The 57,267-nt window shown below is 55.5% G+C and carries 58 protein-coding genes and 2 pseudogenes (2 of these 60 only partly in view); 9 read left to right on the top strand and 51 right to left on the bottom strand.

Features of this window, described 5'->3' with window-relative positions:
- The 5 genes from KE531_10865 to KE531_10845 form a co-directional block, all read right to left on the bottom strand.
- Window positions 1-1,084: the beginning of a hypothetical protein gene (locus KE531_10865; GenBank protein ID MBR9954103.1), read on the bottom strand. It extends 1,385 nt beyond the left edge of the window; only the first 1,084 of its 2,469 coding nucleotides appear in the window; it begins with the start codon at window positions 1,082-1,084; its stop codon lies beyond the left edge, outside the window.
- Window positions 1,085-1,282: 198 nt separating this feature from the next.
- Window positions 1,283-2,797, bottom strand: a complete 1,515-nt coding sequence (locus KE531_10860) for a hypothetical protein (GenBank protein ID MBR9954102.1) — start codon at window positions 2,795-2,797, stop codon at window positions 1,283-1,285.
- Window positions 2,798-2,878: 81 nt separating this feature from the next.
- A complete protein-coding gene (locus KE531_10855) occupies window positions 2,879-3,700 on the bottom strand; it encodes an MBL fold metallo-hydrolase (GenBank protein ID MBR9954101.1) in 822 nt (273 codons plus the stop codon).
- A 16-nt stretch (window positions 3,701-3,716) separates the two neighbouring features.
- Window positions 3,717-4,640 carry a nucleotidyltransferase gene (locus KE531_10850; GenBank protein ID MBR9954100.1) on the bottom strand — a complete coding sequence of 308 codons (924 nt, stop codon included), beginning with the start codon at window positions 4,638-4,640 and terminating at the stop codon, window positions 3,717-3,719.
- A gap of 130 nt (window positions 4,641-4,770) precedes the next feature.
- Window positions 4,771-5,214, bottom strand: a complete 444-nt coding sequence (locus tag KE531_10845) for a GNAT family N-acetyltransferase (protein MBR9954099.1) — start codon at window positions 5,212-5,214, stop codon at window positions 4,771-4,773.
- 152 nt (window positions 5,215-5,366) lie between these two features.
- Here KE531_10845 and KE531_10840 point away from each other — a divergent pair, with 152 nt between their 5' ends.
- Window positions 5,367-6,233, top strand: coding sequence for a MurR/RpiR family transcriptional regulator (locus KE531_10840; protein ID MBR9954098.1), 867 nt, complete (start codon window positions 5,367-5,369; stop codon window positions 6,231-6,233).
- Here KE531_10840 and KE531_10835 read toward each other — a convergent pair.
- The 3 genes from KE531_10835 to KE531_10825 are packed head-to-tail and all read right to left on the bottom strand — an operon-like array spanning window position 6,209 to window position 8,637.
- Window positions 6,209-6,610 (bottom strand): hypothetical protein, encoded by a 402-nt coding sequence (locus KE531_10835; protein MBR9954097.1) that lies wholly within the window; start codon window positions 6,608-6,610, stop codon window positions 6,209-6,211. The genes KE531_10840 and KE531_10835 overlap by 25 nt on opposite strands.
- Window positions 6,592-7,164 (bottom strand): UbiX family flavin prenyltransferase, encoded by a 573-nt coding sequence (locus tag KE531_10830; protein MBR9954096.1) that lies wholly within the window; start codon window positions 7,162-7,164, stop codon window positions 6,592-6,594. The genes KE531_10835 and KE531_10830 overlap by 19 nt, the downstream gene beginning before the upstream one ends.
- Window positions 7,165-7,167: 3 nt before the next feature.
- Entirely contained in the window at window positions 7,168-8,637 is a 1,470-nt protein-coding gene (locus KE531_10825; protein MBR9954095.1) for a UbiD family decarboxylase, read from the bottom strand.
- Window positions 8,638-8,753: 116 nt separating this feature from the next.
- Between KE531_10825 and KE531_10820 the strand changes: the two genes are divergently transcribed.
- Window positions 8,754-9,623 carry a LysR family transcriptional regulator gene (locus KE531_10820; protein ID MBR9954094.1) on the top strand — a complete coding sequence of 290 codons (870 nt, stop codon included), beginning with the start codon at window positions 8,754-8,756 and terminating at the stop codon, window positions 9,621-9,623.
- A gap of 208 nt (window positions 9,624-9,831) precedes the next feature.
- Here the strand turns inward: KE531_10820 and KE531_10815 are convergent, their stop codons facing one another.
- The 3 genes from KE531_10815 to KE531_10805 are packed head-to-tail and all read right to left on the bottom strand — an operon-like array spanning window position 9,832 to window position 13,017.
- Complete coding sequence (locus KE531_10815) at window positions 9,832-11,253, bottom strand: anion permease (protein MBR9954093.1); 1,422 nt, start codon at window positions 11,251-11,253, stop codon at window positions 9,832-9,834.
- 45 nt (window positions 11,254-11,298) lie between these two features.
- Window positions 11,299-12,651, bottom strand: coding sequence for a hypothetical protein (locus KE531_10810; GenBank protein MBR9954092.1), 1,353 nt, complete (start codon window positions 12,649-12,651; stop codon window positions 11,299-11,301).
- 54 nt (window positions 12,652-12,705) lie between these two features.
- A complete protein-coding gene (locus tag KE531_10805) occupies window positions 12,706-13,017 on the bottom strand; it encodes a hypothetical protein (protein MBR9954091.1) in 312 nt (103 codons plus the stop codon).
- Window positions 13,018-13,227: 210 nt separating this feature from the next.
- Between KE531_10805 and KE531_10800 the strand changes: the two genes are divergently transcribed.
- The 5 genes from KE531_10800 (at window position 13,228) to KE531_10780 (ending at window position 18,141) form a co-directional block, all read left to right on the top strand.
- Window positions 13,228-14,109: a LysR family transcriptional regulator gene (locus tag KE531_10800; GenBank protein MBR9954090.1), complete on the top strand. Its 882-nt coding sequence runs from the start codon at window positions 13,228-13,230 to the stop codon at window positions 14,107-14,109.
- A gap of 79 nt (window positions 14,110-14,188) precedes the next feature.
- A complete protein-coding gene (locus KE531_10795; protein ID MBR9954089.1) occupies window positions 14,189-15,229 on the top strand; it encodes an NAD(P)-dependent alcohol dehydrogenase in 1,041 nt (346 codons plus the stop codon).
- Window positions 15,230-15,482: 253 nt separating this feature from the next.
- The gene (locus KE531_10790; GenBank protein ID MBR9954088.1) at window positions 15,483-16,802 is read left to right on the top strand and encodes an amidohydrolase; all 1,320 of its coding nucleotides are present in this window, start codon (window positions 15,483-15,485) and stop codon (window positions 16,800-16,802) included.
- 12 nt (window positions 16,803-16,814) lie between these two features.
- Window positions 16,815-17,642 (top strand): DUF3100 domain-containing protein, encoded by an 828-nt coding sequence (locus tag KE531_10785; GenBank protein ID MBR9954087.1) that lies wholly within the window; start codon window positions 16,815-16,817, stop codon window positions 17,640-17,642.
- Window positions 17,643-17,655: 13 nt separating this feature from the next.
- Window positions 17,656-18,141, top strand: coding sequence for a DUF340 domain-containing protein (locus tag KE531_10780; protein ID MBR9954086.1), 486 nt, complete (start codon window positions 17,656-17,658; stop codon window positions 18,139-18,141).
- Between the two features lie 191 nt (window positions 18,142-18,332).
- Here KE531_10780 and KE531_10775 read toward each other — a convergent pair whose 3' ends face one another.
- From KE531_10775 to KE531_10740, 8 genes are all read right to left on the bottom strand, one after another.
- Complete coding sequence (locus tag KE531_10775) at window positions 18,333-19,262, bottom strand: IS3 family transposase (protein MBR9954085.1); 930 nt, start codon at window positions 19,260-19,262, stop codon at window positions 18,333-18,335.
- Window positions 19,232-19,903: a transposase gene (locus KE531_10770; protein MBR9954084.1), complete on the bottom strand. Its 672-nt coding sequence runs from the start codon at window positions 19,901-19,903 to the stop codon at window positions 19,232-19,234. Before KE531_10770 ends, KE531_10775 begins: the two co-directional genes overlap by 31 nt.
- Window positions 19,904-20,154: 251 nt before the next feature.
- Window positions 20,155-21,711, bottom strand: a complete 1,557-nt coding sequence (gene citF / locus KE531_10765; GenBank protein ID MBR9954083.1) for a citrate lyase subunit alpha — start codon at window positions 21,709-21,711, stop codon at window positions 20,155-20,157.
- Window position 21,712: 1 nt separating this feature from the next.
- A complete protein-coding gene (locus tag KE531_10760; GenBank protein ID MBR9954082.1) occupies window positions 21,713-22,618 on the bottom strand; it encodes an HpcH/HpaI aldolase/citrate lyase family protein in 906 nt (301 codons plus the stop codon).
- On the bottom strand, window positions 22,618-22,917 hold the full coding sequence (citD, locus tag KE531_10755; GenBank protein MBR9954081.1) for a citrate lyase acyl carrier protein: 300 nt from the start codon (window positions 22,915-22,917) through the stop codon (window positions 22,618-22,620). The genes KE531_10760 and citD overlap by 1 nt, the downstream gene beginning before the upstream one ends.
- A 10-nt stretch (window positions 22,918-22,927) precedes the next feature.
- Window positions 22,928-23,452 (bottom strand): 3-isopropylmalate dehydratase small subunit, encoded by a 525-nt coding sequence (gene leuD, locus KE531_10750; GenBank protein MBR9954080.1) that lies wholly within the window; start codon window positions 23,450-23,452, stop codon window positions 22,928-22,930.
- Entirely contained in the window at window positions 23,449-24,741 is a 1,293-nt protein-coding gene (locus KE531_10745) for a 3-isopropylmalate dehydratase large subunit (GenBank protein ID MBR9954079.1), read from the bottom strand. The genes leuD and KE531_10745 overlap by 4 nt, the downstream gene beginning before the upstream one ends.
- A 21-nt stretch (window positions 24,742-24,762) precedes the next feature.
- On the bottom strand, window positions 24,763-25,929 hold the full coding sequence (locus KE531_10740; protein MBR9954078.1) for a 3-methylitaconate isomerase: 1,167 nt from the start codon (window positions 25,927-25,929) through the stop codon (window positions 24,763-24,765).
- A 286-nt stretch (window positions 25,930-26,215) separates the two neighbouring features.
- Between KE531_10740 and KE531_10735 the strand changes: the two genes are divergently transcribed.
- Window positions 26,216-27,181 carry a LysR family transcriptional regulator gene (locus tag KE531_10735; protein ID MBR9954077.1) on the top strand — a complete coding sequence of 322 codons (966 nt, stop codon included), beginning with the start codon at window positions 26,216-26,218 and terminating at the stop codon, window positions 27,179-27,181.
- Between the two features lie 278 nt (window positions 27,182-27,459).
- Here KE531_10735 and KE531_10730 read toward each other — a convergent pair whose 3' ends face one another.
- Window positions 27,460-27,792, bottom strand: coding sequence for a hypothetical protein (locus KE531_10730; GenBank protein ID MBR9954076.1), 333 nt, complete (start codon window positions 27,790-27,792; stop codon window positions 27,460-27,462).
- Between the two features lie 243 nt (window positions 27,793-28,035).
- On the opposite strand from KE531_10730, the gene KE531_10725 reads away from it, so the two are divergent.
- Complete coding sequence (locus tag KE531_10725) at window positions 28,036-28,857, top strand: amidohydrolase family protein (protein ID MBR9954075.1); 822 nt, start codon at window positions 28,036-28,038, stop codon at window positions 28,855-28,857.
- 74 nt (window positions 28,858-28,931) lie between these two features.
- Here the strand turns inward: KE531_10725 and KE531_10720 are convergent, their stop codons facing one another.
- The 31 genes and pseudogenes from KE531_10720 to KE531_10570 all read right to left on the bottom strand — a co-directional run.
- A complete protein-coding gene (locus tag KE531_10720; protein ID MBR9954074.1) occupies window positions 28,932-30,158 on the bottom strand; it encodes a hypothetical protein in 1,227 nt (408 codons plus the stop codon).
- 31 nt (window positions 30,159-30,189) lie between these two features.
- Window positions 30,190-31,026, bottom strand: a complete 837-nt coding sequence (locus KE531_10715) for an HNH endonuclease (GenBank protein MBR9954073.1) — start codon at window positions 31,024-31,026, stop codon at window positions 30,190-30,192.
- Window positions 31,005-32,144, bottom strand: a complete 1,140-nt coding sequence (locus KE531_10710) for a DUF262 domain-containing protein (GenBank protein ID MBR9954072.1) — start codon at window positions 32,142-32,144, stop codon at window positions 31,005-31,007. Before KE531_10710 ends, KE531_10715 begins: the two co-directional genes overlap by 22 nt.
- Before the next feature lie 134 nt (window positions 32,145-32,278).
- On the bottom strand, window positions 32,279-32,728 hold the full coding sequence (locus KE531_10705) for a hypothetical protein (protein ID MBR9954071.1): 450 nt from the start codon (window positions 32,726-32,728) through the stop codon (window positions 32,279-32,281).
- A 40-nt stretch (window positions 32,729-32,768) separates the two neighbouring features.
- A complete protein-coding gene (locus KE531_10700) occupies window positions 32,769-34,274 on the bottom strand; it encodes a recombinase family protein (GenBank protein MBR9954070.1) in 1,506 nt (501 codons plus the stop codon).
- Between the two features lie 91 nt (window positions 34,275-34,365).
- The gene (locus KE531_10695; protein ID MBR9954069.1) at window positions 34,366-34,554 is read right to left on the bottom strand and encodes a hypothetical protein; all 189 of its coding nucleotides are present in this window, start codon (window positions 34,552-34,554) and stop codon (window positions 34,366-34,368) included.
- 630 nt (window positions 34,555-35,184) lie between these two features.
- Window positions 35,185-35,604: a sigma-70 family RNA polymerase sigma factor gene (locus tag KE531_10690; GenBank protein MBR9954068.1), complete on the bottom strand. Its 420-nt coding sequence runs from the start codon at window positions 35,602-35,604 to the stop codon at window positions 35,185-35,187.
- Between the two features lie 332 nt (window positions 35,605-35,936).
- On the bottom strand, window positions 35,937-36,125 hold the full coding sequence (locus KE531_10685; protein MBR9954067.1) for a cysteine-rich KTR domain-containing protein: 189 nt from the start codon (window positions 36,123-36,125) through the stop codon (window positions 35,937-35,939).
- A gap of 10 nt (window positions 36,126-36,135) precedes the next feature.
- Entirely contained in the window at window positions 36,136-36,921 is a 786-nt protein-coding gene (locus KE531_10680) for an ABC transporter permease subunit (protein MBR9954066.1), read from the bottom strand.
- A gap of 12 nt (window positions 36,922-36,933) precedes the next feature.
- Window positions 36,934-37,725 (bottom strand): ABC transporter permease subunit, encoded by a 792-nt coding sequence (locus KE531_10675; protein MBR9954065.1) that lies wholly within the window; start codon window positions 37,723-37,725, stop codon window positions 36,934-36,936.
- A gap of 10 nt (window positions 37,726-37,735) precedes the next feature.
- A complete protein-coding gene (locus KE531_10670; protein MBR9954064.1) occupies window positions 37,736-38,623 on the bottom strand; it encodes an ABC transporter ATP-binding protein in 888 nt (295 codons plus the stop codon).
- Entirely contained in the window at window positions 38,620-39,225 is a 606-nt protein-coding gene (locus KE531_10665; protein ID MBR9954063.1) for a TetR/AcrR family transcriptional regulator, read from the bottom strand. The genes KE531_10670 and KE531_10665 overlap by 4 nt, the downstream gene beginning before the upstream one ends.
- 235 nt (window positions 39,226-39,460) lie before the next feature.
- A complete protein-coding gene (locus KE531_10660) occupies window positions 39,461-40,891 on the bottom strand; it encodes a relaxase/mobilization nuclease domain-containing protein (GenBank protein MBR9954062.1) in 1,431 nt (476 codons plus the stop codon).
- A 98-nt stretch (window positions 40,892-40,989) separates the two neighbouring features.
- On the bottom strand, window positions 40,990-41,340 hold the full coding sequence (locus KE531_10655; GenBank protein ID MBR9954061.1) for a plasmid mobilization relaxosome protein MobC: 351 nt from the start codon (window positions 41,338-41,340) through the stop codon (window positions 40,990-40,992).
- A 2-nt stretch (window positions 41,341-41,342) separates the two neighbouring features.
- The gene (locus KE531_10650) at window positions 41,343-41,966 is read right to left on the bottom strand and encodes a hypothetical protein (protein MBR9954060.1); all 624 of its coding nucleotides are present in this window, start codon (window positions 41,964-41,966) and stop codon (window positions 41,343-41,345) included.
- Between the two features lie 133 nt (window positions 41,967-42,099).
- Window positions 42,100-42,336: a hypothetical protein gene (locus tag KE531_10645; protein MBR9954059.1), complete on the bottom strand. Its 237-nt coding sequence runs from the start codon at window positions 42,334-42,336 to the stop codon at window positions 42,100-42,102.
- Between the two features lie 123 nt (window positions 42,337-42,459).
- Window positions 42,460-42,555, bottom strand: a pseudogene (locus tag KE531_10640) (cysteine-rich VLP protein).
- 186 nt (window positions 42,556-42,741) lie between these two features.
- A complete protein-coding gene (locus KE531_10635) occupies window positions 42,742-43,392 on the bottom strand; it encodes a DUF4366 domain-containing protein (protein ID MBR9954058.1) in 651 nt (216 codons plus the stop codon).
- Entirely contained in the window at window positions 43,389-43,640 is a 252-nt protein-coding gene (locus tag KE531_10630) for a DUF4315 family protein (protein ID MBR9954057.1), read from the bottom strand. The genes KE531_10635 and KE531_10630 overlap by 4 nt, the downstream gene beginning before the upstream one ends.
- 15 nt (window positions 43,641-43,655) lie before the next feature.
- Window positions 43,656-45,359, bottom strand: coding sequence for a C40 family peptidase (locus tag KE531_10625; protein ID MBR9954056.1), 1,704 nt, complete (start codon window positions 45,357-45,359; stop codon window positions 43,656-43,658).
- Window positions 45,346-47,619, bottom strand: a complete 2,274-nt coding sequence (locus KE531_10620) for a conjugal transfer protein TraE (protein MBR9954055.1) — start codon at window positions 47,617-47,619, stop codon at window positions 45,346-45,348. Before KE531_10620 ends, KE531_10625 begins: the two co-directional genes overlap by 14 nt.
- A 40-nt stretch (window positions 47,620-47,659) precedes the next feature.
- Window positions 47,660-48,100 (bottom strand): PrgI family protein, encoded by a 441-nt coding sequence (locus tag KE531_10615; GenBank protein MBR9954054.1) that lies wholly within the window; start codon window positions 48,098-48,100, stop codon window positions 47,660-47,662.
- Between the two features lie 3 nt (window positions 48,101-48,103).
- Entirely contained in the window at window positions 48,104-48,676 is a 573-nt protein-coding gene (locus KE531_10610; protein MBR9954053.1) for a DNA methyltransferase, read from the bottom strand.
- A 48-nt stretch (window positions 48,677-48,724) separates the two neighbouring features.
- On the bottom strand, window positions 48,725-49,591 hold the full coding sequence (locus KE531_10605; GenBank protein ID MBR9954052.1) for a hypothetical protein: 867 nt from the start codon (window positions 49,589-49,591) through the stop codon (window positions 48,725-48,727).
- A 15-nt stretch (window positions 49,592-49,606) separates the two neighbouring features.
- Window positions 49,607-49,822 (bottom strand): Maff2 family protein, encoded by a 216-nt coding sequence (locus tag KE531_10600; protein MBR9954051.1) that lies wholly within the window; start codon window positions 49,820-49,822, stop codon window positions 49,607-49,609.
- Window positions 49,823-50,020: 198 nt separating this feature from the next.
- Window positions 50,021-51,859: a type IV secretory system conjugative DNA transfer family protein gene (locus KE531_10595; protein ID MBR9954050.1), complete on the bottom strand. Its 1,839-nt coding sequence runs from the start codon at window positions 51,857-51,859 to the stop codon at window positions 50,021-50,023.
- Entirely contained in the window at window positions 51,846-52,268 is a 423-nt protein-coding gene (locus tag KE531_10590) for a PcfB family protein (GenBank protein MBR9954049.1), read from the bottom strand. Before KE531_10590 ends, KE531_10595 begins: the two co-directional genes overlap by 14 nt.
- Before the next feature lie 97 nt (window positions 52,269-52,365).
- Entirely contained in the window at window positions 52,366-53,076 is a 711-nt protein-coding gene (locus KE531_10585; protein MBR9954048.1) for an antirestriction protein ArdA, read from the bottom strand.
- A pseudogene (locus tag KE531_10580) lies at window positions 53,063-54,444 on the bottom strand (DNA cytosine methyltransferase). Before KE531_10580 ends, KE531_10585 begins: the two are co-directional and overlap by 14 nt.
- Before the next feature lie 352 nt (window positions 54,445-54,796).
- Entirely contained in the window at window positions 54,797-56,299 is a 1,503-nt protein-coding gene (locus KE531_10575; protein MBR9954047.1) for a ParB/RepB/Spo0J family partition protein, read from the bottom strand.
- A gap of 303 nt (window positions 56,300-56,602) precedes the next feature.
- Window positions 56,603-57,267, bottom strand: the end of a protein-coding gene (locus tag KE531_10570; protein ID MBR9954046.1) for an AAA family ATPase. It continues 1,303 nt past the right edge of the window; only the last 665 of its 1,968 coding nucleotides appear in the window; the start codon falls outside the window, past its right edge; its stop codon occupies window positions 56,603-56,605.

The raw sequence follows: 57,267 nt of genomic DNA, 5'->3' as shown, positions 1-57,267 counted from the left end.
TCCCGCTCTTTCGCGGATCGTCTTCGGCCGCGTTTCCATAGGAAAAGATGCGGGTGTTCACGTTGTCCGTGCTGTCATAGCACCAGAGCTCCCCGCCGGCGGTAAAGGCCGTGTAGCGCCCCGACGGGCTTTTTTCGGCAGAGACGCGGCTGCCGCTGCTGATTCCAAGCGTAATCCGCTTCCCGGAGAAGAGGCTGCTGCTTCCCGTGAACAGCTCGTCCGCTTTTCTCTGGTAATCCATCATATAGATGCGCTGGGAGGACCATTTCATCGTGAAGGTTTCTGTGACGGAATAGAGTTCCTCACGGCTTTCTGTCTGGCGCCTGAGCAGAGAGTCCACCTGGACGATGCACATGTTTCCATAAATCTCTTTTAATGTCACGGACGGCTCACCGACACGCTCCACGTCCAGGTTTCCCCATGTGATCTGCGAAAAGCTGCATTTTAAGGTCACGTTCCCGAAGGTGCTGTTGTCTGCTTCCGGGGACGTTTCCATGTACATGGTTAAATCCTGGGCTTCTTCGTAATTCAAGGTCTTCCTTGAAAATTCCGCGGCAAGGGAAATCATTTCGTCAGCGCGGGCCCTGTCTCCTTTTTTAATCCTGGCGTAGTACCATGCGGCGCTTCCGTCGGATAATTCGGCGCAGAGGCCAAGCCGGTATTCCGTGCCGTCCTCCAAAAGGTTCTGGATCGGAAGCGTCACGTTGATTTCTTCTTCGCCTGCCGCCCACCCGGAGAGCTCGGTCCGTTCGATCAGGTTTTCGCCGTCCATGCTGCGGATTTCATAGCGCAGGCCGGATATTTCGCCGGCATAGGCAATCCGCACCGGCAGCTTCCTGTCGTCAGGCAGCACAAGAAGGCTGCCGCGTCCGGCCGTGGCAGCCAGTTCTTCCCTGCGGCCGAGCAGCGGCGCCATCTCCCGTTCCCCCATCCTCGGGTAGACGACCGGAAGGACGGCGTCCTGTCTCGCCGCATACGTCATGTTTTCTTCACTGCCGCCGCGCATGGGCCAGAAAAAGTAGGCCGCAGCGGCGATTAGAAAAATAAGAAGCAGGATCCCTGCTTTTTTTATCGCTTTTCCCATATATCTGAAATCCCTCTTATGTATCTGATTTTATTTTTCAGGACTGCAAGAGTGCCGGGCACACAGCAATCCGGTACCAGGGCCAAAGGGCCGGAATGCCTTTTGACCCTGATATCTTTTTTATTGTATATGTTTGCCGCAAAAGCTGCAACTTAATCTTCTTAGGATTTCCTTAATTTTTCTTTTAGGGAAACGCTTTCAGCCGTGTTCCCTCCGGAGACGGCGGCGGCTGATTTCGTTTACGAGGAGTACCTGCATCATGTCTCGCTCCTCCGGGAGCCCGTTTTCGGATGCTGTCCGGCAGACACCGTCGCACATGCTCATGACGCATACCCGGTCGGGATATTCGTCGTACATGGGGCTTCTGTCGTATTCCATGGCGTCGCAGGCTTCATCCACGAGAGTCTGGCGCCTTCTCACCGAGGCCGGGTACAGCCCCTTGAAGTATTCCAGCTCCTGACTGACTGTGTTCTGAACCGGGACGGCAGCCGCCTGATCTTCGCGGCGGTACAGCATATAGGGCTGTGGTGTTTCGACATCCTGGGCTGTCTGAACCAGTCCCTGACCGGAGAGCAGTTCCAGGTTTACGCCGGTGATGTCATAGGATTCTTCTTCCTGGAAGTTCGGAGCCGCGGTGGTTTCTTCCATGACAGATTCCTCCGGAAGGGACTGGGCCGTCTGGCATGGCGCAGGCGGTTCCTCCGGCATCGGCATCCGGACGTCCGGCGGGGACATCGGTGCTGGCGCCGGTTGGCCGGGCGGCGCCATTTGGCCGGGCTGACGGCCCGCGGCGGATGACTGGCGCGGCGTTTGGGCGGGCTGCGGCGCGGCGCCCTGGACGGGCGGCATCGGCGGACGGGGCGGCGGTGCCGGTTGGGTGGGCTGGTTCATGGCCGCAGGTGATGGCGCCGGTTGGCCGCACGGCTGGTTCATGGACGCAGGCGGCGGCATCGGCTGGCCGGTCTGGTTCATGGGCGCAGGCGACGGCTGGCCGGTCTGGTTCATGGGCACAGGCGACGGCACCGGCTGGCCGGGCTGGTTCATGGACGCAGGCGGCGGCATCGGCTGGCCGGGCTGGTTCATGGGCGCAGGCGACGGCTGGCCGGTCTGGTTCATGGGCACAGGCGACGGCACCGGCTGGCCGGGCTGGTTCATGGACGCAGGCGGCGGCATCGGCTGGCCGGGCTGGTTCATGGACGCAGGCGCCGGTTGGCCGCACGGCTGCTGATTGGCGTTTGGCTGTGCCATGGGCTGGCTCAGGGGAATGGGCTGCGGCTGCCCCGGCTGTTCAGCAGCCGAAACATTCATGGGCTGGCGCTGGCCGGCCCTGTCCTCGGCAGCCATCTCTGGCTCCGGTGCCTGGTACGGTGTCACGCATTGGGCGGCAGCTTCCGGCTGCATTTCCCCGTCCGCCGGCTGCTCTGGCTGAAGCTGCGGCCGGACGGCCTCTTCCTGTACAGCAGGCGGCGCTTCCTGTACCGCCTGGGCTGCCGGCTGTTCCTGTGAAACCAGCTCCGGCTGGATGAGCTCCTGTACCGGCGGCGTCTGCGCGGCGTATGTTTCCTGCGCCGGCATCTCTATGGATGTCCCGGAAACAGCTTCCCCGCAGTACGGCACTCCGGCCGCAGCCGGGTACCAGCCGTAATACGGATACGTGCCTGCCGCTCCATACATTCCGGGATTCTGAGGATACCCTCTGTAAATTCTCTGCATAAAAATTTCCCGTTCCTCTCCACATATGATCTACAAAACCATCATATGCCAAAAAGGAACGGGAAGACTCTGTCCTCTTTATTAAATATTCAGGCTTTCGCCGGTGCGGATCCCATGGATTTTTCCGTCCATGCTTTCTTTCAGCATCCGGAGCGCCTGCTCGCCTGTACAATGGCAGGTATAAAACTCGCTTCCGTATTTTAAAAGCTCGGCTGCCAGGCTGTTTACATAATCCCGGCTCACGGCTCCCACGGTCGGGCTGTTTAAATGGAAGCCGCCGATCACAGCGTCCGGCGCCCGCCCTAAAAGCTCTGTGCACCTGTCGAGAATATTCAAAATCCCGCTGTGGGCACAGCCGGCAAACAGGACGGCCTTTCCATTCTCCGATACCACAAGGTTCTGTTCATGGAGAAACCGGTCGGGAAGGTACGCTTCCCCGGATTTTTCCTTCAGATTCCGGTTGGACTCCGGGAACATGCGCGTTCCGCTGACGCCGGAAAACAGAAGGAACCCGGCCTCCGGCTCAAATGCCGCCTCTTTTACACGGCGGATCTGAGGATGGTCGCAAAGCTCTTTTTTTAACCCGATGTCATGGAAGCCGTCGTCTTTTTCTGAATAATATCCGCCGAAGGCCTCTTCCCTCACATAGACGGGCGCATGGGAATTGACCCGCAGAAATTCCTCCAGGCCGCCGCCGTGATCCACGTGGCCATGGGACAGAAACGCCATGTCCGCCTGGCACAGGTCAATGCCGAGCTTTTCGGCATTTTCATGGAACAGCGGGCCGGCTCCCATGTCAAACAAGAGCTTTTTCCCTTCTGTCTCCACGAAAAAGCTCAGGCCGTGCTCACAGCCAAGCCCCTCGCGGCCGCATGTATTTTCCACAAGGCATGTAATTTTCATGGCCGCCTTCCTTTCCTTAGGAGAACAGCTTCTCCGGATAAACGCCGTCTTCCACCAGCTTCCGGATGGAACCAACCACAGCCGGCTTGTCTTCTTTATAGGTCACGCCAAACCATTTGTCCCTGGTTTCCAGCACCTTTACGGCTGCTTTCTTTTCCCGGATGCACTTGTCGATGATCGACGGAAGCAGGTACTCGGCCTTGATGTCACCGTCCTTTATGTTCTTTAAGAATTCCGGGAAGCCCTGCTCCAGCTCCTTTAAAAAGCTTGCCGGAAGTCCGAACATGTTCATGGAGACGTGCTGTCCGGCCTCTACGGACACCGGGTTTCCGTCGTTGTCGCTTGCATGCATGCCGTCCTGATCCATGTAAATATTGTAGGTTTCGGTTACGGTCTTCAAGGTGCCGTTCTCGTCCACGGAGCAGACGCCGCGGGTCACTCCGCCGTTTTCACTTAAAGTATTGGAAAGGATGAAGCCGGCCATGCACATATCATAGACGTCCCCGTCCTCTTTCATTTCTGTTACCATGTACTCATGGATCTTTTTGAAGCCCTCTTTTCCGTAGTAATCATCGGCGTTGATGACAAGGAACGGCTCGTGGATCACGTCTCTTGCAGCCAGTACGGCCTGGCCTGTTCCCCACGGCTTTTTTCTCCCCTCCGGCACCGAAAAGCCTTCCGGCAGGTCGTCGATTTCCTGGAAGGCATACTCCACAGGTGCGATTTTTTCGATGCGGTTTCCGATAATTTCCTTAAAATCTTTTTCCAGATCCTTGCGGATAATAAATACAATTTTGTCAAAGCCGGCCTCCAGGGCATCATGGATGGAATAATCCATGATAATCTCTCCGTTAGGCCCAACCGGTTCCAGCTGCTTGATGCCGCCCCCAAAACGGCTTCCGATCCCGGCTGCCATGATGACAAGAGATGTCTTTTTCATTTTTGCTTCCTCCTCGTACCTTATTCTTTCAGTCAGGGGAACGCGGATGAACGCGTTTCCTTTTGATATCGCTGACATTCTAACACATTCTTTCCGCCTTTTCAATCGGATTGCCAAGTTTCAGACACGGTTATTTTCCGATTTTCTTTGCGAAAAACACCTGCTCATCGACAGCCTTAAAACCGTTTTTCTCGTAAAAGAAGAATGCCGGCACGGTTCTCTCTGTGAGCAGCACCACTCCGGTGATGCCGGACTCCGCCAATCGGGCCTCTATTTCAGCCAGAAAGCGGCTGCCGGCTCCCTGGCCCTGCCATTTGGGCAAAATGCCGAATTCGTCAATCCAGTATTCCGTCCCTTCGCACCAGTGTTTGATGCGCCCCAGGGAAATCCCGATCAGGCGGCCGCCCTCATAAAGCCCGAAGGACAGGGAGTTCCTGTTTCCGATGATTTCCAGGACATAGACATGGAGCTGTTCGGGGTTCCAGACATCATTCCATGGTTCCACGGAAAAAATCGCCGTCATGGCCTCTTTGATTTCCTCAATCCTGTCCGTGTTCAGTTCCTTTACTTCCATTGTCATACCTCCGTACCCATATTCTAGCATTTCAGCGAAGGCAGGGCAAGGGAAACCGGCGCATGCAAAATTCTTCTGTTTTATTGGAATCTGCCGGGAAATCTGATATAATTTTTCTGACCGACAGCAAAGAAGAAAGTGTGGGATCCAATATGGCATATTTAGAAAATATCACAAAAAACCCGGCAGAGCTGATCCGTCAGTCCTACCAGACGTTAAGCCCCGTACAGAAGCGGATTGCCGATCTGATTCTCGGTGAAATTGAGACAGTCTGCTTTCTCCGCCTCGATGAAGTCAGCAAAAAAGCGGATGTCACCACCGTAACGGTCATCCGCTTTGTCAAGAAACTTGGTTATGAGAGCTATGGGGCATTTAAGAAAGAGCTTCAGAACTATGTGCAGACCATGATTATTCCAAAACGGATCGTCAAGGCTGAAATTCAGAATTTCCGGGAAGCGCCTGCCTCCGATATCATCCGCCAGGCCATTGAAAATGAGTTTGCCCTGATGTCTGCCACCTACGACGAGCTTTCCGCCGAAACGCTCACGGAGGCAGCCCAGATTTTGAAAAATGCCAGGAAAATCTATATTGCAGGCACGGGCTTAAACCATGCCATCGCGGAAATGCTGCTGGTGCGGCTTAATTTTCTCTGCCTGGACGCACAGATTCTTCCTTTCGACAATCTGACGCTTCTTCCCTACCTGCTCGCGTCAGCAGGCCCCGAGGATGCCTTCATCATCTTTTCCTTCCCGAACTATAAGGAATTTGCCATCGACGTGGCAAAATGTGCGAAAAGCCTTGGGAGCCATACGATCTGCATCACCGACAAGCTGACCTCGCCGGTGGCGCCTTACGCGGAAAAGCTCCTGCTGTGCCAGACTTCCAGCCTCGTGTACTACAATTCCATGACGGTTGCCGTCTCGCTTGTGACGGTGCTTTCCACAATCCTTGCGGTACAGATGGATAAGGATCCCCAGACGCAAGAACGGCTGGATCAGATTTCTTCTTTTTTCCGATAAAGAGCCAGGCATAATGCCGCTTCTTTGGCGAGCCCGTTTAAGGCCCCGGCCACTTCTTTGATCTGTTCCGGGAGAATCCCGTCCATATGAAAGCCGCCGGTGCAGACTGCGGTGACGCCAAGCGTCTTACTTATGGTTTCTGCAAATGTGCGGCAGAGCGCCTCGTCCTTGTGTCCCGTTAAATTTAAGACCGAGGACGTGGCGCTCATGGAGCCGTCTCCGGTTAAGGACAGCCTCGGGACTGCCAGGACGGCGCAGCCGATATGGGGCGCCTCACCGCCTTCAATGCAGGCCAAAACATCTTTTCCGACGAAGCCGGCCCGCACCTCAAGCCAGGAAAACGACAGTTCTTTTCTTCCTACAAAATCCCATTCCATCTCCGATACTCCTTTGCTTCGATTCCGAACGGTTCCAGAAGCCGCGCCGCAATATGATACGTCATCTCATCAATGGTCTTCGGTTTATGATAAAACGTCATCATCGGCGGGATGATGCGGACGCCTGGAATACCGGAAAGCTCCTTTAAATTCCGAAGGTGAATCGGACTTAGAGGCGTCTCCCTGGCGGCTAAAACCAGTGTTCTCTGCTCCTTGATTGTCACGTCGGCGGCCCTTAAAATCAGGTTTCCCACGTATCCGGCTGCGATTCCCGCCGCCGTTTTCATGCTGCACGGGACGATTAACATCCCTTCCATTTTAAAAGAACCGCTGGCCGGAGCGGCGCCGATCTCATCCGGGGTGAGCACATGGTCGGCCATGGCTTCCGCCTCGGCGAGGGGGATGTCCGTCTCCTGGGCCAGGGTGAGCTTCGCCCCGTCACTCATGATGAGCCAGGACTCAAACTCCGGCTGTTCTCTTATGATTTCCAGGCACTTGATGAGAAGCGGCTGGCCGCTGGCGCCTGTGGAAGCCACCAGAATGCGTTTCTTCATATTTTAATTCTCCTTGAGCCAATGGTTCGGATCCAGCTCCAGGAACCTGGCGCGGACGAACCTGTCTTTTAATTCAAAGGGCACGGTGCAGTCGAAGATCGTCTTACAGGCGATTCCATGGTCGCGGATGCTGGGGGAAAACGCCGGGTCGCTGGACGGATCCAGAGGATGACAGCGGACGCCGGGGATTGTCACGATGTCCACATCGCCCTGGAATCTGGTGTTCATGGCCCACAGCACGTCGTTCATGTCAAAGCAGTCCACATCCTCGTCCACCAGGAAGATGTTTTTTAACTCGCTGAAAGCAGAAAAGGCCAAAAGCGCCGCCTGCCTCTGGCGTCCCTCGTCGCTGGCGACGTTTTTCTTAAACTGGAGGACGGCCATGTATTTTCCTCCGCCTGCCGAGCAGCAGTACACGTTCTGAAGACGTCCCGGCATGGCTTTTTCTACCATCCCGTAGATGCTGGCCTCCGTCGGGATACCGGCCATGGAGACGTGCTCTTCGCTCGGCCCGATGCAGGTCTGCATGATCGGGTTCTCCCGGTGTGTCACGGCTTTGACCTTGATGAGCCAGCACTGGTCGCAGGCCGGGCCGGTGTAGCCGGGGAATTCCGGCATGGCATAGCCGGTGTGGCTGTTTTTGTCCTCCACGACGCGGACGCCGGGGATAACTTCGCCCTCGATCACGTACTCAGCGTTGGCGATGGCCATTTCGTCAATCGTCAGGCATTTGCAGAGTTCCACCGGTTCCCCGCGCAGGGCGCCTGCCACGGAAAGCTCGTCATAGCCGAGGGGCGTGGTCGGCGGCTCGAAGCAGGAGCCGATCTCGATGGCCGGATCGACGCCGATACTGATGGAAATCGGGAGCGTCTTTCCGAGGGCCTCGGCCCGCTCCGCCATGGCGCCGATGTGCCTTGCACCCGGCGTGAAGAAGATGGAAAGCTCGTCCTTTCCCTGGATGCAGAGGCGGTGGATCGTCACGTCGTGGGCGCCGGTCTCCGGGTGGGTCGCGTAGCACATGCCCAGGGTGATGTAGGGGCCGGCGTCGTCCGGCGTGTTGGTAGGCGCTGGAACCAGCTTGTTTAAATCAAAGTCGGGATCCGTGGCGCGGTGGACGACCTGCTGGCAGAGCCCTGCGCCTTCTTTTAATACCGGCGGGATCGGGTTTGCCACACTGCGGTACAGCTTTTTCCCGAGGTCTTCCGGCTTGCAGTCCAAAAGCTTTGCCACCCGCTTTCTGCTTGCCAGGACGCCGATGGCGACGCGGGCGCCGGGATGTCCCTTGATGTTGTTAAAAATCATGGCCGGGCCTTCTTTTGTCGGGCGCTTCACGGTGCCGCCGGCTCCCACATAGCGGTAGACGCCGGAGAGCTCTGCCATGGGCTCCACCTCCACGTCTGTCTCCGCAAGCTGTCCTGGTATTTCGGAAAGGAGCTTTAAGGCGCTCCTTAAATCTCTGACTTTTTCTGACATTTTGTTTCCTCCTTGCGCGTATCATTTCTGCTTTTATTTTACCGTCTTCTGTCTGGCGAATCAATTCCCTTTGTGGTATAATTGATTCCATATTGGAATGAATCAGGAGGTGTCCCATGACCTTTGAACAGTTGGAATATTTTCTGGCGGCCGCCCGCGCCGAGACATTTTTCGACGCGGCGGAGTCTCTCCATATTACCCAGTCCTCCTTGTCCAAGCAAATCATGAAGCTGGAAAAGGAGTTAAACGTCCGCCTGTTTGACAGAAGCAGGCGGTCGGCTGTCTTAACAGATGCCGGCAGGGAATTTTTAAAGGAAGCCGGCGATCTGTTTCACAGGTACCGCGCCATGCGGAAACGGATGCAGGCCTTTGAGGACGTCTCCGAGCGGACATTAAGAATCGGGACGCTCCCGTTCCTGTCCCAGTATGGGCTCACGGGGCTTTTTAAAGATTTCAGCGCGGCTCATCCTGAAATCCGGCTTCTCCTTGAGGAGGTGGAGGAGATCGACCTGCTCTCCGGTTTTTCCTCGGGGCGGTACGACCTCATCATCGCCCGCAGCCATATGTGTGATGAATCGCATTTTCGCTTTCTTCTTCTGGATGAGGACAGGCTGGCCGCCATGCTGCCGGCCGGTCATCCATTGGCCTGGCGGAAATCTGTCTCACTGAGTGACCTGGCTGGGGAGCCGTTTCTTCTCATGCATCCGTACACCTCCCTCTATCAGCTCTGCATGAAGCTGTTCCATGACGCCGGAATCACGCCGCACGTTCTCCGCACGGCCCGCCTGGAATCCATCATCAGCGCCGTGGCCCTCGGGGAGGGCGTCAGCCTGTTTGCGGAGAAGAATTTTAATCTCTTCCGCCACGAGTCCGTCGTCTCCGTCCCCATCGTGCCGTCGCCGACGCTGTCGGTGGGGGTGATTTATAAGGATGGGGAGGTTTCGGCGGAGGGGGAGAGGTTTTTGGAGAGTTTGAAAAAAGATTGACTTTTTTACTTTTCCGGTATAAGATAAAGGCATATAGGAATTCAAAAGTTGCATAGGTACAAAAAGTGATCCCCCAGAGAGTGCGAGTCTCTGGGGGATCTTTTTAGGCTGGTTGCCCCGGCGATACAGCAGGCGAAAAAGCGGCCTCCCGCGCCCTTCCCAGGGCGCAGGGGCCGCTTTTTCGCGGTAGTGTCTGAATGAACCAATCTTATATAAGACCCATGGAAGAAAACACCATGGATAGAAGGGGGATCAAAATCACACAGAGCCCCATGCCGAACAGAGTAATCGGCCAGTTCCCCTTGATGCAGTCGGAAAAGCTGTAATGGCCGGTTCCGAAGGTGTACTGCCAGGTGCCCTCAATGGGGAACAAAAAGCCGGTTCCGGCCTGGATGCCGATCAGGGCCATGGCTGCGGAAACCGGGACGCCGGCGCCCACAAGGACGGGAGCGATGACGGTCGCACTCAGCGCGCCGTTTGCAGATCCCTGGGGTACAAGGCAGTGTACCAGGAAGGCCGCGATGGTAGCCATGATGAAAATGAGAATCATGTTCCAGTCTGCGGAATCCGCGAAAATCTTATTGACGACCCACTCGCCGGCTCCCGTGGAGCTCATGCCTGTCGCCAGCGGAAAGATGCAGAGCATCGTAACGACGACCATGGCCGAAAAGTTTTTCTTATAATCCTTTCCGGAAAGCAGGTTGACGCCCGGCATCATCATTAAAAACATGCCGGCCATGGCGACGGTGGCCGTGTCAAAGGTGGAAATCCAGTTGCTTGCAAACCAGAGGACAATCATGACGGCCGTAATCGCCATGTACCATTTGTCTTTTGCCTCAAAATGGCTGGGAATCGTCTCGAAAAGCTTTTCCACATCGGCCTTCTGCTTTTCCGTCAGAGGTTCCGGCTTAAAGTATCTCGGCAGCATCCACGCCGAGAAAATCGTCAGAAGAAGCCCGCAGGGAACGCCGAACAGCGCCCACTGGAAGAAGGTCATCGGCGTGCCGGACACCACTTCGCTTAAATCCATGATCGCCACGTTCACGCTGTTGGAGCAGGGCAGAAACAGCCCGCCGGTGAAAGCACCGACCGTAATCGCCATCATCATTCCGCCGGCCAGGCGGCTCGTTCCCGGCTCCGGGTCGCCGAAGGCCTTTACGACGCCTGTCACCACGGCCAGGACGACGATCTGGGCCGCGCCGTCGGAGACGAAAATCGAAATGATGGCTGCCAGCCAGCAGACGGCGCTTATCATTTTCCTCGAATCGCCTTTCCCGAGCCGGTAAAGGGCACGCAGCAGAATGGCCGCCAGGTTTGTGTTCTGGAGAGCGGCACCGATTCCGAAGCCGGCCATGCAGAAGAACACGGTGCTGGAGCAGGCGCTCTGCTGGATGGCCTTCCAGCCCATGACGCCGGTGTATTTCATCACGACGACGATCATAAAGCAGGTGGCCGCAATGGGCATGGCTTCACTGATAAATAAAATCATGGCACCGATGACGATGGCAAGCATCGTCCACCCCTCCGGCGCAAGTCCTTCCGGAGGCGCGATTATGAGGCTTAAAACCACAAGAAGCGCGGCGGCCGCGATGCAGCCAAGCCGGAAGGCCGGATTTTTCTTCAGAGACATAATAAACTTCCCCCTCTTTCGTAAATTTTGATTTGAGAAACGCGTCTATCCGCGCTTTTTCAGCAGCTCCTCCCAGTTTTCCGGAAGCTTTACCGCCCGGCTCGTTAAGCGCCCCTGAGTGTAGTTGGAACGGTGGAATACGCTGCGGTTCCTGGTGGGATCGCCCGTCACCAGCACACGGATCCTGGCGCCCGGCCCCAAAAGCGGAACCATGCGGTTCGGATCGTCGGATTCCTGCCACTCTGCCCCCAGTTCCCCGCGCTCTACGGCTTCTTTCAGGCTGTATGGTTTCCAGTTGTTGAATCTGGAGCTGTTTCTCTCAAAATATTCTGCCGTCACCTTCGCATGCTCATGGATGTACCGGTCGATGTCTTTCTTCCCATACCCCTGGGAAGCCAGAAGCTTTGCGACCACCGGGCTTAAAAAGAGCACATGGTTTTCCTGGTAGCCGCGCATGGCCTGGTACGGTTCATTCATGCGTACCACCCAGTCAGTGATATAGTCCAGATGCTGTTCGGCCGTCTCGCCGTTTGTCTGGACGGGATCGCTGGCCGCCCGGCCCGATACGATGGTGACGACGTTTTCCCCATGGGAAAAGCCTTCTTCCTCCGAAAGCGTCTCCCAGCCGATTTCTTCGCAGATTTCGTCATTTTCCGGAGCCGCTGCCCGGAACATCTGCCCGTGGGTCGCCATGTCCGTCACCCCGACGACAGAACCGGCGATATTGCGTACCAGCAGGCGGTAGAACCGCCCAATGGACGTATTGGCCTGGTTTCCCGGCCGCTGATGGCCTGCCTTGTAATTAAAGCCGAGCACATTGCGGATCGGCCCGTTGATCATGATGATGGCCTCCCATCCCGGCGTCGCGCCGGAATCCTTTACGCTGTACGCCGGATCGGCCGCGATTTCCGCGATGGCAAGAAGAAGCGGCATGTACTCCGGCCGGCATCCTGCCATGACACCGTTCACGGCCACCTTCCAGACGTTTAGCGTCCCCATGGCCGGCTCTAAAACGCCCAGCACCTCCTCCGGCTCCCGGTCGGTGAATGCAAGGAATTTTTCGATTCGTTCAATGGTTGGCGGCGTAACCGGCAGGCCGTCTCCCCACTGCCTTTCGGCAAAAAATTCCTGTACCTCGTCATATCCGCCCTCGAATACGATATCCCGGTCTCCGGGGCCTTTCTTTTTGGCCTTCACCGTGCTCTTTACCGGCATCGTGAGCGCCTTTAAAATCCCAGGCACTACGGTCTCTCTCATGTTCTTTTTCATGGTTTCTTCATCATCAAGGGCAATGGCCGCCGGATATTCCACCACACGCATGTCGGGATAGCCGGCATTTTTGGAAATCTGGCGCACCATGAACGGAAAGCCTTTGCAGGCGATGGCCACCGCCGGCACCCCGAGCTCTTCCGCTGCAATACTTGCCCGCGCAACTGCGGGCGCGCAGCTCCCTCAGCAGCCGTTTCCCACAATCACGGCGTCGCAGCCGTATTTTTTTATAAGGCCGGGAAGCTCTGCCATCTTCTGGGCCTCCAAAGACGGGTCATGGAAATTCCCGAAATCTTTGTAGCTTACAAATTTGACATCGGGATACGCCTCCCGGATCAGCTCTTCAATCACCGGAAACGTCTCATCACCGCGGAATCCATAGTTCCAGAGCTCCCCGATCACCTTCCCATTCAGGTTCGGAATCGAGGCAGCCACCTTTTTTGCCTGGACTGCCTGGATGCCCACCGGGCTGACGACCTTGTACTCTTCTCCCATATCCATTCTCCTTTTGTGCATTTTTACTATTTTCATTTTAAATCCGAAGGGCTTTTAATATCAAATTGCACATTTTTGTTGATTGATAGCGAAATAGCTATGGTTCTATGAATTGATAGAGAATTGTCAATGAGTTTCCGGAAATTTCATTGACGCGAGATAACTAACTATGTTAGACTGTAACTATCAGAAAACAGCAGGAGGAAAGCCATGGATGTCTCTGCATTAAAGTATTTCATCGTCGCGGCACAGACCGAGCACATGAGCCGGGCCGCAGAAAAATTAAATATCACGCAGCCGTCCCTCTCCGCCTCCATCAAACGGCTGGAGGCAGACATCGGGTTCCAGCTTTTTGACCGCACAGGCCGCGGCATCCGGCTCAACGAATACGGGAGGATTTTTTTTGACGCCGTGCTCCGTGCCGACGCTATTATGGAGACATGTATGGCTGAGATGGAAGAAAAACGGAAGGCCTCTGATTCTTTTATACGGCTTGCCTGCTCCGGCTCCGAGGCAAACTCCCGTCTCATCGACCTTCTGCTCTCCAAGGGCGTAAATCTCAAAGTGGAAAACATCCCCCAGGACTGGGAGAAAGAGCTTCTCGAGAGACGCTGCGACCTGGTGATTACCATGGGAAAATGGCACCACGCACAGCTTTCCAACACCTGCCTGCGCTATCAGAAAATGGCCTTTGTCGTCGGTAAAGGACACCCGCTGGCATCGTCTGCTTCGGTCTCACCGGAGGAACTCTGCCGCCATCCGTTCTGTTCCACCGACGCGCCTTATTCTCTCTTAAATGTCTTAAAGGATCAGCTTCCCGAGTACGATTTCCATCCGCCCATCACCTTCCTCGGCCGCAGCTCCGCCGACATGTTAAAGGCCATCCGCTCCGGCCGCTATGTGGGGCTCATGGTTCAGAGGAATCTCCCGGCGGATGAAACGCTTACGCTGCTTTCGGTGGACGGCTTTGACATTTCCCTGCCCATCTATCTTTACTGGCGGGAGGCCGACACGGCACGGGCGTCCCTTACGGCCGTCCGGGACAGCATCGTTGCCTTTTACCGCGCGATGCCTGCGGAACCGGCCGGCTGATGCGGTTTTAAAATGAATGTTACGGAGGTTATTTATTATGGAAGAAACGCGTGCCTTTCAAAGGCCGGAACATGGAAAAATGAAGGTCGCCGTCATGAACGGCATCGGGAAAATGGGCTTTGAGGAACGGCCGATTCCCGTACCAAAGGACGACGAGGTTCTCGTGAAGTTAGAATATGTGGGAATCTGCGGCTCTGATCTTCACTATTATGAGTCGGGCGCCATCGGAGATTATGTGGTAAAGCCGCCGTTCGTCCTGGGACATGAACCTGGCGGCATCATCGTGGAGGTTGGAAAAAACGTCACCCATCTAAGGCCCGGCGACCGGGTGGCTTTAGAGCCTGGAAAAACCTGCGGACACTGTGAATTCTGCAAAACCGGCCGGTACAACCTCTGCCCCGACGTGGTCTTTTTTGCGACGCCGCCAGTGGATGGCGTCTTTCAGGAATACGTGGCCCATGAAGCGGCACTTTGCTTCAAGCTTCCCGACAATGTGAGCACCTTAGAGGGCGCGCTCATCGAGCCCCTCGCCGTCGGTTTCCATGCGGCGCTCCAGGGGGACGCCCATTTGGGGCAGACGGCCGTCGTCATGGGTTCCGGCTGCATCGGCCTTGTATCCATGATGGCCTTAAAGGCCCGAGGCGTCTCCCGCGTCTTCGTCGTGGACGTGATGGAAAAGCGCCTGCAAAAAGCCATGGAGCTGGGCGCCGACGGTGTGATCAACGGCAGCTCTGAAGATGTGCTTCAGAAAATGGAAAAGCTCACAGGCGGCCGCGGCGCCGACCTGATCATCGAGACGGCCGGCAGCGAAATCACAGCCTCCCAGGCCATCCGCATCGCCAAAAAGGGCGCCGTCATCGTCCTTGTGGGGTACAGCAGAACCGGTGAGATGACACTTCCCATGAGCCTGGCTCTTGACAAGGAGCTGACCTTTAAGACCGTGTTCCGCTACCGGAATATTTACCCCCTTGCCATCGACGCCGTCGCCTCCGGCAAGGTGAACTTAAAGGGAATCGTCACCGACATTTTCCCTTTCAGCTGCGTCCAGGAGGCCATGGACGCAAGCGTCAGCCGCAAGGCCGATATCGTAAAAGCTGTCATTCAAGTCTCTGAGGATTGATTTTCATCATATGGAACCAGCCGCCGGAACGGATTTTTATGTTCTGACGGCTGGTTTTGTCGTCATTTTTTCTTATTGTTTTCACATTTTCCCTTCCTTATATGTGAATTTTGACTATGTCTTTTATTTAACGCTTTACTATTTTATTAAATTGTGATAAAATGTATTAAAAATTCCACATTTTTTTATTTATTTTTTCTATCGAATGGTATGTCTTTTCGGACATATCCGCTTCTAAAAGGAGGGAACTGTTATGGGACGTTCAAAGGAAGAGCTGAAAAAGGCTGCCTGTCAGGCGATTGACAATCACCGTGACGACATCATCGCGTTCGGCGACAGTATTTTTTCAGAGCCGGAGCTCGGCTACAAAGAGGTAAAGACCTCGGAAAAATTCAGCAGGCTTCTGGATTCACTCGGTTTTGCCCACCAGGATCATGTGGCTCTGACCGGAGTAATCTCCAACCAGAAGGGGCAGGAAAGCAAGATGAAGGTCGCCATCATGGGCGAGCTGGATGCCGTCGTGGTTCCGGGGCATCCCTGTGCCGATCCTGTCACCAGCGCGGCTCATGCCTGCGGCCATAACTGTATGATGGCCGGTCTGGCCGGCGTTGCTTATGCCCTGCATGATGCCGATATCATGAAAGACCTGTCCGGCGACATTGCCTTGATGGCAGTTCCCAGTGAAGAGTTCGTGGAGCTGGAATACAGAAACCATCTGCGGGAAGAGGGAAAGATCCACTTCCTCGGCGGAAAGCAGGAATTTGTCCGCCTGGGCGCCATGGACGACGTGGATATCATGGTGATGCAGCACACCCAGTCCACCAGCGGAAAGAAAATTAAGGCCAACGCCGGAAACCCGGCCAACGGCTTTGTCGGAAAGCTCGTCCAGTATAAGGGCAAAGAGGCCCATGCCGGCGGTGCACCGTTCGACGGCGTCAACGCATTAAATGCCGCAGAGATCGGCCTGGCTGCCATCCATGCACAGCGGGAGACGTTCCGCGATGAAGATCACATCCGTGTCCATCCCATCATCACCAAGGGCGGTGATCTGGTAAACATTATCCCGGCTGATGTTCGGATTGAGACGTATGTGCGGGGTGCAAGAGTGGATGCCATCTTAGACGCCTCCAAAAAGGTAAACCGTGCGCTGGAGGCCGGTGCTTATGCAGTCGGCGCTGAGTGCAAGATTACGGAGCTTCCGGGCTATCTGCCTGTTGTGGCGCATCCGCCGCTTGCAGAGCTCATGTATAAAAACCTGTGCAGCCTCATCGGTGACGATCAGGTCGAATGTATTTCTGACGCCAGCGGCGGTTCCACCGATGCCGGCGATATCTCCCACCTGATGCCGACGGTTCATGCCTACATCGGCGGCGCAAAGGGCGGCGCCCACTGCCCGGATTATGTCCTGGAGGATAAGGACATGGCGTATCTCACGGCTGCTAAGGCGCTTGTCATGACTGCCATCGACCTCCTGGCCGACGGCGCAGAAACAGGCCTTGCCGTCAAAGAATCCTTCACGCCTGTTATGACAAAAGAAGAATACCTGAAAAACTGGGGACATATTGAAGAATAGGAGGCTCTGCCCATGAAGGAATTATTTAATGACTGGAAAATTCATCTGCTGGCCTTAATCCTGACATTGGTCGCAGAATTTATCGGAACACAAAGCTTTAGCCTGGGGCCGTTAGCCTTCTCGCTGTTCCCCATGCTGTACGTGCTGATTTTCGGCGCAATCCTGGGAATTGCAAAAGCGATCCCGAAACAGATGATGGAGGAGGCATCCCCGTATATTACCATCAGTGTTATGATGCTGACTGCAAAGACAGGCGCCAGCATTGGACCGAACCTGGTCGCTCTCTTCCAGTCCGGCCCGGCTCTGATCCTTCAGGAATTCGGGAACCTGGGAACTGCCCTTTTAGCTCTCCCGATTGCAATCCTCGTTCTGCGGATGGACCGTTCGGCTGTTGGCTGTACGTTCTCCATCTCCCGCGAGACCTCCATCGCCATCGTGGCTGACCGCTACGGCCTGGACTCCCCTGAGGGCGTCGGCGTTATGGGCGGATACATCACTGGTACGGTTCTTGGAACACTGTTCTATGGAATCATGGTTTCCTTCCTCTGTTCCCTCAATATTTTCCATCCGTATTCCCTTGCAATGGCCTGCGGTACCGGTTCGGCATCTATGATGTCTGCCAGCCTTGCTGCCGTTGTGACAGCACATCCGGAAATGGAACAGACACTTACTGCTTATGCTTCTGCCAGCAATATGTTAAGTACCGTAGACGGTCTTTATATGAGCCTCTTCATTGCTCTTCCAATCTGTGACTGGATGTATCGGAAGATGACTGCGGTGAACAAACATTATAAAAATGGGGTTCCGATTCGGAAAGCCGCTGCAATGAAGAAAGATTAAAGGAGGGCTGAATATGAGTGCATCTGTTTGGATTAAACGGCTGAAATGCCTGATTCTTGTTACAATTTTCGCTTCTGTTGGCAACTATATCAGCACCTCAAAAGCAGGGGCTCCCGTTACCCCGCTGGAGGCTGCACCTGGACTTCTGATGCTTTTGGCTGCCACCCTGGTGGGCTGCATCCTCTATGAATTAGTCAACAAGGTAAGCTCAAAAAACCTTCCGGTTATCGCTTATGTATCTTTGATTGCGATTATTATAACTATACCGGGCGTCTTCCCCTTTGCTGACTATTGTATCGAGAGCATTGGCAAAATTGGTCTTCTTCCGCTCTGTACCCCGATTCTTGCCTATGCAGGCATCTCCATCGGAAAAGACCTCGACACCTTTAAGCAGCAGGGCGTTTCCATCGTTATTATCTCCCTGTTTGCATTTATCGGTACTTATGTTGGTTCCGCAATTATCGCGGAGGTCATTCTCCGGGCAACCGGTGTGATTTAAGCTTTTTCACCTCAACATAATTTTATCAGACTCCGGCGCGGCTTTTGCTGCGCCGGAGTGCTTTCTCTGCAAGACGCCGGACTAACACAGAAAATTCCCCGGATATGGGCGGTTGAACTGCTTCCCGTCAAGTAGACAATCAAAAAAATATAATTTTTTTCTGCCAGTAGGTATCACCTGCTGGCAGATTTTTACGCTGCCTGTAAATATTTTTCGTGTTTCTCCATTGGTGTTACTATACCAAGCTTCCTCTGCAAACGTCTGTTGTTATAGTAATTGATATATTTCTCTATCATGACCACCAGTGATTCTCTGTCCATAAATCGTTTACCATAATAACGCTCCCGTTTTAGAATTCCCCAGAATCCTTCCATTGGTCCATTATCGATACACTTTGCTACTCTGGACATGCTCTGCATCATCCCTGCTGCTTCAAGTTTTGCATGAAAGGCTCTATTGGTGTATTGAAAGCCTCTGTCACTGTGAAACATTGGATGTGCATCAGGATTATCTTTGACTGCATCATCAAAGGTATCAAACACTAATGCATTACTATTACTGTCTCCAATACGGTAGGATACGATTCTTCGGTCATACAGGTCAAGAATTGCACTTAAATATACCTTGTGCTTTTCATTTCCGATATAGTAATGAAATTCCGTTACATCGGTCAACCACTTTTCATTCGGAGCTTCTGCCGTAAATTCACGATTCAGGATATTTTCGGCTATGTACTGTGGATTTGCAGCCTGTCTTGTACAGCTATCGTTTGCATATTTAATGGTGGATTTGATACCAAGTTTCCGGCAGATGCGCAAAACACGTTTATCATTTACATCAATGTCATGGTAACGCTCCAACTCATCACGGATTCTGCGATAACCCTTATCAGGTGATTCTATGTGGATTTTTTCTATCAGTTCCGCAATTTTTCGGTTTTCCTGTTCATTCTCTGACATTTCATGGTTCAGCCATTTGTAATAAGCCGCCCTTGAAACACCGCCAATCTTACAAAGCTCCTGTATCGGATAATCGTGTTCTTTCTGTTCTTCTTTGACAGCCTGATAGATATGCTCGTGGCGGATCAGGCTCAGCCCCGCCTCCTTTCGATTTCCTCTAATTTTTTTAAGAATGATAACTCCATTTCTGCACGTTGCCGTTTGGCTTTTTCCAGTTTCAACTCCGCTTGAAGCTTTTCCACCTCTGTAAGAGAATCTTCCGATTTTCTTTTGCCGCGGTTATCCTGTAATGCAGGAACTCCGCCTGTTTCGTATTTGATAGTGTAATTTCGTGCCTGCTGATAGGACACCTTAAAGTTTTCTGATGTTTCAGCATAGTTATGGCCATGGGAAATGCAGTAGGATGCAATTTCCACTCTTTCTTCAAACGTTGTTTTTCTTCCTTTGGTCATAAGACTACATCCTCCTGTTCTGGAAGCCTTCAGTTCCTTATGACCATTATACAGCGCAATCCATTGCCTGAGTGTACGAGTACTGGAAATTTTATATTTTTTACAAATATCACGTAGTGAACCAAGACCAGAAAGATACTCTTGTACGGCAATCTCTTTCTCGGCAGAAGTTCTTTTGGTCCATCCTTTGTTGTAAAAGGTTTCTGAACCCATAGACTGATAATTACGAATCCATTCTTCTAAAGTAGTAGGATGAATTCCTTCGCCTGTTGATACAGATGTAATACTATGTTTAGCTTCCAAAATAAGCTTTACCATTCGTAATTTATCTTCAGCAGAATATTTACGCATAAGAAATGCTCCCTCCTTGATAAACAGTTTTATTATTTCAACTGTCTACCTAGAAGGGAGCATATCAGTTAGGGATTACCGCCCGTATCCGGGGTTTCTTCTGTCTTCCGGCCGCATCTTGGAGCCGGCCGGACTTCCTGGGGTTTGCCGACATTTCTGCACGGCACATAGCTTCGCGCGGGGGTTGCGCCTCACTATATGGATCTGCGTTCCATTACAAGAAGGTATCGAAAAAAAGTAAATTGTCTCTGTTATTTTTTAATCTCCCGGATCACATCAATCACCGACCCGTCCCGGTATTCCACAATGCATACCACCCGGTCCGTCGTCTCGATGGGCTTCGGCACTCCCGTTAAGGACTCCGCTAACTCCTGGAGATACTCAATGGTCACAAGCTTTAAATTCGCCTGCTCCAGGTCTTCCTTTAGTTCCTCATAATACTTATGCTTCGGGTTCAGGGCGATTCCCGCCTCCGTCACCACCGCCGCCACCGTCTCTCCCGGCGTACAGCAGGTGAACACCCGCTTCGTGATGGACGGCGTCCGCCCTCTCACCACCGGCAGGCACACAATGGATATATCCGCCCCGGCCGCCACATCCGGGCCGCCGCCAAGGCCTCCCATCATCTCCCCGCTGGAACCGGTTAAGATGTTCACATTGAAGTCCGTATCTACTTCCAGCGCCGCCAGCACGCCGAAGGTCAGCTTATCAAGCATCGCTCCCTTGGAAAACGGGTTCGAGTACACCGCATTGTCGATTTCCACGATCCCCGGCTCCTCGGCAATGGCCCTCGCCGCCACCGCGTCAAAGCACTGGCTGCATTCCAGTACCCGCACCAGCCCTTTTTTATACATGTCCACGATGGCTGCCGTCATGCCGCCAAGGGCAAAGCTTGCCTTAATGCCTCTCGCTTCCATCCGCTCCGCCAGGTAGTTGGTGCAGGCGATGCTGATGGCTCCGGCCCCGGTCTGGAAGGAGAAGTTTTCCTTAAACATGCGGGACGCCGCCATCACGTCGGCCGCCCGCTCGGCAATCATCAAATCCCTCGGGTTTTTCGTCATCCTGGCCGCGCCTTTCCCGATCTTTTCCGGGTCGCCGATGCGGTCAACCTTTACCACATAGTCCACGTACTGCTGGGAGATGCTCACGGGGTTGCAGGGGTATTCTACTAAATTGTCGGTGATGACAACGACTTTTCCGGCGCTTGTGGCGTCGATGAAGGAATAGCCCAGGGAACCGCAGGCGTTTGGCCCGATCTGTCCCGTGGCGTTCCCGTACTCGTCGGCCGCCGACGCGCCGATGAAGGCCACGTCAATCTGTAACTCCCCGGCCTCGATGGCGCGGGGGCGGGAGCCATGGGTCCTTAAAATGACCGGGTTTTCCATCAGGCCTTCCAGTACCGCGTCGCCCAGCTCCCCGCGGATCCCGCTGGCCTCAATCCGGTCGATGGTGCCGTCCTTTACGAAATCCACAATCGAGGGATTCTTGATATTTACCACGGCGCTCGGGGCAAACTTTAGGTGCCTGATTCCAAGTTTCTTGATGGCTTTTAGTACCTGGCCGATGATCTCGTCTCCCTCCCGGAAGCTGTGGTGGAAGGAGATCGTCATGCCGTCCTTTAAGCCACAGGCTCTAATGGCCTCCTCGATGCTCTCTGCCATCTTGCAGTCCCCGGACACATGCTTTCCTGCCGTCCGCAGGCTCTTTACCGGCTCTGTCCCGGGATTCCCCGTGTAGGCGCCTGTGTACGGCCTTACGATGTAATCCCCGATCTTTTCCGGGATTTCACGTCCCACTGCGTTCTTCATCCTAGACCACCATCCCTTCCGTCTGAATCCCGGCGGCCTTCGCCTGGGCTAAGGTCGTCAGCGCCCGCAGCTCCATGGGCTTGTCGATCATGCCGCCGTCTAAGGTCACGGCGCCTTTGTGCTGTTTCTTCCCTTCTTCCACGGCCGCCAGCACACGGAGCGCGTATTTGATCTCCTTCATGCTGGGCGTGAAATAGGCATTGACCGTGTCGATCTGCCTCGGGTGGATGCAGGTCTTCCCGTCAAAGCCCAGGTTCTTTGCCAGGGCTGTGTCTTCCTTTAGGCCGTCGGTGTCGTTGATATCACTGAATACAATATCCAGGGCGTCGATGCCGGCGGAACGGCATGCCATCAGCACCGCGTTCCTCGCATAGAACACCTCTAACCCCTGTTTCGTCCGCTGGGCCTTTAAGCTGGCCGTCAGGTCTTCGGCGCTCACAGCCATGGCGACGATCCGCGGGTCGGCATGGGCGATTTCCATGGCGTTGATGACGCCCATGTAGGACTCGATGTTGCAGATTAGCTCAATCTTCCCCACCGGCAGGCCGGCCTTTTCCTCGATTTCCCCGATCCGTCTTGAGATGTCCTGCGCTTCCCTCGCGTACTCCACCTTGGGGATACGGATGCAGTCGGGGTTTGCGCGGACGGCGGCCTGAAGGTCTTCTTCCAGATATTCTGAGTAGATGCCGTTGACGCGGATTGCCACGTATTTGTCCCTGGGCCTGTGGTTTTTCACCATGTTGTAGACGAGGAAGCGGGCCGCGTCCTTTTCGGCTGCCGGGACCGAGTCCTCCAGGTCGTAAATCAGGACATCTTCGTTATAGAACACCGCCTGGATCATGTTCACAGGGCTGGCCCCGCTGGCATAGAGGCTGGTGCGCTTTAAATGGATGGTTTTTTCTGCCATTACTTCCCGTCCTCCTTTGCCCAGTCGTAAGGTTCTTCCGCCCCGCGGCAGATGGCGCACTGCATCCGGGAGCGGATTACGCAGTCTAAGGCGCCCCGGTCGCGGATTTCCACGGAGGCGTCCGTGACGTCAAATTCCTTTAAAACTTCGTTTATGGTTTCCAAAATGGACTCGCCGAACATCATCTTCACATCGCTTTCTAACCCAATGTCAATCCCGGCGCCGGGGTTGGGCCGGATAACGATCTGGCAGTCGCTGGATTCCAGAGTTCCGGCGACGGCCGGTTTCTTGATTTCCATATCCCATTCCTCACTCTCTCGCCGCTGCCTGCGCCTTTAAATACGGAAACAGGCCGCCGGCGTTCATGATATCCTTTTCCAGGTCGCTGACTGCGTCGCCGTGGAATTCTTTTCCCGTGTCCAAATCTTTAACCGTACCGTGATCCATGTCCACTTCCAGGGTATCGCCGTTTTTCATGTCCCCGTTTTTGATGGCGTCGGAGATCCCTTTGATAAACAGGACGGGGTAGCCGTTGTTGACGGCATTCCGGTAGTAGATTCTCGAGCAGGTCTCCGCCAGGATGCAGGGAATGCCTGCGTACTGGAGACAGTAGACGGCATGCTCGCGGCTGGAACCGCAGCCGAAGTTTTTCCCGGCCACCACGAAATCGCCTGGTTTGACTTCCTTTGCGAAATTTTCCATGCCCGGATAGTATTCAAACGCGTACTGGGGCATGTTTTTCGGGTCGGTCTCTGCAAGATATTTATTATGATAGATCAAATCGGTGTCCACGTCGTCGGAGAACACCCACGCTCTTCCTTTCATCACGCTCATGCCTTCGCCTCCTTAAGAATTTCCCTGGGGTCTGTGATGCAGCCGCGGACGGCCGTTGCCATGGCAGACATGGGGCTCATCAGATAGGTATGGCTGCCTTTTCCCACTTTGCCGATGAAGTTGCGGTTGGTGGTGGAACATCCGATGTCGCCGTACGGCAGAGCGCCGTAATGCTCGGCCGTACAGAGGGCGCAGGTGGGATTCGTAAAGACAACGCCGGCTTCCAGGAATTTTTCCAAAAGCCCTTCTTTTGCACACTGGATCTGAACCTCCGTCGTGCTGGGCGTGATGATGGCCCGCATGCCGGGGAAAATCCGTCCTCCGCCTGCCATTAAGATGTCGTAAGCGGCCTTGATGTCCTCAAATCTTCCGTTGGAACAGGAGCCGATGTGGATCTGATCCACCTTCGTCCCTGCAATTTCAGAGATCGGCTTTACGTTATCCGGCGCATCCGGGCAGGAGGCCATGGGCTCTAAATCGGACACGTTATAGTGAAGCACCTTGCAGTATTCGGCGTCCGGGTCGGCCGAAAGCTCTTTCACCCGCGTCCGCACTTCCTCGCCGGCGCGGCCGCAAAGCCAGTCGAGAACCTCGCCGTTTGGCATGATAAGCGGCACCTTTCCGCTCATTTCCGTCACCATGGAGCAGAGGGTGATCCGCTCGGCCAGCGTTGCTTTTTCGATGGTCTCCCCGACGAATTCCACGGCCAGAAAGTCCATGCCGCCTGCACCCAGATCGCCGACGATCTTTGTCAGCAGGTCGCGCATGCAGACGCCCGGCTTGAATTCGCCCTCCACCTCGATTTTCATGGTTTCCGGCACGCGGAACCAGCTTGTGCCGTTAATATAGGAGGCAGCGATATCGGAATTTCCGACGCCGGTTGCGAAGGCGCCGACGGCTCCTAAAAGGTTCATGTGGCTGTCGGTTCCGAGAACCACGTCGCCCGGCTTTATGAGACCGGCTTCCAGCATCACGTGCTGGCCGATGCCGTGGTTGATGTCAAAGACATTGCTGATGCCCTGACGCTTTGCAAATTCCCGGATGATCTTCTGGTTGTTGGAAACCTTTTCCGAGTGGGACGGGGCCTGAAGGTCAAAGGTGTAGGCGATTTTATCGGGATCCCAGACCTTTGCGTCTTTCCCCATCTCTTTTTCAAACTGGAGGACGCAGTTGGCGCCTCCGAAGTCACGGGCAGAAGCCAGATCCACTTTGCACCAGATCCGCTCGCCGACCTGAACTTCGCGGCCGGAGGCCCGTTCCATAATTTTCATAATTGCGGTTTTTCCCATGTTCTGATTCCTCTTTTTTCGTTAATCCCTCACGTAGACATAGCCTTCCATGATCCGCCTTGCGGTTCTGTCCAGGTTGCCGCTTAAAAGCTCGTGGCTGCCGTCCTCGTTGATTTTTAAGTCTGCGTAGGCGTCCATGATGCCCCAGGGATGGCCGATGCGAAGATGCTCAATGCGGTCGGTTCCCAGGGATTCTCCGGCAATCTCGTTTACAATGGTGCCCGGCGTGTTGGCTGCGGTGATGGTGCAGATGGCGCCGGTTCCCATGTAGGCGTCGATCATTTTCATGCCGACGGAGAAGAGACGGCCCACCATGTCCACGTTTTCTGCCTTGATTTCTTTGCCGTTTCCTGCCGTATAGTCCACCGGCTTTGTGGCAAAGGCGATTTTCGGGAGCGTCTGGCTGTTTTTCTTTGCGTCCTCCAAATCTTTTGCAAAGCCGAGGGTCACGGCCCCCGTCCCGCGGATGATTTCCAGAATCCGGCAGATTTCCGCACAGTTTGGAAGGGCGTTAAATTCCGACGGGATTTCCGTGCCCTTTACGCCGAAATCCTCGGGATGGACGAAAATCACCGGGTTTGCAGAGTCCACGAAGCTGTATTCGTAGGTCTTTCCTTCGATTTCGATGGTGTCCTTTGCATGGCCCGTCGGGAGCAGCTTTCCGGAGGCAGCCCCCTGGGGAGCGACGAATTTTAGCGTTACTTTGGCGGCTGTTCCCGGCACGCCGTCGATGGCGAAATCGCCTTCCGTCACAGCGCGGCCGTCCTTTACGGGCACCTGGGCGATGATTTCCTTCTGGGTGTTGGTGTTAAAAATATGTACTTCTGTCATGGGTTCTACGGCTTCTACGAGTCCCTCGTCGATGGCAAAGGGGCCGACGGCTGAGGAGATGTTTCCGCAGTTCATGGTCTTTCCCACGATGGGCGCGTTCACGTCCACCTGGCCGAAATCGTAGTCCACGTCAATGCCGGGGCGCTCGCTCTTTTTAATGACGGCCACCTTGCTTGTGGAGGTGTTGGCGCCGCCCATGCCGTCGATCTGGCGCCTGTCGGGGCTTCCGAAGGCGCTTAAAATCACTTTGTCACGCTCTTTTTCGTCTTTTGGAAGGTCTTTGTCGTGGAAAAAAACTGCTTTGCTGGTACCTCCGCGCATGTAGACGCAGGGGATTTTTCTGTTTGGCTTGTACATGGCCGATTCCTCCTTGTTTTCCCGTTTCATCCATGGTATGATGAAACCAAAAGTTACATTTTGTTTCTATGTTTGTAATATAAGGTGATACCAGGGTCAAAAAGTCGTAAATCCGATGCAAGCTTGCTTGCAAGAGGATTTTTGACCTTAGGCCCCGCCAAAACATGAATAAGGAGCCATTTTTCGCAGAAAAATGTGCGGATTATGAATGTTTTGAGGATTGCGTGAGCAATCCGGTATCATAGGGTTCAAAACACCTTTTGACCCCAACATCATGAGGTTGTGTATGATTCAAAATTATGCGTATTTCATCGCCCTGGCCGAGGAAGGGAGTATCTCGAAAGCCGCGGAACGGCTTTATGTTTCCCATCAGGGCTTAAGCAAATACTTAAAATCCCTTGAAAACCACTACGGCGTCACGCTGTTTAACCGGAAGCCGAAGCTCTCCCTGACGCCGGCCGGGCAGGCGGTCTATGAAGCGGCGAGGCAGATGCAGCTTCTCGAAGAAAATCTGGAGACGACACTTGCCGACTACCATGATTCCGATTCCGGCATTTTCCGCTTCGGCGCCACTGAGGGGAGGTTCCGCATCCTGATTCCGGAGCTTCTCGTGGAATTTCAAAAGAAGTATCCGAAGGTAGAACTTGTGACCGAATGCGCCAACTCCAACGAGCTGCGGGAGATGGTGTTAAACAACCAGCTCGACATGATGATTACGGCATCGCCGCCCGACGGGGATCCCAGGCTTTCCAGCGCTCTCGTCATGGACGAGCAGCTCTACCTGATTATCTCCGACAACATGTTAAGGGAATACTTCCCTGACCAGTACCCGGAGTGCAAAAAGGAATTTCAAAAGGGAGCCGATCTCAGGGATTTCTGCCATGTCCCGTTTGTTCTCAACCAGAAGGGATTTTCCTCGCGGGATATGGCGGACGCCTATGCCGCCAGTCATGGCTTTTCTTTAACATGCATCCGCGAAATCGTCCAGGCGGATATCCATTCCATGCTTTCTGCCAGGGATTACGGGGCCAGCCTCTGCTTTTCCATGTTCCTTCCCGGCGTCAGCGCCGCCAACAGCCTGGGCGCGGAAAACTCCGGCCTCAATATCTTCCCGATTGCCGGCTTTGATACCACAAACCCGGTGCGCCTTCTGTACCTGAAAAATAAGCTGCTGCCCGGATATGGGGATTACCTCGTTTCGCTGGTAAAAAAGATCTGCCGGCCGTTTATGAATCCGCCGTTGGAGATATAGTTTTTAGATGGATTGGTATGATTCAAATGTAGCACGTTTGATGGGTGGGATAAAGCAGATGTGAATTGCCGGGATGTAACTGGGGGTTGCAGAGGAAAAGCTCGTTGACAAATAAAAAAGGAAACGTTATAATAGGCTTAACAAGAGGGCCGTTGGTCAGCGCACCCCTGACCGCCGGCAAAACAAGTGGCAAAAATAGCGCCTTATCTTGCTAGGACGAGGGCGCTATTTTTTGCGTTCAAAATAAATGACAAGAGTTATTATCGCGCAAAGCATCGTTACAAACTGAAATAGATCAGAATATGTAACCATGTCCGCTGCGCGGCCATGGAACCTCCGGCGGAATATAGCGCCCGGATTTTTGCGGTGAACGCAAAAACCGGTATGCGCAGGTATAGTGCCCGCGTTGCGGTCATTATACGATAAGCACCAGCCTCCTTTCGCATCGCGTCCGGCGGCTGACATAACGCCCCAACGGCCCCCTGGGCAAACCTATTATTTTTATCAATGCCTGGATTCTTTCCGAATGCGGAGAATCTTTCAGAAAATAATTTTAATATAGATATTTCAGACAAGATGCAACCATTATACCATGTCTGCTTCGCAGCCATGGTGCCTCCGGCGGAACTTAGCGCCTGGCTTTCTGCGGCAAACGCAGAAACCAGTATGCGCAGGTATAATAACCGTTATGCGGTTATTATACCACGTCTTCTTCCGTCCCGCAATCTCCCGTTACATCCCGGCAACTTTTATGTTCCGCCAAATCTCCTTTCGGACATTGTTTTTTGCATATCCCTTATATAAAATAGAAACAGGCGATAGCACCAGAAAATCACGTAAAGGAGTGAACATCCATGAACCATCATATAGACCTGCCGCAGAATTCCTGCAACTCTCATCTGCATATCATCGACCCGGCGTTTCCAAACGACGGGAAAGCCGAGGCGCAGCGCGGAACCGTAGACGAGTATCAGAGGCTTGCAAAAGAGCTCGGGCTTTCCCGTGCCGTGTTCGTCCAGGCAAAGCCCTTTGGGACAGATAATTCCTGCCTGTTAGACGCCATTCAGAAATTCGGCCCGGAAAACAGCCGGGGAATCGCCGTCGTAAACGGAGATGTGAGCGATAAAGAGCTGGAAACGCTCCACGCCGGCGGCGTCCGCGGCCTGCGCTTTTCCGTGTGGAACCCGGCCAATGCCGTGGTTTCCTTTGATTTATGCAGGCCCTTAAGTGAGCGAACAAAGGGTATGGGCTGGAACATGCAGCTTCATATGAGCGCCGCGCAGCTTTTGGAGTACGCCTCTGTCATCGAAGCTTTAGACTGTAAAGTTGTCATCGACCATATGGGACGCCTGAATCCGGAACTTGGGCTGGAGGATCCGGCGTTTCCGTTTCTCTGCAAGCTGATCGACAAGGGAAATACTTGGGTGAAATTATCTGGCCCGTACCTGAATACGACGACCGGGGAACCCTGGGATGACGCGGCGAAGGTGGCCTGCGCCCTGGCGGAGTACGCGCCGGAGCGGATGCTCTGGGGGAACGACTATCCCCATGTAACGGAAAAAGTGAAGCCGGATGAGTGGGATCTTCTTGAGACGATTGTGCGGTGGTTTCCCAGTGAGAGAGCGAAACGGCTGGCGTTGGTGGAGAATCCGGGGGAAGTGTATGGGTTTTCATAGGAATAGCGCCAAAGGGCTTGTGATCCGGGAAAACTTTCCGTTCCTGAATCACAAGCCCTTTTTAAATATTGGAATTACATTCCTGTATTCATCTGTTCCATCCACGCCAGAAGCTTTATGGGATTTTCCAGTACATCCTGGGGGATGTTGTCCACATCATCATCAAGACTGGCCTTGCCTTTTTGTAAATCTCTCCCGGTACTGCCACACTTATCATTATGGCCTGTTTCACCGAATAGCTCCAGCAATAGGCGCTCATATTTACCGACTGCCTCTTCCTGATTATATTCAGAAAAATCAAAATATTTTTTTATTGTGGCATCTCCATTTACTTTTTCTAAAAACTCTGCCAATGCACGGATATTTAGCTTTTCAATGGCTGCTTTATTGCGGCTGATGATCGGAATCATTCGGTGATTAACTGTCAGCCTATGTTCTTTTACTGAAAAAGAATACAGATAGCCTTTTGTATCCCCATACAAAGCACCGACGACATATTTTGTACATTTTTTAAGAACACTATCAACAATTTCCGTTTGCAGCTCAAGCGAAAGATCATGAAATCCCGCTTCTCTGGCTATTCCATACTTTCTTGTCTTGTCATGTATGATTTGTTCGACAAAGGTTTCCCGGCCATCTTTTACCGCAAAACTCTGCTTCATTCCATACTGAAAGACCATTTTCCAGTAACTCTCTGCAAATTTTTGAAACAGGATTTCAAAAGGAATCGTCTCGTCTTCACCGGCAGCCTCCCGCAACACAATTTCATCCATCAAAGCTTTAAAGAAGACGAATTTATACGTTGAATTATGTGCCTTATTGCCGAAGACTCCTTTGAGCACAGCAAATAACTGTTCATCCGTGGCATCTAAGTCATTGAGGGCTCCCTCGGTCAGGGCATATCCTGGAATTGATTGTCCACTCTCGCTGCGCTCTGGGGCTGCACCATATTTTTCTTCCAGCTCATCTGCTACTCGAGTTACAAAGCTGGGGTTCGAAAAGTAATCTTCTATCACCTCTCTCTGAAGCTTTGTCCCCTTCATTCCATAGTAATTCGTTTCCGGATCCAGGCATCTTATCCGTCCCATTTGCAGAGCAATTCCATTAAAATTCCTAAATCGGTCCGGAACCGGTTTCTTCGTTAAGATTTCTTCTCTCTTTCTAAGAATCTTGCTGATCTGCATCTGCCGCATTCTGATGGACTCTTTATCCTGTCCTTTGGTACGAAAATATCCTGTTACCAACAGGCAGACCTCTTCCCGATCCCAATCCCGCAGGGTATGCATCTTCTCTGATTTCATAATACCTCCTACCATACGTCTTTATTGAGATCTAATCCGGAAAACTCCGAATCAATTTCACCGGGTCTGCAAGCGCCTCCTCAGAAATACCGTCTAAAATGTCATCCCACAGATGAGAATCATTGTTGTTCGATCCATCAGAAATTTCTTCTGCAAAAGACGGCCATATTTTTAGGAAGTCATCATACAGTTCTTTCTCTCGCTTAAGTATGTATTCTTCATTCCATACAGGTTTTTGCTCATAATGTTCTACAAGCTCTCTCGTTATCAAAAGCATTGTATGAGAACGATATCCTGGTTTCGCCTGTCCAGCACCTTCCACTTTCTTTTGAAAATTTCCATTTCTAATAACAGCGTTCAGCCTCGCCGTCAGAAGTGTCTTATTCCCAATAGACTGTATAATTCTATCCCTGAACGCTTTTCCCTCTTCCGAGTCAGCTTTTAGCTCCGTATGGCCTTGCATGATAGGAACATCGCTCCAATGCTCCTGCCACTTTTTAGGCATAATGTGCTCCAGCGTATATATGTATTCCAACGCTCTGACGTCGATACATTCATCCTTTCTGCGATACAATTCGATCCAAAATAAGATCATCTTAGCCGCCTCATCTTTTGTTTCTGATAAATGCTCTTTTACCGCCCGGTCTGAGACTTCTGAATCTTGATTTGCCAGTTCGTCTTTAATTAGCTGAGAAATGCCATTTTTTATGATTGAGTAGCACTTGGATGTATAATCATGCGTACCCTTATGAGAAATTTTTCTCCTGACGATAAAAGACTCTAAAACCTGAAAATCATGAAGAAGCGTTTCATCATTCTCATTCTGTCTTACTTCTTTCAAACGTTTTAAAACATACGGATAAAACATTTGTACCCCGAACTTCTGGAGAACAAAAGCAGGCGGCGCACTCCTTCACTGTATTTAAAATATTCTGATTTATTCTCATCATTTAAATCGTATCCAAAATCCAGAACATACTTCTTAAATATCAAGGCATATTCGCGGATTTCTTCCACCAAGGAGGCCAGTTCATTATACCCCATGACAGCCGTCGCACGATCAAAAACGGCTTCGAGTTTGGCGAACATATCTCCGTCTTCGCCCCATTTAATGCAGGCCACACAATATAACAGGAATTCCAGATTGCTGTGCTTTACATTGCCAAAGACACGTTCTTCATCCCACAGATCCATTTCTTTCTGTGTCTTATAAAAAATCTTATCCCAGGATTCCCGATATACATCCACCACTTTTTGCTTTCTTTCCTCATCGGAACCACTGGCTTCCAGAAGGCGTTTGAACAAATTATTTTTAATGATATCGGCCGTACTGAGCCGTACTCCTGCGCGGTTGATGGTATCAAAAATTGTCTGCTCATTGACGTCTCCATGTTCCAGTTCAATTAAGACAATCACTTTTCTGTCATCGTTGAAGAGAGAGTTAAACAGATCCTTCAATTTATGATCGCCCCAGGTCTTAATTTGGGAGCAGTAGTGCTTGTAACACTTCAGTATATTTCCGGATGTATCATTGATTGTCGCCAGGTCGATGTTCGGGCTACCATCAAACACACCGGCACGGATCACACGATTATAATCCTCACAGTCCAGTCTTGAATGCGCAATTTTAACGTAAGAATCCTCAAAGTCATCTGCCGCATTGTCACGATAATATAGATAGCCTTCGATCTCACGCCTTATTCCACTGCCGGACTTCTTGCTTTCTTCCGATAAACAGTCGTAAATTGCCTTTGCCAGAATCGTGATTGTTGTCAGCCGCTGCTGTCCATCTATAATCGTGGAAGCTTTTGCTGATTCTTCCTTCAATATGATAGAACCCAAAAACGGAAGTACCTCATCATTTTCAAAGCTTTGAAGCAGTTCATCCCAGTTCTCTTCATTCCAGACATAGTGTCTCTGGAAAAAAGGCACCTCCAGTTTTTTTCCCTCCCCCAGGAATCTTAACGATTTCGCATTTGCCTTCATAATTCTTCTCCTATCTGCCGTCTTCCTTCCAAACCTTAAAGGAAATTCGGCATCCAACAGGCCATTCTTTTGTTAAAGTTCCTATTCTGAAGCAACTGATTTCTTTAAACCGCCAGATTATTCTGCCAGTTCCTTTAAATCCGCTCCCTCAGTAAAGTCTCAATATCTACACTAAGCGAATCAATCTCCTGTTCTTCTTTAAAATCACTGATAAAATCAAACATTTTAGTGATATAGTCTTCTTCCGTGACGCACTCCTGGACAAAAGTCTCGTATAAAACTTCCAAGCCGCCCAGAAAATATGCCATATAGAGATCCATTCCTTTTTTCACTGCTTCCGCATTATCGTCTTCGCGGAACGCCATGTTGATTTTCTCTTCATCGGTCATTCCGAGGCTGTCGTCGCTCAGAATAATCAGACGGTAGATATACCTCAGCTTGGATCCATTTTTAATTTGAATTTCCGCAAGCATACCCGCAGTATCCTTTGAGCTGTCGTTGGGATCGTACTCTCCTTTACGTCCGTTGAGAAGACCGATGATAGGCGCCACCATATAAACGTAGATATAAACATCGCTTGACAATGGTAAACACACCATTGAATAAGGCGCTGGGGGTAAGAAATCAGATTTTCCACTCAAACGACACACGGTCAGCCGTGGCGTGAACCTGGGAGAGAATGATGTCGGCTACCTGCCGCCGATCCTCAAAGTCGATGTTCTCCCAGTTGCCCAGGTGGGCGGACAGGAACTCGATCTTTTGCGGGGAAACGCTTTCAGCGTTCAGCGCGGCGATCTCCTTGATCAGCCCTTGGCGGCGGGTGTCCAGCTCCTCGATCTTCCCGTTGGCGTAGGACATCAGAACCGCGCTGGCCCCCGTCAGGGTGTTCAACAGCTTCTCGATCTCGTCCTCCACCTGGGCCAGCTCCACGTTTAAGGCGGTCAGCTTGGGGTTGACTGTCTCGGCCTTGGCGGTCAGGGTTTGGAACTCGGACAGCTTTTGCACCATAGCCTCATAGACAAACTGCTCAAACTCCGCCGTCCGAAGCGTCCCGCAGCCCTCGCAGCTCATGTTGTCTGCCCGCTTGGTACAATAGAGGTACTGGGTCCCCGCCCGGTTGCCCAGGCTTTTCAGCGCCCGCCCACAGTGGCCGCATTTCATCTTTCCGGCCAGCCAGGTATTTTTCGGCTTGCGTCCACCCTGGAACGTGATATTCGCCATCAGCTTTTTCCGGCACCGCAGCCAGGTATCGGCGGGAACAATGCCCTCGCTGGGGGCCAGCACAAGGATTTGATTTTTCAAGTCCTTGTTTTTTCGTTCCTGCACGTCCCGGCCCTGGTAGAGATAGCAGCCGTTGGTCCCGGCGAAGTCCGCCGCCTCGTTCACCACCACAGCCCCCTGTCCCTTGAAGAACTCGTACAGCTCCAGGTCCGCCTGGGCGTAAATGGGGTTGCGGAGCATTTGAGAAATGAAGCCCCGGCGCAGCTCCTTGTCATACACCAGTATGCCCTCCTGGGCGAAATACCGGGCGATGTCCCCGAACGACGTGGACGGCTCGGCGTACATCTCGAACATCAGCCGGGCGATATTCGCCGTGTCGGGGTCCGGGATCATCATTTTCGTGCGTATGCCCTGGATGGTGGTGGGCTCCAGCTTGAAGCCGTAGGGGGCCGCGCCGCTCATGTGGAAGCCCCTTTGACACCGGGAGTAGTAGGCGTCCGTCACCCGCTTCTGGATCGTCTCGCGCTCCAACTGGGCGAACACGATGCAGATATTCAGCATGGCCCGGCCCATGGGCGTGGAGGTATCGAACTTTTCCGTAGAAGAAACAAACTCCACATTGTACTGCTGAAACAGCTCCATCATGGTTGCGAAGTCCAGGATAGAACGGCTGATACGGTCCAGCTTGTAGACCACCACCCGGCGGATCAGGCCCCGCTTGATGTCGGCCATAAGCTCCTGGAAACGGGGGCGGTCCGTGTTCTTGCCGGAAAAGCCCTTGTCCTTGTAGTCCTTGTAATTCCCTCCCCGCAGCTCGTACTTGCAGAACTCGATCTGACTTTCAATGCTGATACTGTCCTTGCGGTCCACAGACTGTCTCGCGTAGATAGCGTCGATGCGATTTTCCATTGTCGGCTCCTTTCCGTATCGGAATGGAGCTGTCAACCTTTACAAGTATATTATACCAAAGACAGCCCCAAATCACAAGGATGTCACCCGGTCAGCGCAGCTCCGCCCGGCCCGGCGCGTACTTGCGGAACACAGTGTAAAGCCCCGCCTCGATCTCCCGCTTGCGCTTGTCCCGCACCTTGGGGGCAAGAATGGGGGTCAGGTTCTCAACGGTAATCGTCCGGCCCTGGAAAGAGGCCGTTTTCACTTCCTTATGGTAGCTGGTCCTCGTCTGTGCCATGATCTGCCCTCCTATGTAAAACGGGGTTCCTATGCGTACAAGTTTCCCGCTGGCTGGTGGGGAAACGCAGAAAGGCAGCACTCGGAAGTGCTGCCTTTCAACCTTGCTCCACATCTGGACAGGGTGTCCAGAAGCCAGCAGGGTATTCCATTTCGATCCACGGACGGGGCCGCCGCGCCTGGGAAAGTTTGGGCTGTCACAAGACAGGCAAGCCCCAGGCGGGCGGCTCCTTGGTTTTGTTGTACGCTGTATTCGCCACGCACCCCCAGCGCCGGGAATATTCCAGGCCGCCGGTGGCTCCGGCTGTCATAGCTCCGTAATACCGCTGCCCCCGTGGAGAGGGCTGGCGCATACCGCAGAGCTCCCCCGCAAGTCCATGGGAGGGCGTGAGCAAGTTTCATAATCCCCCGCGCTGTCCTCGCGCCCGGCCTGCCACAGCCGGGTCAAAGGTTCGCGCTGATCGCTCGGTCCGCTCCCTGTTCACCTCCTCGGAGCTCCCATCCTGGCGGCGCGCCTTTCGTCGCTAATCACGCGGGTTTTGTGCCTGAAATACTGTGTATTCAGTTGTCGGCGGGAGGGGCTTGTCCCTCCTCACCTATCAGGCAGGTTTAGGGCCAAAATCGCAGGCGGTCAGCGAAATTTTTTCAGAATATTTTTCATCATTTCCATGCCCCGGCTGATACTGTCCCGGACAGCGTTCTCCGACACATTTTCAGCTCTGGCAATATCGCTCTTGCTTTTGCCCAAGATGTAATGAGCATAGACCCGGCGGGCCTGGACAGGCGGAAGCTGGTCGAGAGCGGTGTAGAGGTTGTCCCGCTCCTCGGTCTGCTCCATGATCTCCTCCGGGGTCAGCGGGGGCCGGGTCACGTCGGCCTCGAAGCCGGGGGTCCCGTCCAGGGAGCACTCGTCATGCTCCCGCTTGCGCCGCTTGTAGCTGTCACACTGGCGGCCCCCGATGGAGAGGGTCACGGCGATCTCCTCCGACACTTCCAAGGTGATACACTCGGTCAGGTAGGGGTAGTAGTTATTCAATTTGATGGTCGTCATAAGTAACCTCCATTTCGATACGGGGCGGAAAGGGACAGATCGAAATGGAGGATCAGGCGGAGAGCGGCAGCCGGGGCTCCGAACATCTGGACACCGTGTCCAGATGTGCCGCCCGGATAGAAAAACGTCCGCATAGCGCAAGGCTACACGGACGTGTCGGGGCGACTGAATATTACAATTTTCGCAGTTTTGAGTAGGGCTACTCTTTATAGGAGTAGGGCTTTTTTTGACAAGTCAGATGGATAGATAAAAAAGAAAAGCACAGCGTTACCTCCTAACGGTTGCCGTACCTTCCAAAGAAAAAGCCGATAACCGCATTTTCAATCTGCGTGTTATCGGCTCTGCGTCTGTGCGTCTGGCTCTGTGACAACTAAAATCTTAAATTTTTCTACGCTGATTAAAGTTTCTTGTTTGCATTTAGGACAAAACAAAGGAAAGTTTTTCAGCTCAGTATCTAACCGCAGCTTGATACGAGTTTTACTGTTACAGACAGGACATAGCAGCCACTCGAAGCTATCCATATCGTTCATTTCAAATTTCCCTGAGCGTCCAAACTCTTTGAGCTGTGATAACAGAACCAATCGCAATTATCATAGCCAATAGGAAGAACGAAAACTGTATTCCACTTATTGCCACTGTGTAAACATCGAAGAATTTTAATGGCGTTAAGCAGTACAGCATTGGAGCTTCAAGATATTCAGCGGTGATGCTGATGCCATAAAAGAGCAATAATATTCCCGCGCCTATCCGAACAGCCCCTTTATAGGTCCTCGTCAGGCTGGAGGCCAAAAGCGTGATTGCAAACAAAGTCACCCCTGTCAAAAGTAGGCCCAATGTGGTGGTGAAAACAGCTTCTCCTTGCTCTAAACCGCCCAGCGGCAAAATGGCAGTAAAATAATTACATAACCCGCTGAATACCGCAAGTACAAGCAAATTACATACACAGGCAACTTCTTTGGCACAGACAACCTTGTTGCGGCTCACTGGTTTTGTAAATAGATATTCTGCCGTTCCCTGCGCCTGTTCTTTCGCTACACACGAAACACCGAGATAGACCGCATAGCTGTTGGTTAGCATCGTGACCCAATAATACATACAGCCATACCAGCCCAAAGCAGAGGTCAAATCACCGCTCACACCAAACATAGCTTTCAGAATTTTCGGAAAATTCGATATTAGCCCTGTCAGCTCATTGAGGCTGTCCTTTAGTGACAAATACTCAAAGTAAGCGAAGCCACACAAAATCAAGACGATCCCCATCCAGATCAGCAGCAGTTTTCTTGTTAAGCGCAGCTCGTTTTTCACTAACGCCTTCATTCGTTTCCTCCTTTACACAGCCAACGCAATATCCCGCTTCAAGATTTTCCAGTATGCCAGCAGCGCAAACCCAAACAGCAGAAGCAGATACCAGATCACATAATCCCATGAATAAGACCCGGAGCTGTGGATCTCCGCCGGGCTGAAAAAGGAAAACGGCGATAAAAAGCCAATGGCCCGAATACCGACAGTTCTCGAAAAAGAGGTAATGCAGTATTCCATAAACACGACCAGTCCAGATGTCAGAAGCGGAGAGCGGTTATTGGGCCGGAATACTCCCGCCATTGTCCCCATCAGTGCAAAAAAGAGAGTAAGCAGGACAAAGGAGCCAGCCACCAACAAAAATTCTCCTGTGGGAAATCCGGGGCGAAACAGCGTCATCGTGAAAAAGGACGCCATCACATAAAAAATTCCTGTTACACATACCCCGGCAAGGGCGCACAATAGTTTTCCTTTGTAGATCACTTGCCGCCCGCAAGGTTTCGTATATAAATATTCCGCTGTGTTTTCTGTACACTCTTTGGTATGTAAGGACAGACCCAGGTGCATCCCGAAAATGCCGCCAGCAATCATGAAAAATCCCGTAAGAAAGGAATACATTCCCATAGGCTTTGTAAGAAGCTCAAGGGAAATGCCAACAGTTTCAAAAAAGCCTCCCTGTGCAAATCCTGCTGGCAGCGTCCCCGCTGTTTCCACCATGCCATAGTAAACCGGCGTCATGAAAAAAATACATACCGCAAGAGCAGTGGCCCAAATCAGAATATATTTTTGTGACCGTTTCCATTCAAATCGAAAAATCTGCATGACGGGCCTCCTATTCGTAGTAGTGGAGGAATATTTCTTCCAATGACGGTTCCTCAATTAAAATGTCCTCCAGCTCCAGCCGATGAAGCTGGTTCATAATCATCATAACTGTTCCGCTGAACATAAAGGATACAGAAGTCTTGCTCTTGTCCCACTCTAAATTAGCCGTACCGGGAACAGAAAAGAAATCCTCTGGAATGGCGCTTTTTGCTGTCAGCGAGATTTTCTTGTATCCGTTTTCCCGCAGTTCTTTCATGGATTGAACGCCAACCAGCTTCCCCTCCCGCAGAATGGCTACACGGTCACAAAGCCTCTGTACCTCACTTAGAACATGGGAGGACAGGAAAATCGTCGTACCGCGCTCATTTTCTTCTTTTAACAGGTCATAAAAGGTCTGCTGGATCAGCGGGTCAAGGCCGCTGGTAGGCTCGTCCATGATAAGTAATTTGGGAGAGGGCAGCAGAGCCGAAACGATGCCGACTTTCTTTTTATTGCCTAAAGACAGATCGCCGATTCTCCTGGACAAATCCAAATTCAGCCGTTCCGCCAATGCTTCCATCCGGTTATGACCGGCTACTCCGTAGAGTTCCGCCGTATAGAGAAGCATTTCTTGGACTTTCATGCTGTTGTAGTAACAGTTTTCGCTGGGCAGATACCCTACATCCTTTGCAATCTCAGACGCCTGCCGCCCACAGTCCAGTCCAAAGACAGAAGCGGTTCCGCCGGTGGGCTTCAACAGCCCCATCAGGGTGCGGATGGTAGTAGATTTTCCCGCCCCGTTGGGGCCGATAAAGCCGAATATCTCACCACGCTCGACCGTAAAGCTGATTTCCTCAATCCCCCGGTGCTTTCCATAACATTTGGTGAGCTTGTTTAGGACGATCACAGGTTCACTCATGGCAGATATTCCTCCTTGTAAAAGTTGTGTTTCAACATATTTAGGATTTCTCGAAACTCTTTCATCATGCTGTCATAATCCACTCCACTTTCCAACTGAACGGACATACCCTTTGCAAGCATCATAAGCATCTGAAACACTAATTCTGCATCCTCCGGGTGTCTGAATTTTTTATAATCCTGCTCATGCAGAACAAGCGATGCGATATATTTTTCATTTGCTTCTGAAAATATGGCACTTTTCAATTCAGGCGTTGGTTCCGCTGCCACACTTGCAATAAACGATGCAATATGCGGGTGCTTTTTTAAGTTTTCCACTTTCATAACGCTGGCTTCCCATACACGGTCAAAGAAATCCGTAGTTTCCTCCAATGCACTCGTGTTATAGGCTTGCTTCATTTGGGCAGCACAGTAATCAAATAAATACTGGTAAAGTGTCTGCTTATTTCCAAAATACTGGAATATAGACGCCTTTGAGATACCTGCCGCTACCGCAATATCATTGATCGACGCTTTTTCATATCCATGTTTTGCAAAACAGGCCAGAGCCGCGTTGCGTATGGTATCCTGCTTTTCGTTTGATAGAGCAAGAAATTTTTCCATGGTAGCACCCCTTTCTAAATAACCGTTTCGGTCATCAACGAACAGTATAGCACAAATAACCGAAACGGTCAATGCTTATTTCTACTATTATGAGGGAACGCACTCTTGGCAAGCAGGGCAAGTGTCAATACACTTGCGATTTTTGCTCCGCAAAAATGCTTGTTGGGGTGCCCCCAAACCCGCCGGGGACTTCTGGACACCGTGTCCAGAAGTCCCCCTGTCTGCGGCCCCGTCGCTACCGCTCCTGGGCCTTATTCTCCCGCCCGTCAGACAGGCCGAGGAGATGATCGACGTTGGCCTTGACCGCCACCGCCTCCCGCATTTCCTGTTGTGCCGCCCGGTATTGAGCGTACAACTTTTTCTTCCGCTCCGCCAGCTCCCGGCGCTCCTTTTTCAGCGCCTCCATCCTGGGGAGCTTTGCCCCGTCCAGAATGTCGTTGATCGCCGCCTTTGCCGCCCGGTAGGAGGCCAGCGCCTCCTCATGCTCCGCCAGATACTTCTTGCTGTACCGGGCGGCCTTGTAGCCGTCGAACACGGGCCGGGTCTTGGCGTAGTCCACCACGGCCCCCATCAATTTTGTGGTGGAGGCCAGCCGCTCCTCCACTTCCCGCAGCTCCCCGGCCAAGGCGTGGGCCCGATCCACCGCCGCCGCCGTCCGCTCCGCCAGGGCGTCATAGTCGGTCAGCCCGTTCTCCTGGAGGAATTGGAGCGCGGCGGCCATCTGTTTCAGATTATAGATTTTCGCCCACCGCTCATAGCCTGGGCCCTTGCCCTGGGCCATGCGCTGCTGGATGTCGATGATCAGATTGACACGCTGGGGAGCTGCCGGGCGGGGCCGCCCCTGGGCGGGTTTGCGAACGGGGGCCCGCCCGTCGATCACCGCCTCCACATCCTCCGGCCCGTAGCCGATCCCCAGGGAGGAGGCCCGGAACCGGGTGGCCCGGTCCTGGCCGGGAAGCCGGAACGAGATCACCCCGCCCCGGCCCCGCTTCACCTGGACCCCCGCTGCCTCCATCCGCTGGAGGAACCCGGCAAAGTCGGCGGGCCGATCCGCCAGGGCCCCGTCGATGATCCCCCGTAGCTGCTCCTTGTAGGAGGGGGGCCGGGCCGCGCCCAGCCATTGGCCGTAATGCTGGAACTTCCCTTTGCTGTGGAGCTTGGGGTTTTTGATAACGGACAGGTCGTGCTCCAGGCATATCCGGTCAGACAGCCGCCGCAGGGCGCGGGCGGAACCTAAAAAATCCCGGTATTTCCGGGTACAGTCCAGGGTGGTGGAGTTGTAGTAGATATGGACGTGGGGGTGGGGCCGATCCGCGTGGGACACCACGAAGAAAGCGTGTTTCCCCTTGGTCCAGCGCATCGCCAGCTCATAGCCGATGTTCAGCGCCTCCTCCGGGTCCAGCTCCCCAGGGGGGAACGATTGACGGATCTGATAGCACAGCACATCGGCGTCCCGCTTTTGCTCCCGGCCCGTGATGGATTTGTACCGGGCCTTGCTCAAAAGAAACTCGCTGTCAGCGGTGAGGGGGTCGCACTCATAGGAGCGGATCAGCGCCCCGTCCAAAGTCTTTTCCGGGTTCTGGCCGTAGTCGAAGCGGTCCGACATAGAGGCCAGGATCGACTTGCCCCCGCTGATATGGTGAGATATAAGACGGGTCGTTGCCAGGAACAGCCCCCCCCCTTTCAAAATCGGTTCTCCCCACTTCTGGACACGGTGTCCAGAAGCGGGGACAGCCGGGGAGCGGCCTGGGCCGCTCCCACGGGTCACAGGGCCACCACCTGGGCCAGCTTCTCCAACAGCTCGGAGAGAGGGCCCCACAGGTCGGCGTAGTCCTTTTGGAGCGCCTGGAGCTCGTTGGGATAGAGGCCGCCGTAGGTGTTCACATGGAGCGCGGCCTGATTGAGATTATTGGCGCACCGCCGCTGGAGGGACACCAGCTCCCGCACCGGGGAGAGGTCCACCTGGAGCACATAGCCGTTGAGGGCCATTTTCCGAACATAGGCGCTCATGTTGTGAATACCCGTCTGCTCCATGCGGTCCTTGATCGCTTGCAGCTCCTCCGGGCTCAACCAAACGTAGAGCGGTATATTTCGGCGGCGCTTTTTTCCCGCCATGCCTACCGCTCGCCCCGATCCGGGGCGTCCTTTTTGGGGGTGGCCGGGGTCTGCCGCTCCTGGGCCTGCCGCCCCGCCTCTTTCATCTGCTGGGAAATGGAGGGCTTTTTCTCCTCCTGTTCGGCGGCCCGCTTCCGCTCCATACGCCTCCCCACAGCCGGGTTGTCCTTGGAGGGCCGCAGCTCATAGTTCGTCATATCCTGTTCAGACAGGGGCCGCGTGTAGGTCAGGTGCCCCCAGGCCAGGAACGCGCCGCCCTCTACGGGAACGCGCTGGTCGTAGTTGATGATCTCGTCCGGGGCGTTATGGGGCGGCTTGGGGAACGTGCCGATGTCCACGGGCCGCTGGGTGAAGTAATACTTGTAAAGACCGGGCTCCTCGACCCACGCCACCTTGACGGAAAACTGCCGCTGATAGTCCTCCACCCGCTCCGACAGGTCCCGCGTCAGCGCCTCCCGGTCACTTCCGTAGTGCCCCCACTCGTATTGCCGCCTGCCGTGTTCGTCGTCATAGCAGGCCCAGGTGACAAAGGGGGACGGCTCCCTGGAACACTGGCCCAGGGCAAAGCCCCGGCCATTCTCCAGCATGACGACCTTTAAGATCGAGTAACCTTGATTTTTGTCCATGTTGATCTCCTCCAAAATGTTGACAGTATGGGGCCGAAACAGGGGCGGGACGTGAAATGATACGGCCCGCCCCCGTCCGGCGTCTGGAAAGCCCTGAAAACACGGGACTTTTGGGGGCCTAATTGTCAACAGGTCAACCCCTCTTTTTCCTCATGTGATCCCGCTGCTGTTTCCTATGGGCTGCCTGGGCGCAGGCGGGGGAACAGTAGCGCCGCCGCCCGCCCAGGAGCGCGGGCCGCCCGCAGAGGGGGCAGGCCCGTGTCTCCACCGGGGCCGGGGCGGTCAGGGCGGCCTCCAGCGCCGGGTCCAGGGGCAGGACAGCCGCCCGGAAGTACCGGCACAGGGGGCCCGTCCAGGTTTTCCCCAGCATATAACACTCGCTCGTCGTCACAAACTCCGTATCCCTCGCTTCCGCCTGCGGCGAAAGCTCGCTCACTCCGTTGCTCCTCCTCCCCCCACGCAAACATAGTTTGCGCGTGGGCCCCAGGCCAAGCAAGCATCCATACTCCCAATCATAATTGGCGCACCACTTCACCACCAGGGCCCGGATTGCCGCCCGCTCCTCGCGGGTGAGCTCCCGCTGGTCCATGCCGTCACCTCCCCTCTCCGGGCCCGGCCCGGCTCCGCAGGTAGGCCCGGAAACAGGTCACGCACCGCAGGCCCCGCCAGTAGGGGCACCCCTCGCAGATGGACCCCTTGGGGGGCGGGGTGGGCTCCGGGGGCCGGTGGTAGGTGGGCTGCTTCATAAAGGGCTCATAGGGGCTGTCAGTGAAATTCACTCGTCCCCTCCCTCGTTCTCCTCGTCCACGTCCCAGGGGGGCGCGTCGTCGTAGTCGTCGGGCTCGTCATAGCTGGAATAGTCCTCCTCCGGCTCCGCCGCCTTTTGCTGCTTGGGACGGTAGATTTTGAAGTACCACCCGGCCCCGCCGCCCAGGGCCAGCACCGCCAGGGCCGCCAGGAGCATCCCGGCTCCGCCGGACTTTTGGGGCTCCGGCTCCGGGGTGGGAGTGGGTTCAGGCTCCGGCTCCGTCACAGGGGGCGGGGCCTCCGGCTCCGGGCCCGGCTCGGCCAGGGCCATCAGGTCGGCCACGGTGACGGCGTTCAGAAAATAGACGTTCTCCGCCTCACGCTGCCGGTCTATCACCAGATAGAAAACCGCCTCGTCCGCCGTGGTGATGGTGAAAAACTCCTTGCCGTCCTCGTCCGTGGCGTTGTCCAACACCGTCCCCGTCCCGTCCGGGGTGAACGGCTTGGGGTCCGGGGGCTGCTCCACGGGCAGGGGGTCCACAGGCTCCAGCCCCACCCAGGGGACGTACTCGCTGCCCTCGCCCTCGTCGCCGCCGCCCGCGTAGGCGGGGGCGGTGAGCACACCCACCATCAGGACGGCGCAGAGCATGGCCGCCAGCATACGGGATTTTTTCTTCATTCCGCACTCTCCTTTCCCCCGGACTTCTGGACACCGTGTCCAGAAGCGGGGCCGTCCCGGAGCTGCCGCAGGAGGGCGGGCAGCTCGTCCAGGGACACGCTCATGCCCCGCACGATGTCCACGATCTCCTCATTCTCGGCTTCCCGGTGCTTCTGTTCCAGCTCTTTCAGCCGGGCCTGCTGCTCGTTGATCTTGGCCTTGACTTTCTCCATCTCGGCCATAATTTTCGCGCTTTTGCTGATCGCCATTGAAAACCTCCTTGTTCATGGTAAACGCCCCCAGGCGTAAAAATGGGACTGCCAGTAGCTTGTATTCAAGCTGGTGTACTGAATGGGGTCCCCACAGTGGAGCATCATCCCGTCCCCCACATAAAGCCCACAGTGGGTCACGCTGTCCGGGTCAGGCGCGTCGTAGGTGTAGCGGAAAAACACAAGGTCGCCGGGCCGTGGGGAGCTGACGGGGGTACAGTAGTTGTAAAGCCCCTGGGCCCCTAGGCGGCCCACATTCCAGCCGCATTGGTTCAGCACATAGGACAGGTAGCCGGAACAGTCAAAGGACGTTGCCGGGCTGTGTCCGCCCCAAACGTAGGGGTAGCCCAGGTACTTCTCCGCCTCGGTGAGCATAGCGGCAAAGGTGGGATCAGCCGTCAGATACGCCTCCGGCACGTCGTAGGGCTGGGGCGGGTTGGTGATGTACTTGTCCACATAGGCGGAACCGGGGAACAGGTCGGGCCGGTTGCCCAGCGCCGACAGATAGAGGGAATACCGGGATAGCTGCTCCTCGCCCATCATGTAGACGGGCAGGTGGGACAGGACTTCATTTTTCAGCGTCACGGTGCAGATGTAGTAGTTGTAGGGGACCAGGACGGTATAGGGGCCGTCGGGCCCCGTCCGCGTTTCCCTCCGGTAGCGTACCTCCACCCGCACATTTTCCGAGAGGATATACTGCCGGTCAAAAATGGTCTGGAGCGTCCCCTGTACCTCCGCCAGCGTCCATTCCCCCTCATGGAACGCGGAGAGCATGGAGATCAGCACATAGGGGTCATGCTCGATGGCGTCCAGGTCTAAGTGGTATTCGTCGTAGTCGTGGGTGCTGGTGTAGGTGTCCAGGTAGTGTTGCAGCTCCGCCTCCAACGCGCAGTAGGCGGCCTCGGCCCCCAGCATATCCCCGTCCTGGGCGGGGTAGGTGCTGGCCCCGATCCCGCCGATGATCCCGTTGCCCAGCGTCACCAAGGAGGAGGCGCAGGACTGGATCGTGAACAGGAGGAGGACGCAGCACAGGGCGATCACCACCCCGCCGGGGTGCCTCTTGACGAAGCCCGCCACTTTCTCTGCCAGCTTCTCCGCAGAGGCGGCGGTCTTTTCGGCGGCCTTGGCCCCCTGCTTGGCGGCCTCCCGCGCCTGTTTCGCGTACTGCCGCTTTTGGCGCTGCTTCTGTGCGAAGCGGGCCAGGGCGTTCTTGCCCAGGTCCGGGTGCTTCTCCAGCTCCACCTGAAAGCGGTGCTCCGCCGTGGCCTTGACGTACCGGGCCTCGGCGCGGGCGGCGGCCTTGGCCGGGTGATCCCGGATGGCCTGCCGCACCGTCCGCGCCGTTTTCCGCCCCACGGCCTCGCCCACCAGCTCGGAGTGGTGGGCCCCCTCGGTGCCCACGTTCTCATGCTCCACCTCGTAGAGCTTGCCATGGACGAAGCCATGGACGCCCCAGCCCAGGGCCCCGGCCCCGCGCTTCACAGGGCCGGGGGGCTTGACCGGGGCCTGGGCCGCCAGCTTCTCCTGGGCCGCGCCCATACGCAGCTTGGCCTTTTCCGCCTTGACCGCGCTTTTCTCCGCCCGCGTCTGCCCCTGGGCGCTCCGCTTCTTCCCCTCCTGCCGCAGCCGTTCGGAGGGCCGGGCCCGTTCGCTCTCCTGGTGGAGCTTGGACTTATGGACACGGTGTCCAGAAGTGGGCCGGGCCTTACTCCTGCCCATTGGCCTTGTCCTCCGGCTTGGTCGTCAGCAGGGTATAGAGCTCGGTGTCCTGGGGGAAGTGATCCACAAAGGGAATGGTGGTATCCCCATAAAAAAGCAGCCCCTCGCCGGAGCCGGAGTGCGTGACATAGGAGAGCTGGTGCGGGCTGATCCCCAGGTGGCTTGCCAGCACCTTTTGATCCCCGGCGGCCTGGGACAGCATATAGAGGAAATCGCAGTTACCAAAAATGGACTCGATCTCGCTGCTCTCCAACAGGCTTTTCACATTCTGGGTGATCCCGCTGGGGATGGCCCCCCACTTGCGGAAGCGGCGGAAAATCTCGACGCTGTACGCCGCCGTCTGGGGTTCCGCCAGCAGGACGTGAAATTCGTCCTGGTACACCCAGGTCGCCCGCCGCCGGTCCCGGTTCTCCGTCACCCGGCCCCATATCTGGTCGGTGAGGATCAGCAGCCCGATCTTTTTCAGCATCTTTCCCAGGGCCTTGATGTCGAAGCACAGCAGCCGGGAATTGACCTCGACATTAGTGCGGTGGTTAAAGAGGTTGAGGGAGCCGGTGCAGTACAGCTCCAGGGCGGACGCCACCCGCCGGGCCTCCGGTTCGGACTGTTTCAGCAGCTCGTCGTAGAGGTCCTGGAGGATGGGCATACGCTCCGGGGCCGGGTCCGCCAGATAGGGCCGGTAGATGGTCCGCACACAACGGTCGATCACCGTCTTTTCCACGGGGGCCAGCCCGCTCCGCCCGCCCACGATCAGCTCGCACAGGGAGAGGATAAAATCGCTTTTGAGGGACAGGGGGTCCTCGTCGTCGGCGTAGTTGGGGTTGATGTCCATGGGGTTGATGAACGTGCCCGCCGTGGCCGACGGGGACAGCCGCACCACCTGACCGCCCAGCCGGTTCACCAGGGGGTAATACTCCCCCTCCGGGTCCGCTATGATGATGTCGTCGTCCGGGAGGGAGAGGAACACGTTGACGATCTCCCGCTTGGCGGCAAAGCTCTTGCCGCTGCCGGGGGTGCCCAGGAACAGGCCGTTGGGGTTTTTAAGCCGCTTGCGGTCCGCCATAATGACGTTGTTGGAAAGGGCGTTCATGCCGTAGTACAGCGCCGCCCCGTCCATGCGCAGCTCCTTTGTCATAAAGGGAATGAAAATCGCCGTGGAGCTGGTGGTCATGCCCCGTTGTATCTCGATGGCGTTGTCCCCCAGCACCAGGGAGGAGGTAAAGCCCTGCTCCTGCTGCCAGTCCAGCCGCTTCAAGGCGCAGTTGTACTTCTGCGCGATGCCGGAGATGGTGAACACGTCGTTCTCCAGCTTTTGCCGGGTGGGAGCGATGTTCACCACAGTGAACGTCAGGAGGAACATTCGCTCGTTCCGGGACTGGAGGTCCGCCAGGAGCGCCGCCGCGTCCTTGGAGTAGGTAATGAGGTCCGGGGGCAAAATTTCCATGTCGTACCCTGCCCTGACTGCCTTTTTCTGCTCCTCCACTTTCATCTTGTCAATGTCGGAGATTTTGCCCTTGGTCATTTTGATGGCCTTGAGCTGGTCCACCGTCTGAACGTGGAGGGTGACGGTCATTTCCGCGTCCAGCTCCAGCAGCTCCAACAGCAGCTTGTCGGACAGCTCGGAGGCCATGATCTGTAAGTAGGAGGCCGCGCCCCAGGACTGGCCCACCCGGAATGTCCGGGAGGCGGAGAAGTCGAAGCTGTCCGGGGCGATGAAGTCCTTGGTCCCCATGCCGGTTTTCACAATGTCCGGCCAGGAGAAGCGAAACGGCTCCCGGCCTCCGGGGTGCATCTGGCCGTGAAGCACCTCCAGCCGCTCCCGCCCGTTGAGCACACGGGAATGGGCCCCCAGCTTCTTGAAGTTGCCCATAATGTCGCTGGACACCCGCTCCAGCCGGGGGCGGGCTGTCTCCAGGCCGTCGGCGGGGACGCCGAACGTGATGTACTTGGAGCGGACGATTCCGTTGTTGCTCCTGGCAATCTGCCGTTTCAGCATATCCACATACTCGCCCCGGATGCTGTCAAAGTCGTCGTGGGCCATGGGGATATTGACCTTGTACCGGCTGCCGCCCCTGGAGCGGTGGTTGATAAAGGAGAGCTGGAACGGGAGGGCGCTGTCAAAGTAGTTGAGGAAGCCGCACCAGCCGTCAAAGATGGCGGACTGGTCCTCGCTGGAGGCCACGGAGTAGTTAATATCCTCGTAGGCGATGGTTTTGGTGTAGAAGCCCTCCCGCACCCGGCAAATGCCGTCTTTCAGCATCTCCACATAGGGGATGGTCTGCTGTGCGGAGAGGGAGCGTTTACCGGCCCTTGCGCTTCCGGCGCTTTTGGCTCTTGGGTTCAGAAGCGGACACCTCCTTTACTGTCTCGGCCTGCGGGCCTCCCAGTATTTCCGTCACCAGTTTCACTGGTTCCTCCTTTCCGGCGAACGGAGCATAGATATTCTGCGTTCGGTAGGGCCTGGGGCCGGGGCGGAGAAAGCGGGCGCGGATGATATTGCGCACCACTTTCTCAAAGGGCAGGCCGTCCTTTTCGTACATCGCCATGAGGAACGCCGGGAGCATGATCCCCAGCATGAGGAACATGGCCCCGGTGCCGCCGACGGCCCCACGGGTCAGCAGATAGACGGGGACGCCCACCAGCCCGCCGCCGCCGAAACAGATAAGCTGCCGCTTGGTGAGGTTGAACGCCAGCTTGGTTTTGACCCTGGACAGGTCGTTGGGTACATTCACATAGGGCAAAAATTACACCTCTTTTCTTGTTACCAGCTCTGGACACGGTGTCCAGAGGCCGGGGGTACATTCCACCTCGTTCCCCCAAACGTCCCAGCCGGGGGCAGTCTGCCGGGCGAACAGCTCCACGCGGGGAACGTCACCCATGAGGGCCACAATTTTCTCCCTGGCCTCGTCCGGCTTTTTGCTGTGGGCCTCAATGGGAGAAATAATGAATTGGTGGACGTTGGCAGCCTGCCGCCGGGGATGGCCCCGCGTCGCCAGCAGGCACACCTCCGCGTTGGCCCTGGTCCAAAAGCCCAGGCCGTAAAACCAGCTATCCGCCCGGCGGTTCTTTTTCAGCCAGACAAAGGCCACGCTCTTATAGGCGAAGCCCCACGCCTTGATCAGCCGCAGGGCCTCCGGGAGCTGGGGGAACGTGGCCCACAGGAACAGCGCACAGTCCGGGGCGGCCAGCTCCGCCACCGGGAGTGCGCACAGGTCATTGATGGTCATGGTGGGATAGTGCTTCTCCGCCGCACCCTGCAAATTCTTTTGGGCATACCGCCAGGGCGGGTCGGCGTAGATCACAGCGTATTTCCCGATAAAATCCCTCCTCTCCGCTTATGGTCACGGTGTCCAGAGGTTCGGGGCCTAATGCGCCCCCAGGACGCTCCGGGCGATGCTCCCCGTTTTGAACAGGCAGTAACACAGCAGCACCGTATAGCCGATGGTGCCCCATATCGCCCCTATGGGGTCGCCCCCCACGGCGATACTCTGAATGAGTACTGCGTAGATCGCCACGCATACCAATATCAGCATCCCCTGGAAGCCCACGGCGAACAGGGAGCGGAGATAGTTCTGCCCGGCCCCGCCCAGCTCCCGGTTTGCCAGGGTTGCCACTGGGAGAGGCGCTAAACTGGTGAGCATATATATTTCTATCATCCTGCCATAGACGATCACGAAAATCACGATATTCAGCGCGGTCATGGTGAGCTGCACCACAAAGGACTGGAGCCACAGCCCTACCAGGGGCCCCAGGTCCATCCCCTCCAGCGTGGCCTCCAGGTCCGCCAGCATAGACGGGGAAACGTCCGTGGAGCCCTGGATCAGCCCCGCCGACTGCGCCACCACCCGCTGGGCCACGTCAAACACCGCCATAACAATGTTGAACGTGTTGGACAGAATGAGGATGGTGCAGGCCGTTTTGAATATCCATTTGAAGAAAATCCAGTAGTCCAGGTCGTGAAGATTATTCCGCTCCACCAGCAGTTGAATGAGCTCGTAGGTTGCAACAAAGGTCAGGATCAGTCCGGCTATGGGCAGTATCACCGTTTCGGAAAGCTGCCGGATCAGGGAGAAAACCCCGGCGTTCCATGCCGCCGGGGTCGTCCCCACTTGTACCGCGATCTCCCCGACACGGGCGTTTACTGTATCAAAGAGCCCCGACAGGTTGTCCATGATCCCGCCGATCAGCAGCTCCTTCAGCCAGTTCGTGATCCAGTCGGTGAGAAATCCCATGCGCCGCTGTCCTTATCAGCTAAACAGCCCGGACAGCAGGGGGATCAGGGTGGTGCCCAGCAGGATGATGCCGCCGCCGGCCATGAGCTGCTTCATTCCCTGGCTCTTGGAGCCGGGGTTGTCGGAGCCGTAGCCCTCCAGGAGATTGACGACGCCCCACACGCCCAGGCCGGCGCCCAGGGCCACAACGAGGGTCTGCAAGGTAGTGACGGCGGAAGTGAAAAACTGCATAAAAACCTCCATTTTCTCCGGGGACGAAGCCCCGGCCATGAAAAAGCCGCCCTTGTCAGGCGGCGCGTCTGCCTCTGGACTCGTCGGCACAAACTCCGCTCAACTCCGTTTCCGCCTTGCGGCGAAAACTGCGTTCGCTTCGTTGCGCCTCCTCCCCCACAAAGTCTTTCGACTTTGCGGGGACCCCTTTGCCAAAAGCTATACAAAAGCGTCCGGGTCGTCCAGGTCGTCATAGTTGAGAATGTCCTCGTCCTCGCCTATGTTCGCCTCGTCCGGCACGTCCGCCTCGTATACGGTATATTGCTCGTCAGGGTCCAGCTTCTCCATGCGGCGGTTTATCAGGCGGGACAGGTCAAAGGAATTTTTCTTGTCCGCCTCCGCCGTATAGCGGTAGTTGGGGTGCTGCTTCAAGTCGTACTTGGGGGAGAAAAAGGGCCGCAGCCCCCGGAGCTGGATAATGCACTTGTCGCCGGGCATGGTGGTGAGCTCGTCCATCGTCATAAGCTCCCGGCCCAGGCGTTGGGTATTCTGGCTGTAACTCTCGGACTGCCCGCGGGACCGGCTGTCCGTCTGCATGGAGATGGTCTGCTTGCCCAGCCACGCCTCGGAAATCTCCTTGACGGTGGAGTGCTCGCGCCCGCCCAGGAATACCACGCTGTCCATATTGCCCATGATCGTTTCGGCGTTGTCCTTGTAAATGGCCTTGCATTGGGACTGGGCCTGATAGAACAGGGTCAAACTAACCTCGCGGGAGCGGATCACCGCCACCAGCTTCTCCAGGTTGGGCACCTGCCCGGTGTTGGCGGCCTCGTCCCACAGCACCCGGACGTGGTGGGGCAGGCGGCCCCCATGCACGTTGTCCGCCCTCTCGCACAGGAGGTTGAACATTTGGGAGAACGCCAGCGCCACAATGAAATTGTAGGTGGTGTCCGTGTCGCTGATGATGAAGAAAGCCGCCGTCCGCCTGTCCCCCAGGCGGTCCAGCTCCATCTCGTCGTAGGACATGATCTCCCGGAGCTGGGGGATGTCAAAGGGGGCCAGTCGCGCCCCGCAGCTAATAAGTATGCTCCGCGCCGTCTTGCCGCTGGCTAATTTGTACTTCTTGTACTGCTTCACGGCGAAGCAATCCGGCTTGCGCTTCTCCAGGCCCTTGAACATATAGTCGATGGCGTTCATAAAGTCCGGGTCGTCCTCCTTGACCTCCATACCGGAGATCATATCCACCAGCGTGTTCATGTTCCGGTCCTCCTCCGGCCCCTCGAAGATGATATAGGCGATCAGGGCGCAGTACAGAAGCGTTTCCGATTTGGTCCAGAACGGGTCCCCCTCTTTGCCCTCCCCCTTGGTGTTGGCGATCAGGGTATTCACGAATTTCAGAATATCCGCCTCGTTATGGATATAGGCCAGGGGGTTGTAGTGCATGGAGCGGGAAAAATCAATGCTGTTAAAAACCTTGATCTTGTACCCCTTTTTCTTCTGGAGAAAATAGCCCACCTGGGACAGCACCCCGCCCTTGGGGTCCACTACCACATAGGAGCTGTGAGCCTGGAGGAGCTGGGGGGTGAGCCAGAAGCGGGTCTTGCCGCTGCCGGAGGAGCCGATCACACAGGCGTTGAGGTTCCGGGCGTTGGCCGGGTTCTTGGGCCGGGTGTTGGTGGTGAGAAATTCCGTCCCGGAGAGAATGACATTTTTCTCAAACTTGGGATCGACGAAAGGGGCGATGTCTTTCGGGCCGCCCCAGCGGGCCGATCCGTACTCCTCGTCCCGGCGGTATTTTTTCGCGTTCTTGGCCTTGATGTAGACGAACAGCCGGATGGCCGCCGCCCCCGCGATCCCCACCAGCCAGTCCACCGGGTCCAGCCCAGGGGCGGGGGAGGCAAAGGCCGTGTTGATCATCGCCATCATGCCCACCAGCTTTTGGCCGGCGTTGGCCCCAGCCGCCAGCCGGTAGGCCGTCCCCAGCTTCAAACAGGCCCAGGCCATGAACAGGTAGGGCATATTAGGGAGAATGTACTTTTTCAAGCTACCTTTCTTCACGCTCCGCCTCCTTTGCCCGTTCCTTTTGGGGCCGCTGCCGTAGCAGCTCCCCGGCCCGCTTCATCCGCTCCAGGATGGGGACGCGCCGCGCCCTGGGCCGGTCCATGATACGGTGGGAGTATTCCCCGAAACAGGCGGTGATGGCGTCGGCCTGCTTGGATTTGAAGAACAGCAGATACTTTCCGTCGCCGTTCTTGTAAAAGGCATAGTCCACATTCCAGCGCCGGGCCACCCGGTCAAACTCCCTGGGGGCCTCCACGGGGAGGCTGTTGGTCGCCTCACCCTGCTTCATAAGCTGCTTGACGGTCTGCCTGCCGTGGGGCGTCTTGTGGGCCTCCTTTTGGATCTTCCGCCCAGCCGCCCGCAACGCCCAGGCCAGCGTCCGCGCCGACAGCTTCCCCGTCTGGATGGACAGGGCTATCGTCCGCCGGGAAATATCTTCATCTACAATACAAAACACCTCCTATTTGCCGCCGGGCCGCTTCTGGACACCGTGTCCAGAAGTCCTACCTGTCCTCCCGGCCCACCCTGGGCGCGGGCCGTTCGGCGGGCGGGGGAGCCCGGTCCATCATTTCCCGGTAGGCGGCCATCTGCTCCCGGATGGGCAGTTTGGGCATAGAAAATACCCGCTGCCCGGCGGGTATGTCCTCGATCCCGTGGTAATGCTCCACAAAAGAACCCTGATTGCACATGACATAGCCGCCAGGGGCGAAGTGGCCGCCCTCGTTGATCCGCACGTCCCGCCCGTATGCCTCGTAGTCAATGTAGTCGATCAGGTGCTCCGGCACCTGGACGGCTTCAAGCTCCTGGATATACATTCGCCCCAGGGCCTCCTCGCTGTCAATGTCGGGATAGAAGTCGTAGTTGTCCAGATTTTGGGCAAGATTGATCAGCTCTTTCACGCTGCCGGTGTACTCGCCGCTGTCCATGACGGCCTCAAACTTTGCCAGCTCGTCCTGGGACAGCTCCGACAGCACACAGGCCAGATAATTCAGCTCGTCGATGTTCTCGTACTCGCCCAGGCGCTTGTGGAGCTGGGGCATATCGCCGTCGTAATCGGAAATGAAAACCTCCTCATACCGAATACCGTCTATCCCGATTTTCTTCAAAGCCGCCTGTACGGTTTCGGTGTCGGTGGGGAACGTCACCCGCGCATAGGCAAGCTGGCCCTCGTTGTATTTGCCCAGGTTCGTCACACAGGCTTCAAGTATCGCTATCGTTCTTCCCTCCCTCTAATTCCTCCTTTACTCCCGCCATGATGTACTCCGCACAGGGCAGGGCGATAGAGTTTCCCAGGGCCTTTTGCCGGGCGCGGGCGGAGATGGGCCGCCCGTCGTAGCCGAACGCCGTCCAGCCGTCAGGCAGGCCCATGGCCCGCTCTCCCTCGGTGGGGGTCAGCCACGTTATCACCCCCTCCGCCTCCCGGCCCTCCCGCCACAGGGCAAACACCGTCAGCCCCCCGGCCATCAGGGTGGGAAAAGGGTCAGTTGGTTTTCCGAAGCTCCCCAGGAAGTTCCCCACGTCCCCGCCTTGGCCGCCCCCCGCATACGGTAGCCTTGAAAGGGGTGGACGACTGGTAGTGGCCCCCCTGCTTCATCAGCAGATATTCGATCCGCTCCGGCGGGGGACAGCCCAAAGTCTCCGCAAGGCGCAGGTAGCGGGAACAGGCGGCGGCGCTTAAACAGGATCGCTCCGGCACGTCGGCCTCCAAGATCGGCCACGACGAACACCCGCTGACGCCGGGCCAGCCGGGGGTCTGCCCAGTGTTGGGCGTCCAGCAGACGCCAGCACACGTCACGCCCTCCGCCTCGCACCATTCCGGCATTGGCCCAGCGTCCAGAAGCAGGCATTGGAATTTCGGCGTCTGTGAGAGATTGCAGGACGGCTCTAAAATCCAGCCTGTCTCCTGATAGCAGAGCTCCCATGACGTTTTCCCAAATAACGATTGTTGGAAATTGACCTCCAGTGGCATCCCTCATTTCCTCGATCATGCGTACCGCCTGAAAAAACAGGCTGGATTTTGTCCCGCCCAGCCCCTCCCGGCGGCCCGCGCTGGATAGATTTTGGCAGGGGGACCCGAACGTGATGATGTCCACGGGCGGGACCTCCCCGCCGTGGAGCTGGGTGATGTCCCCCAGGTGCTCCATATCCGGGAAGTGGCGTTTCGTGATGGAGATAGGGGCCTTTTCGATCTCGCTGGCCCACAGGGGGACGATCCCCTGACGCCGGGCGGCCAGGGGGAACACGCCGATCCCGTCAAAGAGGCTGCCCAGGGTCAGCAGCGGCCCTGCCCCTTTACCGTCAGAATACCCTCCAGGGTGGTGGCCGTGATCTTCAACCGCTGGGCCACAGCGATGTCGTTCTTCACCGCCTCGGTGACAGCGTGGCCGCAGACCACCAGCACGCGGGAGCGGCGCAGCAGGTCCCGGCTCATGTCGATGCTGCTCTTGTGCTCCTCCGGCACAGCGTCGTTCAGGATCAGGGGGAGGTACAGCGTGGGGCAGATGGGCGAAAAGCCCGCCTCGTAGACCGCCCGGCAGTACCGGACGGCCTGCTCCGTCGCCTCCGTGGGGTCGCCGCTCCATGCGGCGGTGACATACGCCAGGGGCATTTTCATATTGAAAACCTCCGTTCAGTTGGAATGTTGTATGGAATGGTTGGGAGGGGGACGGTCAGCCCCTTTTCCCCCCGCCCCTTTCCCCATTCTTGGGGAAAGGGGGGCGGCTCTGGAGGATATATCCCCCGTCGCGCCTTGGGAGTAGCACAGCCGGGACTGCCAGTCAAGGGTGCGGAGCACCGCCGCACAGCGGCGGCTTTGCCCTTGACAGGCTGCCCCGGCTGTGCTATGGGCGGCGCGGCGACGGGGGATATTCCACAAGAGCCCTTTTACGGGGACCGGGAACGAAAAACATCTGGACACGGTGTCCAGATGTTCGCTCACTTCTCCCGATCCACTTTCTTCACGCCCTTGCCCAGCTCCGGGGGCTGCTTGTCCTTCCACTCCCCCAGCAGGGCCATGATCTGGTCCTTCATCTCACGAGGCGTCTTGTCCTTGCCGAAAAACTGGGCCAACTCCGCAGAACTGATGATCACGTCGAAATCCTCCTTTTTCTTCTCCTGGCTCAACACCGCGTCGATCACGTCCGGGTTGAGCTGGTTCTTCTCGTCCATCTCCCGCAGCTTCTTCGCCTGGGCCTTGGAGGGGGACGACTGCTGCCCCTCAATGGAGACAGCGATATACTTCTGATGTTCGGTCCTGATACGGGAAATCTCCACGGCGGGGGTGAACGACATCTTGCCGCCGTCCATGAGCTGTTTCAGCTCCGGCACAAGATCATTGAGATAAATGTACCGCTGGACCGTCTTGCCGCTCATGCCGTTGCGCTCGCCCACTTTGTCCAGGGACAGCTTGCCAATGTCCGCGCCGTCGCCCCGCGCCCCCTGGTGCTTGATGGCCTCGTACTGCTGCTGCAAGGCCGCCGCCTTCTCACTGGGCAGGATCGTTTCACGGTGGCGCAGGTTGTCGTCCGTCATAGCAAGGATCGCCTGATCGTCCGTCATGTCGCGGACGATACAGGGCATATTCTTGTAGCCCGCCAGCTCGCAAGCCCGCTGCCGCCTGTGACCCGCTACGATCTCATAGCCCCCGCCCTCACGGGGACGCACCAGGGCGGGCTGATGGACGCCGCCAGCCTTGACGGACGACACAAGGCCCTGCATCTCCACATCATCCCGGACACCGAACGGGTGGTTCTGGAACGGGTGGAGCTGGTCGAGGTCCAGGTAGACGATCTCCTCCTTTTCAGCGCGGGAGGCGTCTTTGAGTTGGGTCGGCGGTTCCGGGGCGGGCGGCGGCGGGGCCTCCTCCTGGGCCGGGCCGGACTTCCCGGCGGCCTTGTCCCGCTTGGCGGTCTTGGCCGCCTTGCCAGCGCCGCCCCCGCCGGGGGTGGCCTGCTTCTCCGCCTTGGGCGGGCGGCCCTTGCGCTTGGGCTTCTCCCCCTGGGCCGGGGCCTCCTTGTTCTTGGGGCGGCGGCCACGGCGGGGTTTCTGCTCCGGCTCCTCCTGGGGCCGCTCCCACTCCTGGCCGCCCTCCTTGACCGGGCCCGCCTGCTGCTCCTGCCCAGCATCCGCCCGGATGGACGACAGGTCGATCACCTTGTTCTCCGGGGCCGGGGGGTCCTCCATGCCGGGGAGCACCACCTGGGCCTCCGGCTCCGGGGCGGGCTGTTCCGGGATCATCACGCCGGGAAATTCGGAGGCGTCCGGGATCGCCTCGCCCATTTCAAAAAGGGCGGCCCGCCCTTCATGTTCCAAAATGAGCTGTTCCTCCACGGTCAGCACCTCCAGCCCCGGCGGGGTGGGGGCATCCGGCGTTTCCGGCGCGGGAGGCTCCGGCTTCTGCTCCTCCGGGGCCGGGGCCGTTTTCTTTTCTTCTGCCATTCGCTTGACCTCCTTACTTTTTCAAATGCGAACGGGGCCAAAACCTTATTTTGGCCCCGCCCCTGTTACTTCTTCCTCCTTTCCCTGTCACGCAAAAACGCCGCCCTTTTTACAGCCGGGCGGCGTTTTCGGTAAGGTTGACAGTCCATTTTGTTGTTGTTTATCATGTTTCCCTTTGTCAAGCGTTGCAATTTTCAAAGATTTTAAAGTTTTTGCTGGTCTCCACAGCATTGCCCGGAAGCTGCGTCAATGCTTTCCAGTATGTAGCGTGTTTCCCGCGAATTTGCATGTCTTTATCAAACATCAGCACTCACCTGCCTTAATATGGGTCATCGTATCAATTTCCCTGCCTGCCAAATCCCGATCCTTTTCAATAAAATACGTTTTTCCGACATATTCTGCCATAATGTCGGCGGCCGGCTGCCAGTCTTTTTCCATAACTGCCATAATCACCTGTTCCGCGGAAGCCGGAAGAATCCTGGAAATATTTCGGATATGGGTCTCATCCACATTGGAAAATGGAGCGTCCATCACTAACGGATAATACTGCGGCCCTATGTCTGCCCCGTCATCCCTGCCGGAAGTCAACGCTTCTTTTGCCAGATCGACAAGCCCCGAAACAAACGCAAAGCTTTTTACTGCTCTCAATCCATCCGATTCATCTGTTGTAACGTCAATATATTTCACACGATACTTTTCATCAATCGTAATTGCACGGGAACCATGGTACATGGAAGTGAAGTTGGCATTGACCTTCTCCTCCAATTTCGTTCTAACCGAATTTTCTCTCGACGTATAAGCCTCAGCCACCCAGTCATAGACAGCCTGTGCATAGTCGATATACGTCGCAATTCTAATATTCTTAGAGCTTGTCTTCTGAAATCCCTCCAGCTCTTTTTCATAGTTCTCGATTTCTTTTTTGCAGGCTCCAATGGCCTCAATCGTCTGATTCTTCTTAGAATCAAATT

It is taken from the genome of Eubacteriaceae bacterium Marseille-Q4139 (assembly GCA_018223415.1).
Classification (GTDB): domain Bacteria; phylum Bacillota; class Clostridia; order Lachnospirales; family Lachnospiraceae; genus CABSIM01.
The sequence above is the reverse complement of the archived record's forward strand: the minus strand, read 5'-3'. Positions and strand labels throughout refer to the sequence as shown.

Bases quoted from the DNA above. Each gene is read 5' to 3' on its own strand.
- KE531_10860 (MBR9954102.1), bottom strand. From the start codon at position 2,797: ATGCAGAGAATTTACAGAGGGTATCCTCAGAATCCCGGAATGTATGGA.
- KE531_10855 (MBR9954101.1), bottom strand. From the start codon at position 3,700: ATGAAAATTACATGCCTTGTGGAAAATACATGCGGCCGCGAGGGGCTT.
- KE531_10850 (MBR9954100.1), bottom strand. From the start codon at position 4,640: ATGAAAAAGACATCTCTTGTCATCATGGCAGCCGGGATCGGAAGCCGT.
- KE531_10845 (MBR9954099.1), bottom strand. From the start codon at position 5,214: ATGGAAGTAAAGGAACTGAACACGGACAGGATTGAGGAAATCAAAGAG.
- KE531_10840 (MBR9954098.1), top strand. From the start codon at position 5,367: ATGGCATATTTAGAAAATATCACAAAAAACCCGGCAGAGCTGATCCGT.
- KE531_10835 (MBR9954097.1), bottom strand. From the start codon at position 6,610: ATGGAATGGGATTTTGTAGGAAGAAAAGAACTGTCGTTTTCCTGGCTT.
- KE531_10830 (MBR9954096.1), bottom strand. From the start codon at position 7,164: ATGAAGAAACGCATTCTGGTGGCTTCCACAGGCGCCAGCGGCCAGCCG.
- KE531_10825 (MBR9954095.1), bottom strand. From the start codon at position 8,637: ATGTCAGAAAAAGTCAGAGATTTAAGGAGCGCCTTAAAGCTCCTTTCC.
- KE531_10820 (MBR9954094.1), top strand. From the start codon at position 8,754: ATGACCTTTGAACAGTTGGAATATTTTCTGGCGGCCGCCCGCGCCGAG.
- KE531_10815 (MBR9954093.1), bottom strand. From the start codon at position 11,253: ATGTCTCTGAAGAAAAATCCGGCCTTCCGGCTTGGCTGCATCGCGGCC.
- KE531_10805 (MBR9954091.1), bottom strand. From the start codon at position 13,017: ATGGGAGAAGAGTACAAGGTCGTCAGCCCGGTGGGCATCCAGGCAGTC.
- KE531_10800 (MBR9954090.1), top strand. From the start codon at position 13,228: ATGGATGTCTCTGCATTAAAGTATTTCATCGTCGCGGCACAGACCGAG.
- KE531_10795 (MBR9954089.1), top strand. From the start codon at position 14,189: ATGAAGGTCGCCGTCATGAACGGCATCGGGAAAATGGGCTTTGAGGAA.
- KE531_10790 (MBR9954088.1), top strand. From the start codon at position 15,483: ATGGGACGTTCAAAGGAAGAGCTGAAAAAGGCTGCCTGTCAGGCGATT.
- KE531_10785 (MBR9954087.1), top strand. From the start codon at position 16,815: ATGAAGGAATTATTTAATGACTGGAAAATTCATCTGCTGGCCTTAATC.
- KE531_10780 (MBR9954086.1), top strand. From the start codon at position 17,656: ATGAGTGCATCTGTTTGGATTAAACGGCTGAAATGCCTGATTCTTGTT.
- KE531_10770 (MBR9954084.1), bottom strand. From the start codon at position 19,903: ATGCGTAAATATTCTGCTGAAGATAAATTACGAATGGTAAAGCTTATT.
- citF (MBR9954083.1), bottom strand. From the start codon at position 21,711: ATGAAGAACGCAGTGGGACGTGAAATCCCGGAAAAGATCGGGGATTAC.
- KE531_10760 (MBR9954082.1), bottom strand. From the start codon at position 22,618: ATGGCAGAAAAAACCATCCATTTAAAGCGCACCAGCCTCTATGCCAGC.
- citD (MBR9954081.1), bottom strand. From the start codon at position 22,917: ATGGAAATCAAGAAACCGGCCGTCGCCGGAACTCTGGAATCCAGCGAC.
- leuD (MBR9954080.1), bottom strand. From the start codon at position 23,452: ATGAGCGTGATGAAAGGAAGAGCGTGGGTGTTCTCCGACGACGTGGAC.
- KE531_10745 (MBR9954079.1), bottom strand. From the start codon at position 24,741: ATGGGAAAAACCGCAATTATGAAAATTATGGAACGGGCCTCCGGCCGC.
- KE531_10740 (MBR9954078.1), bottom strand. From the start codon at position 25,929: ATGTACAAGCCAAACAGAAAAATCCCCTGCGTCTACATGCGCGGAGGT.
- KE531_10735 (MBR9954077.1), top strand. From the start codon at position 26,216: ATGATTCAAAATTATGCGTATTTCATCGCCCTGGCCGAGGAAGGGAGT.
- KE531_10730 (MBR9954076.1), bottom strand. From the start codon at position 27,792: ATGGCTGCGAAGCAGACATGGTATAATGGTTGCATCTTGTCTGAAATA.
- KE531_10725 (MBR9954075.1), top strand. From the start codon at position 28,036: ATGAACCATCATATAGACCTGCCGCAGAATTCCTGCAACTCTCATCTG.
- KE531_10720 (MBR9954074.1), bottom strand. From the start codon at position 30,158: ATGAAATCAGAGAAGATGCATACCCTGCGGGATTGGGATCGGGAAGAG.
- KE531_10715 (MBR9954073.1), bottom strand. From the start codon at position 31,026: ATGTTTTATCCGTATGTTTTAAAACGTTTGAAAGAAGTAAGACAGAAT.
- KE531_10710 (MBR9954072.1), bottom strand. From the start codon at position 32,144: ATGAAGGCAAATGCGAAATCGTTAAGATTCCTGGGGGAGGGAAAAAAA.
- KE531_10700 (MBR9954070.1), bottom strand. From the start codon at position 34,274: ATGGAAAATCGCATCGACGCTATCTACGCGAGACAGTCTGTGGACCGC.
- KE531_10695 (MBR9954069.1), bottom strand. From the start codon at position 34,554: ATGGCACAGACGAGGACCAGCTACCATAAGGAAGTGAAAACGGCCTCT.
- KE531_10690 (MBR9954068.1), bottom strand. From the start codon at position 35,604: ATGACGACCATCAAATTGAATAACTACTACCCCTACCTGACCGAGTGT.
- KE531_10685 (MBR9954067.1), bottom strand. From the start codon at position 36,125: ATGGATAGCTTCGAGTGGCTGCTATGTCCTGTCTGTAACAGTAAAACT.
- KE531_10680 (MBR9954066.1), bottom strand. From the start codon at position 36,921: ATGAAGGCGTTAGTGAAAAACGAGCTGCGCTTAACAAGAAAACTGCTG.
- KE531_10675 (MBR9954065.1), bottom strand. From the start codon at position 37,725: ATGCAGATTTTTCGATTTGAATGGAAACGGTCACAAAAATATATTCTG.
- KE531_10670 (MBR9954064.1), bottom strand. From the start codon at position 38,623: ATGAGTGAACCTGTGATCGTCCTAAACAAGCTCACCAAATGTTATGGA.
- KE531_10665 (MBR9954063.1), bottom strand. From the start codon at position 39,225: ATGGAAAAATTTCTTGCTCTATCAAACGAAAAGCAGGATACCATACGC.
- KE531_10655 (MBR9954061.1), bottom strand. From the start codon at position 41,340: ATGGCGGGAAAAAAGCGCCGCCGAAATATACCGCTCTACGTTTGGTTG.
- KE531_10650 (MBR9954060.1), bottom strand. From the start codon at position 41,966: ATGGACAAAAATCAAGGTTACTCGATCTTAAAGGTCGTCATGCTGGAG.
- KE531_10645 (MBR9954059.1), bottom strand. From the start codon at position 42,336: ATGCTGGGGAAAACCTGGACGGGCCCCCTGTGCCGGTACTTCCGGGCG.
- KE531_10635 (MBR9954058.1), bottom strand. From the start codon at position 43,392: ATGAAGAAAAAATCCCGTATGCTGGCGGCCATGCTCTGCGCCGTCCTG.
- KE531_10630 (MBR9954057.1), bottom strand. From the start codon at position 43,640: ATGGCGATCAGCAAAAGCGCGAAAATTATGGCCGAGATGGAGAAAGTC.
- KE531_10625 (MBR9954056.1), bottom strand. From the start codon at position 45,359: ATGGGCAGGAGTAAGGCCCGGCCCACTTCTGGACACCGTGTCCATAAG.
- KE531_10620 (MBR9954055.1), bottom strand. From the start codon at position 47,619: ATGCTGAAAGACGGCATTTGCCGGGTGCGGGAGGGCTTCTACACCAAA.
- KE531_10605 (MBR9954052.1), bottom strand. From the start codon at position 49,591: ATGGGATTTCTCACCGACTGGATCACGAACTGGCTGAAGGAGCTGCTG.
- KE531_10600 (MBR9954051.1), bottom strand. From the start codon at position 49,822: ATGCAGTTTTTCACTTCCGCCGTCACTACCTTGCAGACCCTCGTTGTG.
- KE531_10575 (MBR9954047.1), bottom strand. From the start codon at position 56,299: ATGGCAGAAGAAAAGAAAACGGCCCCGGCCCCGGAGGAGCAGAAGCCG.